The following is a 57,671-nucleotide window of genomic DNA, read 5'->3' on the forward strand; positions in this document are numbered from 1 at the left end:
CGACCCTAGTGGGGAGGACCGACAGTTCGCGATTCGGCGGCCAGTTCGCGATTCGGCGGCGGGGCCGGGATCAGCCGCTCGCCTGGTAGAAGGCCATGTCGAATTTGAGCGGCTTGCCGTCCGGAGTCCACCACTCGATCGTGTACATCCGGATGACCAGCCCGCCGCTGGTTTTGACGCAGTAGTAGTGCTCGCCCTCGGCGGCGGCCCTCGTGGCGACGTTCTGGAGGGCGTTCTTGCAGTTGTCCACGGACGCCGAGTTGCCGTTCACCTCGAAGACGCCGCCCGGAGCCTCGAACTGCTGGCCGTCCTGGGAAATGGTCAGATCCTGGGTGTTGTCGGGCTTGACGTCCCGGTATCCGGCCGCGATGAACTCCTTTTCGAAATCCAGCCCCTCCCCCAGCGCGAGCTGCCTGTGGCCGGGCTTCCGGTCGGCTTCCCAGGACGGTTCCGGCGACGGCGACGTGGAAGTTCCGTCGGCGGCGTGGTAATGGCCGCTCAGGTAGAAGGGAGCGGCGGTGACGAGTGCTCCGATCAGCAAGGAGACGGCACCGACGACAATGGCCGGATTCCGGCTTCGCGGGCTTTCGGAGGGCGCGCCGTGAGGCCAGGTCTCGGTGAGTGACGCCTGAGGGGGCGTGCCAATCTCGGTGTCCTGGGAAAGGGAATCGCGGATCTTCGCCAGGGCCGTCCCGGCCTGCTCCGCGGTGGCCCGGCGCTGGGCGTCCTTCATGAGGAGGCGGCCGATCAGCGACGTGAGCGGGCCCGCGCGGACGGGACGGGGCGGGTCGGCGGTCAGCAGCGCGGAGAGGATGGAGACGGCCGCCGAGCCGTCGAACGGAGGGTGCCCCTCGACGCAGGCGTAGAGGGTCGCGCCGAGGGACCACAGGTCGGACGCGGGAGTGGCGGTCTGGCCGCGGGCCTGCTCGGGCGCCATGTAGGACGGCGTGCCGAGCAGCTGGTCGGTGCCGGTGAGGCTGGTGTTCCCGGCGAGGCTGGCGATGCCGAAGTCGGTGAGGACGACGCGCGGGCCCGCGATCAGGACGTTCGACGGCTTGAGGTCGCGGTGCACGATCCCGGACGCGTGGGCGACGCGGAGCGCGCCGAGGACGGCCTCGGCGATCGGCAGGGTCTCGGCCAGGGAAAGGGGGCCCCGCTCGCGCAGCATCCGGTCCAGGGACGGGCCGTTGACATATTCCATGATCACCAATGGGCCGCCCGTTCCGTCGTCGATGACGTCGAAGACGGTGATGATCGCGGGATGGCTGAGGCGGGCGGCGGCGCGCGCCTCGCGGACCATGCGTTTTCTGCGTACGGCGGCCTGATCGGGAGGCAGTTCCGGGGGCAGCAGCAGTTGTTTGACGGCGACCTCGCGCTGCAGCGTCTCGTCCCACGCGCGCCAGACCACGCCCATTCCGCCGCGGCCGACCTGCTCGATACGGCGATAGCGTCCGGCGACCAGAGCCTCGGCTCCCTCGGTCATGGCATGGCATCCTGGCAGAGAAACAGGCCCGGCGTAATATGCGCGACCTGAACGGGACGGCATCGTCGTCCACGCTCCCGTAATCGCGTCGCCACCGAGGGTGGACGAGGGGGTCGAAATGCGGTACGACCTGGGAAGCCTGTCCTTCGGAAAGGACGACGCCGAGACCGATCTGGCCGAGGGGCTGCTGCGCGGCGGGTTTCTGCCGACGCCCGCCTACCGGACGGCGCGCCAGGCGAGAAAGGTCCTGGTCATCGGCCGGAAAGGGACCGGGAAGAGCGCGATCTGCCAGATGCTCGCCGGGCGGGAACCGGACGGCAGGGCCCCGGTGCTGGTGACGCCGGACCGGTTTTCGGCCGAGTCCTTGCGACTGTTCGAGATCCCCGGAATGTCGCCGGGACTGGCCAAATGGATGCTCTGGCGGTACGCCCTGACGATCAACCTGGCGCGTTTCCTGGTCGCGCACGCCAAAGAGGCTCACCGGAAGCGGCCGAAATCGGTCGTGGCACTGCGGCGGTTCCTGGCGGACAACGCCGAGGCGGACGAGCACGCGGGGTCGCGGACGTGGTTCGGGCGCCTCAAGGGCTCACTGAAGCTGGAGGCGTTCGGCGTCGGCGCGACCCTGGAGCTCGGCGACGGCGGGTCCGGCCCGTCCGCTGATGGCGGGGCCGAGCGGAGGGCGACGTGGCAGGTGGAGCTGCTGGAGCGGCAGGTCGCTCAAGCGTACGAGGACCTTCAGTGCCCGGAGCGGCACCCGCGGCCGCTGATCCTGGTCGACGGAATCGAGGACGTCTGGACCAACGACGGTGAGGCCGACACCCTCGTCATCGGCCTCCTCCGGGCGGCCAAGGAACTGCCCGTGCGGTTCCGGGACGTGTCGTGCGCGGTGTTCCTCCGCTCCGACATCTACGACCTGCTGCGTTTCGCCGACAAGGACAAGCTGCACAGCGACGAGGTATGGCTCGAATGGACCAGGGAAATGCTCCTCGACCTGGTTCTCACCCGGGCGAAGGTGAGCCTGCGCACCGAACTCACCGCCCAGGGCCTGTGGCAGGGCGTCTTCCCCGGGACGGTCGGCGGACGGCCCGTCCAGGACGTCCTGGTCGCGCACACCCTCATGCGCCCACGCGACCTGATCCAGCTGTGCAACCTGTGCCGGAACATGGCGCTCTTCTCCGACCATTCCAGCATCAAGGAAAGCGACGTCACGCGCGCGCTGGAACGCTATTCCATCTGGAAACTGCAAGACCTGGCGGACGAGTACCGGGCGGGATACCCCTTCCTCGAATCGCTGTATCCGGTGTTCCGCGACGCGGGATACGTGGTGACGCGCTCGTCGCTCTCGCACCGGCTCACCCCGGTGCTGGACACGTTGCGTGGGGCGTTTCCGCAGCGTGAGAGCGTGATCACGCCCACCGGCCTCCTGGACGCGCTGTACGACGTGGGATTCCTGGGCGTGCAGCGCGCCGGTCTTCTCCGGTACACGAACGGAACCGGGGAGAGGATCGAGCCCGGGGACGACGAGTTCCACATCCATCCGTGTTTCCGTCCGGCGCTCCGGGCCCTGCAGCCCACGGGGGTGACGAACGCGTACGTCGCCTACAAGGGCGCGGCCTCCACCCGCGAGGACCTGGTCGCACGCGTCCAGCGCGGCGCGAGCGGCGACCGGGCCCCGCGCCGGGACGACCCGGAGCGCGCCCTGGTCGAGGGCGCCGACCGGAAGATCCGCGAGGCCGCTGAAGGCCTGGCCGCGACCGGCCTGCCCCGGGAGATCGAGCAGCAGCTGACCGTGCGGCTCCTCGAACTCCAGGGGAAGGTCCACGGGCTCCGCCGGACCACCCGGGCCGAGATCGTCCCCGGCCTGGCCGACGTCCGCCGGGACCTGGCCGACCTGGGCGACCGCCTGGCGGCGGAGGGCCACGGCGAGGCCGCCGACCTCGTCAGAACCGCCGCCCACCGCCTGAACCGCGAGATCTGGGGCGGCGTCAGCCCCCACCAGGGCCTAGGCGGCGCCGCCTCCAGCGACGGCACCGGCTGGGGCTGAGCGGCGGTACACAGGCCCTCCCCTCTGTCAGCCGGAGGGGCAGGGTTCGCTGATCTGGCCCGCGCTCGGGTTGATGTCACCGGAGGAAAGGTAACCGAGCGTGTTCGTCGGCTTGACGGAATGTCCGAACCCGACCACCGGCCTCCGCGGCGCGCACGCGCACCGACCTGCACGGACGTCGTCCTTCCGCACGCTGCCGCCCGGTTATCAGACCGGAACGCCGCAAGCGATGCCGGACTATCCCGCCGCGCCCGGACCGGAACCCGACCGGGGACGGGCCCGCGTGTGCAGCCCGTGACCTGCATCGATCTTCCGCTTTGGGGCCCGTGACAGGTTGCTTACCGTTGTTGGCCTGGTCCAGGTGCTCGATGTTGAGGGCGAGCACGGAGTCAGCGCAGGTCTTGTCTTGGACCTCGGGCCGCCGGTCGATGAGCACGGCCAGGTCGGTGTGCAGGTAGTCGCGGGCGGGCGCGCAGGTCCAGGTGGTGAAGGACCGCAGCGCGGAGCGGTGCCGGTTCTGGGTGCGCGCGGCCCCGCTACCCCAGGCCGTCTCGAACAGCTCGGCGGTCTGCTCGGCGGTGAGCTGGGTGAGCGCGGTGTCGTCTTACTTGATGGGGATGGTTCCCGCCGCTCGCCCCCACCGTCTTCCAGGCCGATGAGGCGTGGCGGCGGCCGGTTCGCGCGTGTGGGGGAGGGGCTTCACTCTGACGGGGGAGGAGCGGCGCGATGTCCCGATGCGATCTTGGAGGGGTACGAGAGAGTCGCTGATCAGGAGGAACACCCGATGGCCGCTGTGACCCAGGAGCCGCTAACAGGACCAGTGCAACGCGCGTGGCATGTAGCGCACGAGCCTGTGCGCGGGGTCGGCCGATGGACGCGGATCGCCGCCTACGCGGTCCCCCTCACGGTGTTGCCCTCCAGTCTTTGGCGGATCGTCGTCTTCACCTTCCACGCACCGATTCTTCTCGGCGACCGGGACGCGGGGAGCCTGCCATCGTGGCTGCCATTGGAGCTATACGTCGTCCTGTTGTCGGTGATTTCGGAACTGTTTGCCTTCACCGCCATCGGCTTGGCCGCTTCCTGGGGCGAGGTGTTCCCCCGCTGGATTCCCTTGCTGCGCGGCCGTACGGTGCCACGCGCGGTCGGCGTTGTCCCCGCTGCGCTGGGCACCCTCATCCTGACGGTGTTGTGGACCGCCCTGACGGTCAGTTTCCTGTCCCACCGCACGATCACCGGTAGGCCGCTGCCCAGCGAGTTCCCCGTCGACTACCACCACTGGCAGGGCATCCTGGCCCTCGCCGCTTACGCACCACTGATTCTGTGGGGCCCGCTGCTCGGCATCCTCACCATCGCCTACTGGCGCCGCCGGGCGCACACCGGTGAGCAAACACAACTGCCGCGAACGCCTTGAGCTCGTAGGTCCGCCGGATCTCCCACTGGTGGTCGAACCGGGTCCTGGTCCGCTCGATGTACTTCTTCACCTGCGAGGCGTCGGCGATCCCGAGCTGCTCAGCGACGAAGTCCAGCAGCGCCCCCGCAACATCTAGTGGATCCTCCAGGAACGCACCGACCAACGGACCGTCACGACCTGAAGGCCGAACCCGAGTTTCCCGTGCTCGCCGCGATGCCGCTCCACGGCCCGAGCCTCGGGCCTCCACCAGCGCCCGGTCCCCGTCATCGAGGAAGAACACCCGCTCCAGATCCGCCCGCGACGGCGCTCCTGCGTAACAGGGGGACGGCCGGAGTACGCAAGATTCATACCGCGCCCCCTCGAAACGGTAGGTCAGCGGCGGACCACGGGGTCCGGGTTTCGGCTGTGGGCGGCGGTGCCGAGCCAGGGCCCGGAATACCCGGGCTCGCGGCTGCACGCTGCTGACCTGCGGCGATGTGATACTCCAGACGGGACAGTCCGACGCTTCTGTCTGGTCAGGGGTCCGGCGGTGCGTCCCCGGCGTACTCCGGCCATCCCCCATGGCTGAGGGGCTGGTTCGGCTGACGGTGCACACTCGGCTGGGCACTGCGGCGCTGCTAGCCGACTGGCTCGCCGTCGAGCAGGGCCGCCGGCTCCAAGGCGGGCAGGAGCTGAGGTGGGGTCCGTCGGCGGGTCGGCCCGCCGCGGAGCGAGCCGAGATCCGGGACGCCTGGGGGAAGGGGCTCGACCAAGCACGCACGCGGGGTGTCCTCCTGGACACGGCCGGCGCCGTGGCGACGTGGGGTGTGCGGGTCGAGTTGGCGCAGCGCGGGTGGGATCACGCGTGGGATGCCCCGCCGCGTGAGGTGGACCTGGCCGGCCGCTGGTGGGGGGTGCGCGAGCGCGGCTACGCGGATCGGATCGGTGTCGGTGTGCCGGTCGAGCTTGTCGACCAGGTCCGCGCGGCGTGTTGGGGGGTGTCGGCGGACGCGATCAACGCGCTACGGCGGTGGCGCGAGATTCACCCCGGTCAGCTCAGCGCGCTGCAGGAACTGCACCAGAACCCTGCGACCTCATCCTCGCCCGCCGTGGCCGGTGCCCACTCCGTAGAGGTGGTGGGCACCCGGCCATGCTGGTGGTCCGACTACCAACCGCAGCAGCGCGATCGGCGGCCGCAGCAGCAGATAACCTCCCGTGGAACCACGGGGGCGCTGCCCGTGGCGTCGGTGGTGGCGGTCATCGCTTCAGCGCACCGCCCTGCCGGTCACCGCCTTCCATACCCGAGCGCCTGCGTGTGCCGGCTGGCCGCCGCGCCGCCGAATACGCTCGGTTATCTTTCCTCCGGTGACAACGACCCGAGCGCCGGGCCGATCTGGGCGCCTCGTTGGCGCTACGCCGCTCCCGTGGGGGGCTTGATGTGCGTTTGGGCGCATTTGCGGAAGGCGGCCACCAGGCGGCTGCGGTCGTCGGCGCGGGTGGCCAGGACGACGTGGCTCGGTTCCACGCCTTCCAGGGGGACGGTGGTGAGGTCCGGGCGGAGGCCGCTCCCGTGCCGTCCGGCCGTGACGGCGATGGCCTGGCCCGAGGCGACCAGCTCGAACTTCTCCTCGACCCGGTCGATGTAGGGACCGTCGGGGGCGCTGCGTCCGCCCGGGCGTGGTTCCAGCCGCCAGAAGGCGTTCCACTCGGCGTCGGCGCCGCGCAGCCTTGGCAGCGGCTCGTCCGCGATGTCGTCCAGGGTGACCGATGACTTCCCGGCCAGGCGGTGCTCCAGCGGGACGACCACGACGCGCGGCTCGTCGTACAGGGTGGTCACGTGCAGCCTCCCGTCCTGGAAGGGCAGGCGGCTGACCAGGGCGTCCACCCGGTGGTCGAGGAGCGCCTCAAGCGCCTCGGCGAGGTACACGTGGGTGGTCTGGGCGTCGGCGTCCGGATGCAGGCGGCGTAGCTCCCGGACGGCCGGGGTGATGGCCACGCCGGACATGTAGCCGATGACGATCCGGTCGGGCTGGGCGGCGGCCCTCGTCCGCGCGGCGGCCTGCGCCGACGAGCGCAGCAGCGACCTGGCGAGCGGCAGGAACGTCTCGCCCGCCCGGGTGAGGTGGCTGCCCTTCGGCGTGCGGTCGACCAGGCGCGCGCCGAGGTCCCGTTCCAGCCTGCGGATCTGCCTGCTCAGGGACGGCTGGGTGAGGTGGAGCGCGGCGGCGGCGCGGCCGAAGTGGCGGTGTTCGGCGAGCACGGTGAAGCACCGCACCAGCCGGAGATCGAGGTCCGCCGGAGGCGACGTGTCGGCCATGCGCCCAGCGTAGGCCGTCCCCCTCTCTCCCACCTGTGGTGATGCCCGTTCGGTAACACGCCTTGCGAAAGCGTCATTGGACGCCGTCCCCACGGTGGCACCACCGTGGCCGGGCAGGTGAAGGGTCCGGCCGGTAACCGGCCGGAATCGACTTGAGATCAGGAGTTCGTCATGCGTGTCTTCGTCACCGGAGCGTCCGGCTACATCGGCGGAGCCGTCATACCGGAGTTGCTGGGCGCCGGGCACCAGGTCGTCGGGCTGGCTCGCTCGGACGCCGCCGCCGAGGTGGTGCGGGCCGCCGGGGCCGAGGTCCTGCGCGGCTCGCTGCAGGATCTCGACTCCCTGCGCGAGGGGGCGCAGTCCTCGGACGGCGTGATCCACCTGGCCTTCAACGACTTCTTCCGGTTCGAGGAGAGCATCGCGATCGACCGGCGGGCGATCGAGACGATGGGCGCGGCGCTCGCCGGGTCCGGGCGGCCGCTGGTCGCCACGGTCGCGGTCGCCGGGAAGCAGGGCGAGGTCTCGACCGAGGACAGTCGCTCGGAGCCCGGGGCGTTCGGCTACACGCGGTTCCTCAACGAGGAGGCGACGGTCGCGCTCGCGGACGACGGGGTGCGCTCCTCGGTCGTGCGACTCCCGCCGACCGTGCACGGCGCGGACGACAAGGCGTTCATCCCGGTGCTGATCAACCTCGCGCGCGAGCGGGGCGTCTCGGGCTACCCGGGCGAGGGCGTGAACGTCTGGCCCGCCGTCCACCGGCTGGACGCGGCACGCCTGTACCGGCTCGCGTTGGAGGGCGCCCCGGCTGGGTCGCGGCTCCACTGCATGGCCGACGAGGGCGTGCCGACCCGCGAGATCGCCGAGGTCATCGGACGGCACCTGTCCGTGCCCACGGCGTCCGTCCCCCTGACGGACGTCGACGAGCACTTCGGGTTCCTGAGCCACGTCATCTCGATGGACCGCCCGGCGTCCAGCGCCAAGACCCGCGCGCTGCTGGGCTGGGAGCCCGTCCAACCGGGCCTCATCGCGGACCTGGACGAGGGGCACTACTTCACGGCCGCGCGCACCTGACCGGTTCGCGTTCGCACGGCCCTGGCCAGGTGAACGGCCAGGGCCGCCCCGGCGGCCACGCTGACGGCGTTCAGGGCCACGCTGACCAGCGGCAGTTGGTAGGGCTCGAAATCGCCCGGACGCAGCACGGCGAGCGGCATCCGCCAGAGGCCCCAGCCCACCAGTGACCCGGACGCCACGAACGCCGCCGCCACCGGAAGCCACAGCGGCAGCCGCCTTCCACGACCTGCGAGGACCCATGCCGCGGCGGCTCCGGCCAGCGCCCAGAGCGCATCCCCGATCAGGAGCGAACGGGCGCCGGCGTCCAAGCCGTACCGGCTGTGCGGGTTCGTTCCAACGCCACCGCCCGCGGCCCAGTAGAGGTCGATGGCGGCGATCAGCGCGGTCGCCGCCATCACGGCGTGCGGCGCACGCGCCGCCTTCAGCGCCCCGACTCGGCCCGTGAGCGCGTTGGGCCAACGTTCCCGCAGGTAGATCGGCAGGGCGATCGCCACGCCCACGCCCATCCCGACGAAGCCGACCATGATGAGGAGCCCCTCCCAGGACGCCTCCCCACCATCGTCGGACCCGCTGCCACCCCCGCCGAGCAGTGAGCCGAGCAGGCTGAACGGGGCGGTCGCGACCAGCAGGCCACCCGCGAGCCAGGCGAAGAGCAGCACGGGCGCGGCGGGCAGCCGCAGCCCCCAGTCGCAGGCCAGCGCGAGCCCGAGTCCGATGCCGACCGCGGCCATCCCGACCGTGACCGTGTTCAGCGCGATCCACTCGCTGGTGCCCATCCCCTCCATGGGGGACCGCCCGGTGCCGAGCGCGCCGACCACCCACACCACCTTGACCAGCAGATACATCGCCAGCGTGCCCGCCGCGCCGAAGCCCGCCCAGCGGCGCGTCATCGTCCGTCCGATCATGGTCGCGAGTCTGCTCCCACGCCGGACGTGCCCGCTTCCCCCGCCCGGGGCACTCTCCTCCCCCACACGGGTGATCTTCGGCGGCCCTCATACGTCCCTCCTCCGGACGGCCACGACGGCCACCGCGACGGACGCCAGCGCCCAGCCCGCGAAGGCCGTCCACGCGTCGGCGGCCGTGGGCAGGGCGGGGTTCGAGGGCGGGTGGCGCAGGGCGAGACAGTGCACCCAGTCGTAGAAGGGAAACCACATGTAGAAGTCGTTCGCCCACTGGTGGACGGTCGGTTTGAAGGTCATCGGGAGGATCACCAGCAGCGCGATCACCGCCACGACCGTGCCCGCGGTGTGCCGCAGCAGCGCGCCGACGCCCATCCCGACCAGGGCCGCGAGCGGGGCGAGCAGCGCGTTCGCGACCAGGACGTGCGGCACGCCGGAGGCGCGGGCCGACACGGAGATGCCCCGTCCGGAGAGGATCGCCTGACTCACCGTGAACGTGCTCAGCGAGACGACGACCCCCAAAGCCAGCATGACCGCCGTGACGACCGCGACCTTCGCCAGGACGACCCGGTGCCGGGCCGGAACAGCGCTGAACGTGGCGCGGACCAGCCCCGTGGCGTACTCGCCGACCAGCGTCAGCGCGCCCACAACGCCCGACCCGACCACGAGCAGGACCGCGCTGATCTGGCTGAACGCCGCCGTCATCGGGTCATAGTGCTCCCGTGCGCGCGGCGGGAAGGTCGGCCAGGCACGGTAGTCGTTCAGGCTCTTCTGCACCGCTCCCAGAACGAGCAGGACGAGGCCCACGCCGAGCACCCACCGGGTCGAACGCAGCGACCACAACTTGATCCATTCAGCAACTAGCAGGTCCCGGAACCGGACCCGCGGATCACCCCCGGAGAACCGCCGCTCCTCCGGCAACGCGGACCGGACGACAGCCGCGGACCGGGCCGCAGACGCGAACCGCGCGACGGACGAGAACCGGACGGCAGCCGCGAACCGCGCGACAGATGCGGACCGGACGGCGGATGCGGACCGGACGGCGGATGCGGACCGGGCGGCGGATGCGGCGGTCATCGGGCCGCCTCCGCCCAAGCCTTGGCCTGGGCATGCGCCTCTTGACGCCGGATCCGCTCGAACGTTCCCAGCTCGGCTTGGCCACCCGACGCGTCGACCTCGGCCCGGGCAGCTGCTGGAGGGTGCTTGGGGCGCTTCGGGGGTTGGTGGCCGAACTGGGCGTCCGCCCGGTAGTCGGCGTGGTCGGCGGTCAGGTCCATGAACGCCTCCTCAAGGGACGCGTGATGTGCGGCCAGCTCGTGCAGGACGATGTGGTGGTGGAAGGCCAGCTCGCCCACCTGCGGGGCGGGTAGGCCCGTGACTGTCAGGGCCTGTGTCGCGTGCGGCGGAGCGGCGGGGCCGTCCGGCGCGGGGTCGTCGGCGGTGACGGTCGCACCGGCAGCTGTCATGAGGGGGACGAGCCGGGTCGCCTGCGGAGTGCGGACCGTGACGCGGGCACGGCCGCCGCGCGCGGAGAACTCGGCGACGGTCTCCTCGGCGAGGAGTTCACCGCGCCCGACGACGACCAGGCGGTCGGCCGTGTGCTCCATCTCGCTCATCAGGTGGCTGGACACCAGGACCGTGCGGCCCTCGGCGGCCAGCCGCCGGAACAGGCCCCGGACCCAGCGGACCCCCTCGGGGTCGAGGCCGTTCACCGGCTCGTCGAACAGCAGCACCGGTGGGTCGCCCAGGAGGGCGGCCGCGATCCCGAGCCGCTGCCGCATGCCCAGTGAGAACCCGCCGACGCGCCGGCGCGCGACGTCCGCGAGCCCGACCTCCTCCAGCACCTCGTGGACCCGCCGGTGCGGCAGCCCGTTGGTGCGGGCCAGCGCGGACAGATGCGCCCGTGCGCTGCGTCCGGGGTGGACGTCGCCCGCGTCCAGCAGCGCGCCGACACGGCGCAGCCCGGCGCGCCAGCCGGTGAAGGGGCGCCCGTCGACCAGCGCGGACCCGGAGGTCGGACGGTTCAGCCCGAGGATCATGCGCATGGTCGTGCTCTTGCCCGCGCCGTTCGGCCCGAGGAACCCGGTGACGAGCCCGGCAGGCACCGTGAAGCTCAGGTCGTTCACGGCGACGACGTCCCCGTAGCGCTTGCTCAATCCGTTGACTTCGATCACGCCCTCCACGTTGCTGGACGGCCGGACGCGCGGCATCGGCCGTCAGGCATGTTTCCCAGCCCCCACACCTGCCTCTGGGCCTATGCCTCCAGGCATACGACCTCCGACGGACGTCAAAGCGCCGTGGCGCCGATTACGCTCCGTTCGGTGCACCCCCGAAATATGTTCCGGGCCGCGATCGCCCCCGCGGCGCTGGCGTTGACACTGGCCGCCGCCTACACCGGCGGGCGCGAGCCTGCGAGCCGGGGCGACGAGCCGATCGTGCTCGTCGCGCTGGTGGCCGCCGTCGCCGCGCTGCCACTGGTGCTGGGCAGGGCGCGTCCCTGGCCGGTCCTCGTGGTGCTGCTGGCCGAGATCGTGACGGCCGCGGCGTCCGGGCTGCGGTCCGAGCAGCTCTGGCCGCTGTTGCTGGCGGCGGGTCTGGTCCTCACGTACCTGACCGCCACGCGCGGACGCCGGGACGGGCTTGCCGCGATGGCCGTGGCCCTGCTGGCCGAGGAGACCGCGTGGCTCGTGGGCCTGGTTCGCGGCGAAGGCTGGGAACGCGTGCTGGTTCCAGGTTTCGTGGGGTTGGCGGTGCTGCTCGCGCTGAGCATCGTAGCGGCCTGGCTGGCTGGGAAGTCCGTCCAGCAGCGGCGCGAGTACGGCGAGGCTTTGCGCGTGCACGAGGCCGCGCAGGCCGTCGCCGAGGAGCGGCTGCGCATCGCCCGCGAACTGCACGACATGGTGGCGCACAGCATCGGCGTCATCGCCATCCAGGCCGGGGCCGGGCACCGGGTGCTCCGCGCTTCGCCCGACCAGGCCGAGGGCGCCCTGCGCACCATCGAGGACACCAGCCGGCAGACCCTGCGCGACCTGCGCGTCATGCTCGACGTCCTGCGCCGCGTCGACGCCGAAGCCGACGTCCTCCCGCGCACGGACGCGCTCGCCGGACTGGACGGCCTCGAACGGCTGACCGCGAACGCGCGGGCGGCGGGCGTCCGCGTGGAGGTGGACCTGCGTGTGTCCGGCGCCCGGGGTCCGCTGCCGCCGACTGTCGACCACGCCGCCTTCCGGATCGTCCAGGAGTCGGTGACCAACGTCGTCCGGCATGCGAACACCACCGCCTGCCGCGTGGAGATCGACCACCGTCCCGACGTGCTGACCATCGACATCACCGACAACGGACGCGCAGACGACATCGGACAGGGCAGCGGCCTCGGACACGAAGGCGGCCTCGGACACGGCAGCGGACAGGGACAGGGACAGGGGCACGGACACGACGGCGGACACAAACACGGCAGCGGAGGCGGAGGCGGCATTGGTCGCGCCGAGGGCTTCGGACACGGAGACGGCACAGGCGGCACCGGACGCGGCGAGGGCCACGGCATCTCCGGAATGCGTGAGCGCGTCGCGCTGCTGGGCGGGCGGTTCAGCGCCGCACCGCGTCCCGAGGGCGGCTTCCGGGTCCGTGCGTCCCTGCCGCTTCCCGGATCGGTGTCCCCGGCCCCTCTGGACGGGCCACGCACCCTGCTCCACGAGGAGGCGCGATGACGGTTCGGGTCGTCCTGGTCGACGATCAGGAGTTGGTCCGCGCAGGCCTGCGGATGGTCGTGGACGCGACGCCGGACATCGAGGTTGTCGGGGAGGCGGGCAGCGGCGGGCAGGCCGTCCGGCTCGTCCGCGAGCTGCGCCCGGACGTGGTCGTGATGGATCTGCGGATGCCCGGCATGGGCGGGGTCGAGGCCACCGAGATGATCACAGCGGACGTCCCGGCGGCCCGTGTCGTCGTCCTCACCACCTACGACGAGGACGCCAACGTGTACGCGGCACTGCGCGCCGGGGCCAGCGGCTTCCTGGTGAAGGACATGGCGCTGGACGACATCCTCGCCGCCGTCCGGGTGGTCGCGCGCGGGGACGCGCTGCTCGCGCCCGCCGTGACGCGCCGCCTCATCGCCGACTTCGCCGCGTCCGCCGGGAACCGGGGGCGGAGGGCCGCACGCGCCGCGCTCCCCGGGATCACGGCGCGCGAGCGCGAGGTGCTGACGCTCGTCGGTCGCGGACTCTCGAACGCCGAGCTGGGCGGACGCCTGCACATCAGCCCGGGAACCGCGAAGGCGCACGTCGCGAGCCTGCTGGCCAAGCTCGGCGTCCGCGACCGCGTCCAGCTCGTCATCCGCGCCTACGAATCAGGGCTGGTCAGCGTGGGCGACACCGACCCCACCCGGCCGCACGCTGACCCCGCCTGGGCGGATGCCGACCGCGCGAGACCTCATGCTGACCCCACCGGGCCGACCACCGACCACGCCAGGCCTCACTCCGACCCCACCGGGGCCGAGGCCGGCCCCGCCAGGCCTCACGCTGACCCCACCGGGCCTCACTCCGACCGCGCCGGGCTTCACGCCGGGCCCGCCAGGCCTCACGCTGGCCCCACCGGGCCTCACTCCGATCGCGCCAGGCTTCACGCCGGGCCCGCCGGGCCGACGACCGACCGCGCCATGCCTCGCGACGATCGTGCCGGGGCTGGCGGCGGCGAGGCCGGGCCCGGGGCCGGGTTCAGAGGGGCCGGTGCATGATGTGAAGGCCCACGTAGCCCTTCACCGGATGCCGGAAGCCCTCCGGGAGCGTGCCGGTCACCTGGAAGCCGAGCGACTTGTACAGCTCGACCGCGCGGACGTTGGTCTCGACGACCGCGTTGAACTGCATCGTCCGGTACCCCGCCTCGCGCGCCCATTCCAGCGTGTACTCGCACAGCGCCCGCCCCACGCCGCGTCCGGAATGTGCGGGATCGACCATGTAGCTGGCACTGGCGACGTGCGAGGCGTTGCCCATGTGGTTGCGGTTCATCTTGGCCGTCCCCAGCACCGCGCCGGAGTCGTCCACGGCGACGACCGTCTGGTCGGGGGCGGGCAGGATCCACCAGTCCCGGCCCCGCTCCTCGTCCAGGTCCGTCGGGTAGGTGAAGCTGTCGCCCGCGGCCACGATCTCGTGGAAGAAGGGCCAGATGCCCGCCCAGTCCTCCGCCGTCGCCTCTCTGATCTTCATGTGCCCCACTCTGCCCTGGACGACGGGTTCGGCACCAACGATCAGGCGGGGGTGCGGCGGACGGTGAGCTCGAGTTCGGTGCCCTCGCCCGGCGCGGAGTGGATGGCCACGGTGCCGCCAAGGTCGCGGACGCGACCGCGGATCGACTGGGCGACGCCCAGGCGGCCGTCGGCCTCCGCCCGCTCGAGCCGTCCGGGCGGAATGCCGGGGCCGTCGTCCCGGACGCTGACGATCACCTCGTCGGCCCCGTCGTCCTCGAGGAGCACCCAGGCCCGGGCGGTCTCGCCCGCGTGCAGCCGGACGTTCGACAGGGCCGCCTCGACCGCCGCCGTCAGCTCGTCCGCGACGCGCTCGGGCAGCAGGACGGGGGTCGCGGGGGTCGCGACGCTCACACGGGACGAGGAAAGCGCGGTCAGCCGCGCCCGAAGGTCAGCCCACCCACCGGACGAACCCGACGAGCCGGACGCCTCCGCCGAGCGCGCCCGGACGTCCGCCCCCGAACGATCCCCGGCCGCCGTCCCCACCCCGGCGACCGGGCGGGGCCGTGGAACGGGCGCTCCGGTGATCAGGGACCGGAGCGCGGCCTCCTGCTCGCCCGCCAGGCGGCCCAGTTCGGCGGCCTCGCCGCCTGCCTCCGCACCCCGGCGCTGCACCATGGCCAGCACCTGCAGCACCGAGTCGTGGATGTCGCGGGCCAGCCGCTCGCGCTCCCGGGTGGACGCCTCCAGCTCGACGGCGCGGGCCAGGCGGGCCTCGGCGTCCACCGCCATCCGGACGACGTGCCCGACCACCAGCCCGGTCAGGAACAGCAGGACGATGTTCCCGAACGTCACCGGGCCGGGCGCCGAGGCGTTCAGCACGTGGACGAACAGGTCGGCGGAGCTGATCACGGCGGCGGCGACCAGGCCGAGCCGCCGTCCGCCCGAGATCGCCCAGGCCAGCAGCGCCGCCACCACCCAGGCGGCCGGGATCGTCGGACGCCCCTGGGCGATCCCGAACGAGGTCTCGATCCACGCCGTCGCCAGGACGGACGCGACCGCGACGAGCAGGTCGGCGACGAGCAGCGACCAGCGCTGCCTCCGCCCGCCGCCGTAGGCGAGGGTGGCGTAGCCGGTCCAGAGGACCATTCCGGCCAGCACGATCCACGCCGCGTACGGACGCTCGTACTTGTCCTGGTTCCAGGCGATCAGCACGCCCGCGTAGAGCAGCGCGAGGAACCGGTAGACCGCGACCGAGCGCCAGAGCGCCGACCCGACCCCCAACGCGTTACTCGTCGTCGTCCGACGACGGACGCGGCGTCCTGCCGGAGAGCTCGGCCTTCACGTCGGCGGCGTACCGGTCGACGTACTCCTGGCCGGACAGCTCGCGGATGGCCCCCATGATCTGGTCGGTGACCTTCCGGAGCACCTCCCGGTCGTCCTCCTGGCCGTAGTACTCGGAGAAGTCGAGCGGCTCGCCGAACCGGACGCCCGGACGCGGCCGGAGGTTCGGCAGCGGCTGGCCGGGCGGCATCATCTCGAAGGTGTTGATCATGGCCATCGGGATCACCGGCACGCGGGACGCCAGCGCCAGCCGCGCCACGCCCGTCTTGCCCCGGTAGAGCCGGTTGTCGGGGGCGCGGGTGCCCTCGGGGTAGATCCCGAGCAGCTTGCCCTCGCCGAGGATCCGCAGGCCGGTCTGGAGCGCGGCCTCGGCGGCGCTGCCGCCGGTGCGGTCCACCGGGACGACCCCGACGCCGGTGAAGAAGCCCTTGCTGATCAGGCCCTTGATCCCCTTGCCGGTGAAGTACTCGCGCTTGCCGATGAACAGGATCGGGCGCATCAGCGGAAGCGGCCCGAAGAAGTGGTCGGCGAACGACAGGTGGTTGCTCACCAGCAGCGCGGGGCCCCGCAGGGGGACGTTCTTCATGCCGGAGTTCCTCGGCAGCCAAACCAGGTAGAGGATCGGCGACAGCACGATCCGCAACATGATCCAGAACCACAGCATGACGACACCTTCCTAAGGGAGATGATGGGACATCTTCCCATCTGAGCGGGGTGCTGCCCACTCCGCGGGACCTCTCCGGCCGCCGCTTCGCGCGCGCAGGGGTGCCCGGGGACCGTAGGCTCTGCTGTGGAAGTACAGCAGTACCACAATCGGGTGTGCCCGAGGGCTTGTTCCGGGCGGCGCAGCGAATACCGTGGGACACACGTTTCGCGGTGTCCGGGTGAGCCGCCGACCGGCGTGCCTCGTGCACGCGCGAGTGCACACGCCGTACACAGAGTAATGGGGGAGCGGAGGCCGTCATGCCGGTGCCATCGGTCACGCAGGAGTCGAAGGAGCCGACCCCGTGAGTCGCCGTGGCAATGGCCTGAGCGCCGACACCTACGCCCCGCTGGTGGACCTCGCCCCCCACCTCGCGGACGCGATGCTCGACGCCCTGCGCGAGGCGGGTGTCGCCGCCTACGCCGCCCCGCCCGACCAGCCCGCCGCCGAGGAGGATCTCGACCGCCTCTACGTGGACGTCGATCTCAAGCACACCGCCGAGGGCATCCTCCGCGTCCACCTCACGCGCCTGCGCGACGCCGCGTCCCGTGGTTCGGACGGCGCCGCCGCCGAAGACCCCTCCCCCGGCAGCGGTCCTTCCGCCTCCGAGGACGGCCCGGCCAAGCCGGACGTGGACGGCGAGACCTCCGACACCCCGCGCGCCGAAGGCCCGGAAACCGGTTCTTCCGCCGACTCGTCCGCCGGGACGGCCGAGCGCGACGAGGCCGCGATCTTCGCCGACCTGGTCGCCAACTTCGACGCCGAGCCCGAGGGCGACCGCGTCCCCTGGCCCGACCAGGAGAACATCCGCGAGGACGAGGAGCCCCCCGGCGAGGGCGACGACCGCACCGGCCGCCTCCCCCGCGCGCGCGTGATCCGGGCCGCCGACCTCGATGACGACGAGGACGAGCTTCCGCCCGCCGACGACGAGAGCCACTACATCCCCCCGCCCCCGCCGCCGCTCCCGACCGCCGACCCGCTCACCAAGGGCGCCTGGATCGCCCTGGTCGGCGGCCCGCTCTACCTGCTGATCACGGTCGTCCTCAACTGGGACGTCCCCGGCTGGGCCGCGTTCCTCGCCGTCGCCGCCTTCATCGGCGGTTTCGTCACCCTCGTCCTCCGTATGGGCGACGAGCCCCGTCCGCCGGACGACGACGGCGCCGTCGTCTGACCCCGAACGCCCTTCCCGTCGGCGCGGGCCCGGCCTGTCAGAGGCTCAGGCGTGCCAGGACGGGCCGGTGGTCGGTGGCCTCGGGGTAGTCGGCCCGGAGGCCGGAGTCCGTGGGGACGCCGCAGCCGAGCACCTCGACGCCCTCGTCCGTGAAGACGCCGTCGATGCGGCGGGCCGGGTCGGCGGCGGAGAAGGTGAGGGCGTCGCCCTCGGGCGCCACGGCGTGGGCGTCCTGGAAGCGGTCGGCGAGGCGTCCCCAGGCCGGGCCGCCGGGTTCCTCGTTGATGTCGCCGGTGAGGACGATCGGGGCCCTGTACCGGCCCTTCGCGCGTTCCAGCCGGGCGAGGATCTCACCGACGTGGCGCAGGCGCGGCTCGTCGGCCAGGTCCAGGTGGGTGCTGGCGGCGATCAGCGGCGAGCCGTCCACCCGCAGCACGGCGACGGCCAGCGCGCGCCGGTGCAGGCCGGGGACGCGGGACAGCAGGTGGAACTCGCGGGCCACGCGCTCGACGTGCGGGGCGGTGAGCACGGCGAGCCCGCAGGCGCGGCGGCCCGCCGCGACGCGCATCCCGCACGCGCGCGCGAGGCGGCGGCGCTGCCACCACCAGTTCCCGAAGCGCGGAACCTCCTGAAGGCACAGGACGTCCGGGCGCAGCGCGCGGACGACCCGCGCCACAGCGTCCGGGTCGTCCCGCAGCGATCTGATGTTGTAGCTGACCACGCGTACCGTCACGGTCGCGGCTCCTCCCCCGCGTCGGCCCCGGGCCTGTGGTGGCGGCCCGGGGCGTCGTCGGCGTCAGTGGGGGGACGGTCAGAGGCGGGCCAGGTCGGCGGCGCCGACGATGCCCGCGGCCGAGCCGAGTTCGGCGATCCTGATCTCGGGGAGCGGCCGGTGGCCGCGGCCGGTGAGGGCGTTGGTGAACGCCTGCCGGACGGGCTCCAGGAGCAGGTCCCCGGCGTCGGAGAGGCCGCCGCCGATCACGAAGCAGCCGGGGTCGAGGACCGCGGTGAGGTCGGCCAGGCCCTGGCCGGTCCACTGCGCGATGGTGCGGAAGCACTCCAGCGCGGCGGCGTCGCCCTCGCGGGCGGCCTCGGTGACCTGCGGGCCGTTGATGCCCTCGGGCCTGCCGCCGCCGAGTTCCAGCAGCCGCCCGGCGAGGGCCGGGGACACCCGGGCCAGCTCGCGCGCCTCGTAGACCAGGGCGTTCCCGCTGGCGTACTGCTCCCAGCAGCCCCGGTTGCCGCAGCCGCAGCGGCGCCCGTCCGGGACGACCCGGACGTGCCCGTACTCCGCGCCGACCCCGAACCGTCCCCGGTACAGCTCGCCGTCGATGACCAGGCCGCCGCCGATGCCGGTGCCGAGCGCGACCAGGACCATGAAGTCGTGCCCGCGGCCCGCGCCGTAGCGGGCCTCGCCCCAGGCCGTGGCGTTCGCGTCGTTCTCCACCACGACGGGCAGCCCGACCAGGCCCTCGACGATCGCCTTGATCGGCTCGTCCCGCCAGGCCAGGTTGGGCGCGAACATCACGACCGAGCGCGTCTCGTCCACGAACCCGGCGCAGCCGAGACCGACGGCCGTCACGTCCTCGAACTTGCCCTTCAGCAGGTCGACGACCTCGGCGATGGTGTCGGCGGTCTCCTTGGGGTTGGTGGACGGCGTGGGCCGGCGCACCTTCTCCAGGATGTTCCCCCGGTCGTCGACGACACCGGCGGCGACCTTCGTCCCGCCCACGTCCACGCCGATGGTCAGGGCCATGAGCGTTTCCCTCCGCCAATTCGTTGAGTTGTCAACCGACGTCCGCCGCGTCCCGGCCGGACCGTCCGGACCGGGTGCGCCCGTAGGCGGCCACGACGTCGGACACCGCCGCCAGCAGCGAGCGACCGGCCTGTTCCACATGCCGCCGGACGTCCGGACCGGACTCGCGCGCCAGCGCGATCGCCCGACACACCGGACAGTTCCGGCATTCCAGAGCACCGGTCGCGATGTGCGGGTCTTCCGCGAGGACATGCGCCCACACGTCCTCGCCGTCCGCCTTCCCACGCTCGCGCGCGTCCCCACGGGACGCCTCCGCCCGCCCCGAACCCGGGGCATGCTCCGAAGCCCGCGCCTCTTCTGCGGCGCGGGCCCAGACATCATCGCGCGTCCGAGCACCTTCACGCACACGCGGGTCCTCGTCCACACGCGCACGCGCGTCGGTCGTGGCGCGAGCCCAGACATCATCGCGCGTCCGCGCGCCCTCATCCGCACGCGCGTCCTCGTGCGCGTGCGCGTCGGCCGTGGCGCGGGCCCAGACGTCCTCGTCGTCGTCCAGGGACGGGCGCGGCCCGGACGCAGCGGCGCGGGCGGCGTCGCCCACACGGCGCCGGACGGCGTCGAGGAGCTTGGCCGCCTCGTCGAGGAGGTCGCCTGGCTGCTGGTCGGTCATGAGAACATTGTCCATCCCTGGTCAGCGGGCTACGGTAGCGGCTCGCGCCCGGCGCGGCACACCGGTCAGCCCTCGACGCGTCGTCTCAGGCCCTTGAGCGCGGAGTCGATGATCCTTTTCTCGCCCTTGCGCTTGATCATGCCGAGCATCGGGATCCGGACGTCCACGGCCAGCTCGTAGGTGACCAGCGTCTCGCCGGGGCCCGCGTCGTCCAGGGCGTAGGCGCCGTGCAGGCCGGTCACCATGGCCCCCGGCTCGACCAGCTCCCACCGGACGGCGTCGTCGCCGTCCCAGGTGTAGGCGAGGCCGACGGTGTCGCTGATCGGGCCGCCCTCCAGGGCCATCCGGGCGCGGCTGGCGCGGCCGTCGTCGCCGGTCTCGGTGACCTCGAAGCGGACCCCGCTCGCCCACTCCGGGTACCCGGGGAGGTCGGCGATCACCGCCATGACGTCGGCCTTCGCGGCCTTGATCGTGATGGACGAGCTCGTACGGTCCGCCATGGGGCCTTCCTCCGCCTTCCTGCTGCTGCGCTGCGCCGCCGGGGGTCCCCGCGGCTCCCGGTCAGATCGTCAGTACGTAGGGTTTCCCACTCGCCCGGAAATGACCCACATTGATGCATTCGGTGCGGCCGATCCGCATCCGCCGGGCGAGGGGCTGGTGCACGTGGCCGAAGAGCACGTAGCGCGGGGACGTCGCGCGGATCGCCTCGAGCACCGCCTCGCTGCCCCGCTCGAACCGCCGCGCGACCGTGTCGTACAGCAGCTCCGGGACGGCGGGCGGGATGTGGCAGCACAGCACGTCCACCTCGCCGACCGCCGCGACCTTCGCCGCGAACTCCTCGTCGTCGATCTCGTTCGGAGTGCGGTAGACCGTCCGCAGCCCGCCGCCGACGAACCCGAACCGGAGGCCGCCGATCTCGGCGACCTCACCGTCCAGGACGGTGTGCCCCGGCCGGACGAAGTCGCCCCACATCCGCGGCACGTCCACGTTCCCGTAGGTGAGGTAGGCGGGCGTCGGCATCGCCTCGAACAGCTCCGCGTACTGCCGCCGGACGGCCTTCTCGATGTGCGGCCAGGCGTCCCCGTCCAACGAGGACCACATCCGCCGCGAGAACTCGCGCGCCTCGTCGAAGCGCTTGGCCGTGCGCAGGGCGATGAAGTGGTCGGCGTTCTCCGCCCCGAACAGATCGGCGAAGATTCCCCGCCCGTGGTCGGAGTAGTCGACGAACAGGATCAGGTCGCCCAGGCAGACCAGCGCGTCCGCGCCGTCCCCCGCGTTCCTGAGCGCCTCCGCGCGGCCATGGACGTCGCTCACCACATGGATCCGCATGAAACGAGCCTAATAGCCCGCGCGACGAACGAGCACGACGAGCCCCGCCCGTCGATCGCCCGGACCTCCCAGCCCGGACCGCCGGTCACCCCGCGGCGAGGGCAGCCACGTCCCTCCACTGACCGCGTCTCGCACGCATGCACGCGCCTCCACGCCTCCACGTGAACGCGCGTCCACGCGCCTCTGCGCGGGCGCGCACGCAGGAGGGCGGGCTCTACGCGGAGGCGGCGGTGACCAGGGAGCGCCACTCGGCGACGAGGGACGCGTCGACCGGGGCTTCCCAGGAGCCCTCGGGGCGGACGGCCGTGCCGACGTGGAACGCGCCGACCCCGGCGGCGGCGAGGACGGCCACGTGCTTGCGGCGCAGGCCCCCGCCCGCCATCAGCAGCCGCGCGGACGACGGGCCCTCGGCGGCGCGGCGGACCAGCACGTCCAGCCCGGACTCGACGCCGCGCGGGGATCCGGCGGTGAGGACGGTGTCGCAGCCCAGCCGCCGGACGGCCGCCCACCCGGCGACCGGGTCGGCGCTGTGGTCGAGGGCCCGGTGGAACGTCCAGGGCAGCTCGCCCGGGAGCGCGTTGGCGAGCTTGCCGACCGACCCGGCGTCCACCACGCCGAACGGGTCGAGGAAGCCGAGGACGAAGCCGTCCGCCCCGGCCTCGGCCAGGCCCTCGGCGGCGCGGCGCAGCCGGTCCAGCTCGGGGGCGGTGGTGCGGAAGCCCGCGTTGGCGCGCAGCATGACCCGCATCGGCAGCGTCGTGGCCCGCCGCATCTCCACGACGACCTCCGGATCGGGGGTGAGGCCGTCGGCGGCCATGTCGGCGACCACCTCGAGCCGGTCGGCGCCGCCCTCCTCGGCGGCGCGCGCGTCCTCCGCGGTCAGCGCGATCACTTCCAGCAGGGCCACCGCGTCTCCTCGCACAGCCGAATATGTCCTGGTCAAGGGTAGGGCAGCCGGACCCGGGGGTTCCGTCGCCCACCCTGGACGTTGCCCGGCTGTGACCGTGTGGCGACGATCACGCCGGGCGTCCCCCCGGACGAGCCGGTGGCGGCGTCCCGGAACCGGGCCCGGAGCCCGCCGTCCACGAGCCCTTATGCCCCGTTTTCGCCGAGCTGCACGGGATCTCGCATGATCGCGGAAGGACCGGCCGGCCGGTTCCGCGCGCGAGGCGTCCGGCCGGCGCGCGAGGGCCGCCGGATTCGCCGCTACCGACCTGCGCCGACCCGTAGCTACCATCGAGTAGCAAGAGGTTGTACCGTCGTCCCCGCCTTAGCCGTGATCAACCAAGGAGTGGCCGTGCGCGAGTTCAGCGTCCCCGCCTTGGTGGAGGTCCCCGACTCCACCAACCTGACCGACGCGCCGTTCACCCGGGCCGCCGAGCAGCCCGGGACGATCGTCATCCGCCGCCGCGTCGGCGAGGCGTGGACCTCCGTGACCGCGGGCGAGTTCGCCGCCGAGGTCACCGCCCTCGCCAAGGGCCTGGTCGCCGCCGGGCTCGAGCCGGGCGACCGTGTCGCGCTGATGTCCCGCACCCGCTACGAGTGGACGCTGGTCGACTACGCCGTCTGGGCGGCGGGCGGCGTGAGCGTCCCGATCTACGAGACCTCCTCCCCCGAGCAGGTGAAGTGGATCATCAGCGACTCCGGGGCCAAGGCGGTGTTCGCCGAGACGGGCGAGCACGTGGCGGCCATCGCCGAGGTCCGGGACGCGGTCCCGGGCCTCGCGCACGTCTGGGGCATCGACGACGGCGCGGTCGGCGAGCTGACCGCCTCCGGCGCCGAGGTCGCGGACGCCGAGATCGACAAGCGGCGGCGGATCGCGTCCTCGGGCGACGTGGCGACGCTGGTGTACACCTCCGGCACGACGGGCCGTCCCAAGGGCTGCGAGCTGACCCACGGGAACCTCGTGCTGACCGCGCGCAACGCCATCCAGGGCGCGCTCGCCGAGGTCACCGTGGCCGGGTCGTCCACGCTGCTGTTCCTGCCGCTCGCGCACGTGTTCGCGCGGCTCATCCAGGTCGCCACGATCGAGGGCGGGATCGTCCTCGGGCACAGCGACATCAAGCGCCTGCTGCCCGACCTGGACACCTTCAAGCCGACGTTCCTGCTGGCCGTCCCGCGCGTGTTCGAGAAGGTCTACGGCGGCGCCGAGCAGAAGGCCATCGCGGGCGGCAAGGGCAAGATCTTCGCCGCCGCCGCCGACACCGCGATCGCCTACAGCCAGGCGCTCTCCGCGGGCGGGCCCGGCCTCGGGCTCAAGCTGAAGCACAAGGTCTTCGACGTCCTGGTCTACGGGAAGCTGCGCGCGGCCGTCGGCGGACACGTCCAGTACGCCGTCTCCGGCGGCGCGGCGCTCGGCGAGCGGCTCGGGCACTTCTTCCGCGGCGTCGGGATCACCATCCTCGAGGGCTACGGCCTGACCGAGACCACCGCCCCGATCACCGTGAACCGGCCTGGGGCGCTGAAGATCGGCACCGTCGGGCAGCCGATCCCGGGCGTCTCGGTGCGGATCGCCGAGGACGGCGAGGTCCTCGCCAAGGGCGTCAACATCCTGCGCGGCTACTGGAACAACGAGAAGGCGACCGGCGAGGCCGTCGAGGACGGCTGGTTCCACACCGGCGACCTGGGCGAACTCGACTCCGACGGCTACCTGAGCATCACCGGGCGAAAGAAGGAGATCCTGGTCACGGCCGCGGGCAAGAACGTCGCCCCGGCGCCGCTGGAGGACCGCCTGCGCGCCTGTCCGCTGATCAGCCAGGCGCTCGTGGTCGGCGACGGCCGCAAGTTCATCAGCGCCCTGATCACCCTGGACGAGGAGGCGCTCGTCCCGTGGAAGGCCCAGCACGGCAAGCCCGCCGCGATGACCGTGGAGGAGCTGCGCCGCGACGAGGACGTCATCGCCGAGATCGACCGCGCGGTGGCCGAGGCCAACAAGTCCGTGTCGCACGCCGAGGCGATCAAGAAGTACGAGATCCTCGGAGTCGACTTCACCGAGGAGGCCGGGCACATGACCCCGAGCCTCAAGGTGCGCCGGCACGTGGTGATCAAGGACTTCGCCCGCGAGATCGACGCCCTCTACTCCTGACCCGCGCTCCACCCGATCCCTCTCACCTGTTCCACTCTGACGATCCGCTCCGACCGGCCGTGAGGACCTGATGCGCGAGACCGACGTCCCCGTCCGGGAGCGGTTCCCGGAGACCGCGAACCTGACCGACGCCCCGTTCGACCGGGCGCTCGCCGACCCCGGCCGCATCGTCGCCCGCCGCCGCGTCCCCGCAGCAGCGGGCGGCGCGACGGCAGGCGGCGCTGCGGCAGGCGGCGCGGCGGCAGGCGGCGCGGCGGCAGGCGGCGCGCGCGCGGCGAAGGACGCAGGCGCGGCGAAGGGCGCAGGCGCGGCGAAGGGCGCGGGTCGCGTGGCGCGGGGCGTCGTGCGCACGGCGGGCGCGGACGAGTGGAGCGCGGTGACGGCCGGGGAGTTCGCGGCCGAGGTCGCGCGGCTGGCCAAGGGGCTGATCGCCGTCGGGATGGAGCCCGGCGACCGGATCGCGCTCATGGCGCGCACCCGGTACGAGTGGACGGTCCTGGACTACGCGATCTGGGCCGCGGGCGGCGTGACCGTCCCGGTGTACGAGACGTCGTCGCCCGAGCAGGTCGCCTGGATCCTCGGCGACTCCGGCGCGCGCGGGATCTTCGTCGAGACCGCCGGGAACCGCGCGGCGGTGGCGGCGGTCCGGGGCGACCTGCCGGACCTCGCGCATGTCAGCGGCCTCGAGCCGGACGACCTGGAACGGCTCGCCGCCTGGGGCGCGGCGGTCTCCGACGAGGAGCTCACCGAGCGGCGGCGTTCGCGCCGGGCGTCGGACCTGGCGACGATCGTCTACACGTCCGGGACGACCGGACGGCCGCGCGGCTGCGAGCTGACGCACGCGAACTTCCTGGCCACGGCGCGGAACGTGGTGCTCGCCGGGGTGCCGGAGATCACCGCCGACGGCGCGTCCACGCTGCTGTTCCTGCCGCTCGCGCACGTGTTCGCGCGGCTGGTGCAGGTGGCCTGCGTGGAGTGCGGCATGGTGCTGGCGCACGGCACCCCCGCAACCCTGCAGGGCGACCTCGGAACGTTCCAGCCCACGTTCCTGCTGGCCGTCCCGCGGGTGTTCGAGAAGGTCTACAACGGCGCGGCGCAGCGGGCCGAGGCGGACGGCAAGGGCAGGATCTTCGCCGCCGCGGCCGACACCGCCGTCGCCTACAGCCACGCCCTCGACACCGGGCGCGTGCCGCTCGCCCTCCGGGCCCGGCACCGCGTGTTCGACGCGCTGGTCTACCGCAAGCTGCGCGCGGCGGTCGGCGGACGGCTCCGGTACGCGATGTCGGGCGGGGCGGCGCTGAACGCGCGGCTCGGGCACTTCTTCCGCGGCGTCGGCGTGACGATCATCGAGGGCTACGGGCTCACCGAGACCACCGCCCCGATCGTCGGCAACCGGTTCACCCCCGGCGGCAACCGCATCGGCACGGTCGGACGGCCGTTCCCCGGCACCGGAATCCGGATCGCCGAGGACGGTGAGATCCTCGCGCGCGGCGTCAGCGTCTTCGGGGGCTACTGGCGCAACCCCGAGGCGACCGAGCGGGCCATGGACGGCGCCTGGTTCCGCACCGGCGACCTGGGCGAACTCGACGACGACGGCTACCTGAGCATCACCGGCCGCAAGAAGGACATCCTCGTCACGGCCGGTGGCAAGAACGTCGCCCCCGGACCGCTGGAGGACCTCCTGCGCGCCCACCCGCTCATCGACCAGGCCGTGGTCGTGGGCGAGGGCCGCAAGTTCGTCGGTGCCCTGCTCACCCTCGACGAGGAGGCCCTCCCGGCCTGGCTGGCCACGCGCGGACGCCCCGTCCCCCGCGTCGGGGACGCCCTCGACCTCGCCGCCCTCCGGGACGACCCGGAGGTGCGGGCCGCGCTGGACGCCGCGGTCGCGGACGCCAACAAGACCGTCTCGCACGCCGAGGCCATCAAGAAGCACCGCGTGCTGGACCGCCCGCTCACCGAGGCGGACGGCCACCTCACCCCGAGCCTCAAGGTGCGCCGCCACATCGTCACGGCCGAGTTCGCCGCCGACATCGACGCCCTCTACTCCTGACGCCGCCCACCCCGGAAGCCGCCCACTCCTGACCCCACCTACTCCTGACGCCGCGCGACGCGGTCAGACGAGCTTGGCGACCGCTTCGGCTATGGGCACGTCGCCGTTGACGAGTTCGAGCGTCGTGCGGTTGACCTTCGGCTCGGCCAGGAGCGCCGCGATGACCGTGGCCACGTCGTCGCGGGTGACGTCACCGCGGCCCACCTCGGGCTCGGCGAGGGTGACCCGGCCGGTGCCGGGGTCGTTGGTCAGGCGGCCGGGACGCAGGATCACCCAGTCGAGGTCGCGGCGGCGCAGATCGTCCTCGGCGGCGGTCTTGGCGTTGATGTAGGCGGCCCAGGCGTCGTCGCCTCCCGACACGGGCGACCCCGCGCCCATCGAGGAGATCTGGACGAAGCGCCGGACGCCCGCCCGCCCGGCCGCCTCGGCCATCAGCGCGGAGGCCCCCCGGTCGACGGTGTCCTTGCGCGCGACGCCGCTCTTCGGGCCCGCGCCCGCCGCGAAGACCACGGCGTCGCAGCCGGTGAGCTGGTCGACCAGGTCGTCCGGCTCGAGGTTCTCCAGGTCGGCGATCACCGGCCCGGCGCCGGTCTCGCGCACGTCGTCCACCTGCTCGGGGTTGCGGATCAGGCTGAGCACCGCATCTCCCCGTGCGCTGAGCGTCCGGGCCAGCCGCAGTGCGATCTGGCCGTGTCCTCCCGCGATCACGATGTTCATGACGCCAGCCTACGGAGCCGCGAACCCCGGGGTCCCGCACCCGGTCCGCCTGTGGATAACCATGCCGGACGCTATAGCGAGCGCAGGAACACGGCCGCCATCGGCGCTGCGACCTTGGGCCCGGAGTCCCCTTCCTGGACGAAGACGGAGAAGGCCAGATCGTCCTTGAACCCTATGAACCAGGCATGGGACGCGCCGGAGTCGTTGTACTCGGCGGTTCCGGTCTTGCCGGACGTCCCGGACGGCAGCCCCGCCGACGCGGCCGTCCCGTCGGTGACGACCCGCCGCATCATCGTGCGCAACGCACCCGCGGACGGCACGTCGTGCGCCGACGGCGGGCGAACGCCGTCGCCCGGCTTCAGCATCGACTCGGGCAGCAGCCGAGGCGGACGCCAGGTCCCGTCCTCCACGGCGGCGGCGACGGTCGCCATGAGCAGCGGGGTGGCCTGGACGCGCCCCTGGCCGATGGCGGATTCGGCCAGGTCGGCGCCCGGCTTGACATCCGGAAAGTCCCGATATGAGCCGCCCGCGCCGGTGAAGACGGGCGCGCCGAAGCCGTAGGACGTCGCGGCGTCCGCCAGACCGCCGGGGCCGAGGCGGTCCACGGCGAGCTTGGCGAACGTCGTGTTGCAGGACTGTGCGAACGCGTCCGCGAAGGTCCCGCCGCCGCCCGCGGAACCCTCGTGGTTGCGGATCGTCCGCTGCGCGGCGACGACGACGGCCGGGCAGTCGGCGGACGACGACGGCGACAGACCGCCCTTGGCCAGCAGCGCCGCCGCCGTGACGACCTTGAACGTGGAGCCGGGCGGGTAGCTGGACACGAACGCGCCGCGCCCGCCGAGCCGGTCCGCGACGGCCAGGATCTCCCCCGTGGACGGACGGACCGCTACGACCGCCGCCGCCCGCCCGGACGGCGACGCAGCGACCGCCCGCTCGGCGGCGGCCTGAACCCGCAGGTCGAGCGTCGTGCGGATCTTCTTCGTCGGATGCCCGCCGAGCACCTTCAGGCGCTGCGGCTGGGCGCTCCCCTGCCGCACCTCGACGGCCCAGGCGGTGGTCTCGCCGTCCGACCCGCCGTCCGACCCGCCGTCCGACTCGCCGTCCGACTCGCCGTCCGACTCCTCGTCTCCGGTGGCTCCGTAGGCGTCGTCCAGGGCGCTCACGTACGGGTCGAGCGAGCCGCCCGGCAGCGGCTTGCCGTTCGCGGCGACGAAGGCGACACGCGGCTGCTGGACGGCCCGTAGCGTCCAGCTCGTGCCCACGTCCTTCAGGCCCGGGTAGAGCGTGCTGGGCGTCCACTGGACGCGCCACCGGCGGCCGTGCCTCCGCAGGACGAGCGTCGAGCGGAACGTCCAGTCGCCGTGCCCGGCGAGGTTCCGCGTGACCGTGAAGTCGGCGCGCGCGCCGACCGCGCCCGTCCGGACGACCCGGTCCGGAGCCAGCGCGACCGACATCACCGACAGCCCGCTGGTCAGGTCGCGGTGCCAGGCGGCGAAGTCACCGGGCGGGTCGCTGACCAGGCCGCGCATCCGTGAAAGGTCGCCGTTCCCCCAGGCCGCGAAGTAGGAGGCGGCGGTCTTCTCCGGCCCGCCCTCGTCGCGCCGCGTCAGATGCCACGCCTCGAACCCGCCCGCGCCGAGCACCAGCACGAGCACCCCCGCGAGACATCCGATGCCCCGTCCGCCCACCGCGCCTCCCGGTGTCCCGAGCCAGAACGCGATGATGTCCCAGTAAAAGATCACATTTCAAGGGTCAGATCGGCCGTCAGTCCCTAGGATCGATCGTCGTCATCGCCGCCGACGGATCGGCGGCCTCCGAAAGGCTCATCGACCTTGCGAAGACTCGTGCGCACGGCGGCGCTGCCCGCCGTCGCCCTCACCCTCGGCGCGGTCCAGGCCGCGCCCGCGCAGGCGGCGCCAAGCCCGCCGGTCACCGTCACCACACACGCCGGACCGCCGCAGAGCGGCAGCGCGACGTCCCAGCCCGTCTACCTGCTCCACGGCCTCGCGCTGCGCGGCGGCGCGGACTGCGCCTCGTCCTGGAAGCAGGCGAAAGCCCAGCTCCGTTCGGCCGGATTCCGCGGGCCACTGATCACCTGGGGCCACTACACCCACGACACCAACTGCACCCGGCGCACGAACGGCACGCTGAACACCTCCACCCTGGAGCTCGGCCGCCGGTTCGCCTGGGACGTCTACCAGCGCTACTCACGGCACGGCGTCCCCGTCCGGATCGTCGCGCACTCGCTGGGCGGCCTCATCGCCGCGACCGCGCTCGCGGGCGTGAAGGCCCGGCCGCACACGTCCCAGTCCTGGCCTCCGTACCTGCTGGTCAAGGACGTGGTGACGCTCAGCACCCCGTTCCGCGGCATCGCCGGAAGCTGCTCCACGAAGTACCGGCAGTGCCGCGACCTGAAGCCCGGCAGCGCGCTCCAGAGCTGGCTCGCCAAGCAGTCCCTCCAGGGCCGCGGCGGGACGGACTGGACGCTCGTCTCCGCGGCGACCGACACCCGCGTCCCGTACAGGTCCGCACTCGGCGCGACCGCGAAGCACAAGGTCTACTACCTGTCCGGGCAGGGCATCACGCACTACAACCTGCACCACCTGGACTCCGGTCACTCCTGGCGGATCCGCTACACCAACAACGGCGGCGCGTCCTACAAGACGACCAAGGACGGGGTCTCCCCGCTCCGCTACACGGCCTTGGCGCTGACCAGCTCCGCACGCTGACAGCTCCGCACGCTGACAGCTCCGCACGCCGACCCGCGCGCACGAGCGGCACCCGCTGACCGCACACCCTCACACAGCGGTGCCCCAGCGCTCAGGACCGCGCGGTGAGCAGGCCGTCCAGGCGGGCGGCCTGCACCTCCCAGCGCCACTCGCGCTCGACCCAGGCCCGTCCCTTGTCGCCCATCGTGCGCGCGCGTGAAGGGTCACGCAGCAGATCCATGAGCGCCTCCGCGACGGCCCGCACCGAACGGCCCGGGACGACCACACCGGTCTCCCCGTCCAGGACGGCGTCGGGCGCTCCCCCGGAATCGCCCGCCACGACGGGGAGCCCGGTCGCGGACGCCTCCAGGTACACGATCCCGAGGCCCTCGACGTCCAGGCCGCGGCGGCGCGTCCGGCAGGGCATCGCGAACACGTCCCCGGCGTCGTAGTGCGCGGGCAGCTCCTCCCACGGGACACTCCCGGTGAACACCACCGAACCGGACACGCCCAGCTCGTCCGCCAGCCGAGCCAGCTCCGCCCGGGAGGGACCACCGCCGACCAGCAGCAGCGCCGCGTCCGGGACGGCCCGCAGCACGTGCGGCCACGCGTGGATCAGCGCGTCCTGGCCCTTGCGCGGCACCAGCCGCGACACGCACACCACGACCGGACGGTCCGTCAGCCCGAGCCGCGCACGCACCTCGTCCCCGCCACTGCCGGAGTGGAACACCGACTCGTCCACGCCGGGCGCGAGCCGCGCCATCCGCTCCACGGCCGCCGGGGACAGCGCCCGCGCCATCCGCGACCGCGTGTACTCGCCGAGGTAGGTGAGCACGTCCACACCGTCCCCGATGCGCCGCAGCAGCCCGCGCGCGCCCGGGAGGGACGCCCAGCCCGCCTCGTGCCCATGCGTGATCCCGACGATCCGTCCGGCTCCGGCCCTACGCAGCGCCGGAGCGAGCAGCCCCAGCGGCGCGGACGCGCCGAACAGCACCGAATCGCACCCCTCGGCCCGCAGAAGGTCCACCGCGCGCCGCTCGACGTCCCGATCCGGCAGCATCAGCGACGTCGGATGCCGGACGACCGGGAACGGCTGCGCCGCGTCGAACTCCGCCGCACCGCGCCACGCGGGCGCGTACACCACGACCGAGCCGGGCGGACGCCGGACGGTCAGCCCGTGCACGAACGCCTGGATACCGCCCGGACGGGGTGGAAAGTCATTGGTCACGACGAGGGTCCTGGTCATCCCCGCCAGGATCCCATGTCCCTCCCCCACCAACAGATCCGCCCCGGTCGGCTCCCCAAGGGGCCGACCGGGGCGGAAATCTGGAACCGCCTAACGGTCCTTCGCGGAACGGGAACGATCCTCACCACGACCGTGCAGCGCGGAGCGCCAGGAATCCCGGGTCGGAGACGCTCGCGCCCTCGAAGGTCTCGTTCAGCCAAAACCCCCGCCGGCAACGGCAGGAACCGGGCAAGGCGCGACCAGACGGCCCCGCGAAAGCGGCGAGGCCCGCCCCCGGAGATCCGGGGACGGGCCTCGCCCGTGGCAACGCTGGTGTCAGTGGCCGAGCTGCTTGGGGCCCGAGCCGCTGCCGACCGCCTCGTCACCGTGCTCGCCGTGGCCCTCGCCGTGCTCCTCGATCGGGATGTCGTCGAAGGTCGCGGCACGCTGCAGCCGCGAGCGCAGGTGGCCCATCGGGCCCTTCTGGCTCGGGGCCGGGATGCCGTTGGCGTCGGTGGCGGGCGCCTCCGGACGGGCGTTCTCCTTGGAGAGGATCTTGATCATCTCCTCCTCGCGGGCGGGCTCGTGCCGCTCGCTGAAGCCGCCGTCGGGGCCCATCACGATGATGCCGGACTCGACGCCGTGTCCCGCCACCGCCGCGTCCTTGCGCTGGAGACCCAGGCAGATCCGCTTGGTGACGATGTAGGCGACGACCGGGCCGATGAAGATCGCGAACCGGAAGAACCAGGTCGTCGCGAACAGCGACACGTGGAACTTGTCGGCCAGCACGTCGTTGGCTCCGGCCAGCCACAGCAGGCCGTAGAAGGCCACGGCCGCCATGCCGATCGCGGTGCGGACCGGGGCGTTGCGCGGCCGGTCGTTGATGTCGTGCCGGCGCTTGTCACCGGTGACCCACTGCTCGATGAACGGCCAGGCCATCGCCCCGCCGAACACGATGCCGAGCGGCACCAGCGCCGGGATCAGCACGTTCAGGCTGATCGTGTGACCCCAGATCACCCACTCGGTGCCCTGGCCCGGCATCAGGCGCAGCGCGCCCTCCAGGACGCCCATGTACCAGTCGGGCTGGGAGCCCGACGAGATCGCGCCCGGGTCGTACGGCCCGAACAGCCAGATCGGGTTGATCTGGGCGAACGCGCCGAGGACCGCCAGCACGCCGAACGTGAACAGGAAGTAGGCGCCCGTCTTGGCCATGAAGACCGGGTAGAACGGGTAGCCGTAGACCTGCTCGTTGCTCTGGTTCTTGGACGGCATCGCGGTGTGCTTCTGGTGCCACATGATCATCATGTGCGCGGTCACCAGCCCCAGGATGATGCCCGGGATCAGCAGGATGTGGATGGCGTACAGGCGCGGGATCAGGTCCCCGTACTGACCGGTGGGGAACTCGCCGCCGAACAGGAACATGTAGATGTAGGTGCCGACCAGCGGGATCGCCTCGATGACACCCTGGGTGATGCGCAGGCCCGTGCCGGAGAGCAGGTCGTCCGGCAGCGAGTAGCCGAACAGGCCCTCGAGCATGCCCAGGATGAACATGTTGATGCCGATGAGCCAGTTCAGCTCGCGCGGCTTGCGGTACGCGCCGGTGAAGAAGATCCGGAGCATGTGCGCCAGGATCGACGCCATGAACAGGACCGCGGCCCAGTGGTGGATCTGCCGCATGAGCAGACCGCCGCGCACGTCGAAGCTGATGTGCAGGGCCGAGTTGTAGGCGTCCGACATCCGTACACCCTGGAGCTTGGTGTACGAGCCGTTGTAGGTGACCTCCTCCATGCTCGGGTGGAACCAGAGCGTGAGGAAGGTGCCCGTCAGCAGCAGGATGACGAACGAGTACAGCGCGATCTCGCCCAGCATGAACGACCAGTGGTCCGGGAAGACCTTCTTGACGTTGCGCTGGAAGAAGTTGGTCGAGCCGAGCCGGTCGTCCAGGAAGGTCAGCGGCCCGGAGACCGCCTTCGGTGCACTTGCGTCGCTCATCCGCGCTCCCAGAAGCTCGGACCGATCGGCTCGGGGAAGTCGTCGGTGGCGATGAGGTAACCGTCCTCCACGCCCAGCGGAAGCTGCGGCAGCGGACGGTGCGCCGGGCCGAAGACGACCTTCGCGCCGTCGGTGGCGTCGAACGTCGACTGGTGGCACGGGCACAGGATGTGGTGCGTGGTCTGCTCGTACAGCGCCGCCGGGCAGCCCACGTGCGTGCAGATCTTGGAGTACGCCACGACCCCGTTGACGTGCCAGTTCTCGCGTCCCTTGACCGGCTTGAACAGCTCGTTCGGGACGTTGATCAGGATGGTGACGGCCTTGGCGATCTCGTTGGCCGCCTCCTTCTCCTCCTCGATGCCCTCCGGCAGCACGGTGATCATGCCACCGGGCGAGTTGAAGTCGGAGACCTTGAGGGGCGCGTTCGTGCCGTCCACCACCAGGCGGACGCCCTTCTTGCCCTCGGACTTGGCCTTGTTCACGGCCGCGCCCCAGAAGGTGTGGCGGAGCCGCTTCTCCGGCAGCGGGCCGAGGTCGCGCAGCAGCACCAGCGGCGCGAGGCCGAGCGGCGCGGTGGCGAGCAGCAGCGTGCGGCGCAGCAGCGGCCGCTTGGTGATGCCGCTGTCCTCGGCGCCCTCCAGGAAGTCGGCCTCGAACGCCGCGCGGGTGTTCGCGTCCGACGCCATCGCGTGGCGTTCCTGGATGATCGGCTTGCTGGTCATCAGGCGGCGCACCCAGATGGTGACGCCGAACGCCATGGCCAGCATGGCGACCGCCAGCGTCCCGCCGAGCCAGAAGTTCGACTCGCGGGTGCGGATCACGCCGTGCATGCCGCCGTCGCGGCCGCTCCAGCCGATGAAGTAGGCGATGAAGGCCACGCTGGCGGCGAACGCCAGCAGGAAGAACGTGGCGACGATGCGCTCGGCGTTCTTCGCGGACTTCTCGTCCAACTCGATGCCCGGCTCCGCCGGGGGCTTGGCGCCCTCGTCGTCCTTGGCCAGCAGGGACCCGCCCTTGGCCGGGGACGGCGTGCCCACCACCCGGCCGGACGCGCCGTCCTCGCGTGGCTCCTCGGAGCCCGCGGTGTGGTTGTTGTCGCTCATGACTTCTTCAGCTTCTTCGGCTTCTTCGCGGTGATCCACATCGCCGCCAGCACCATCAGGCCGACGCCGATCAGCCAGCCCGCCAGGCCTTCCGACACCGGGCCGATGCGGCCGAGGCCGTTGCCACCGGGGTTGGGCTCGTCACGGGTCTGCACGAGGTAGGCGATGATCGCCTGCTTGTCCTTCGGGGTCAGCGTGGTGTCGTTGAACACCGGCATCGCCTGCGGACCGGTCAGCATCGCCTCGTACATCTGGGTCGGCGAGACGTCGTTGCCCGCCAGCGGCGGGGCGTACTTGCCACCCGTCAGCGCGCCGCCCTGCCCGGTGAAGCTGTGGCACTGGGCGCAGTTGGTGCGGAAGAGCTTGCCGCCGACGGCGACGTCGCCCTTGGTCGGGTCGACCTGGTCGGTCGTCGGGATGGCCGGACCGCCGCCCAGCTGGGCGATGTACCCGCTGAGGTCACGCAGGTTCTTCTCGGCCTGGGCCTTCTGCTTCTCGGCGGCCTCGCGCTTCTCCGCCTCCGAGTAGTCGGTCTTGATCTCGGTGTTGAAGAGCGTGATCGGCTTCTTGCGCGGCATCTGCGCGCCAGGGTTCATCGCGGGCATGCGGCCCGTGCTGACCTGGAAGTCGACGGAGGCGGCGCCGACGCCCAGCAGGCTCGGCGCGATCGGCTTGCCCTTGGCGTCCTTGGTGCCCTCGGCGTTCAGGCCGTGGCAGCTGGCGCAGTTCTGGTTGAAGAGCTGCCTGCCGTTGGCGAGATCGGCCTGGGCGTCGGCGGTTCCTGCCGCCTCGGCGCGGTCGGTCTTCGGCGAGAAGCCGGCGTAGAGGCCGGCGATCGCCGCGAGGGCCGCCAGCACGACGGCGTAGCCCGCCCACGGGCGCCGTCGCCATGCGGTGATCCTTTTCACGGAAATCCCCGTTCGGGTCTTGTCGTCGTTGGAGGTCGGACGGATCACTTCAGGTCGAGCAGGTAGATCGTCGCGAACAGGCCGATCCAGACCACGTCCACAAAGTGCCAGTAGTAGGACACGACGATCGCGCTCGTCGCCTGCTCATGGGTCCAGCGCTTGGCGGCGTAGGTGCGTCCCAGTACGAACAGGAACGCGATGAGGCCGCCGGTCACGTGCAGACCGTGGAACCCGGTGGTCAGGTAGAAGACCGATCCGTACGCCGAGGACGACAGGGTCAGGCCGTCCTTGGTGACCAGGTTGGTGTACTCGAAGAGCTGACCCGCCACGAAGTAGGCGCCCATGAGGAGCGAGAGGACGTACCACTCGCGCAGTCCCCACTGGCGGAAGTTGAGCAGGCCGCCGGTGCGTCCGACCTTGCCGGCCTCGGCCTTGAACACGCCCATCTGGCATGTCACCGAGGACAGCACCAGAACGGTCGTGTTGAACGCCGACAGCGGCAGGTCCAGCTCGGCGCCTGGCCAGGCGTCGTGACCGTGCTGGCCGATCGTCACGGAGCGGATCGTGAAGTACATCGCGAACAGGGCCGCGAAGAACATCAGCTCGGACGACAGCCAAACGATCGTCCCCACGCTGACCAAGTTGGGACGGTTCGCCCGAGCGTGAGGTGTTGTCTCTATCGCGGATGCTGTTGCCACGGGCAGCATTATTACGTCACCCGTTCAGTGACTGACGCATGACCCCCCTTCTGGAGTTCCCGAGCGTGTCCCGGAACCCTCCGTGTCCCGCCCGCTACATCCCCTCAAAGCCCTATTCAGCAGGGCATTTCGCCCTCCGGGACGGTCCCGGGAACCGCGCTCTCGTGCGCGCCGCGCCGAACCGGTAGCCTTGCCTGCCATGAGCGACGCCCCGGAGGGTCCGATGAAGGTTCTCGTCTACAGCGACGACGCGAACACGCGCGAGCAGATCCGTCTCGCCATCGGACGCAGGCCCGCCGCCGACCTCCCGGCGGTGGAGTTCGTCGAGATCGCCACCCAGCCCGCCGTGGTGGAGCGACTCGACCGGGGCGACATCGACGTCGTGGTGGTGGACGGCGAGGCGCGCCCGGCGGGCGGCCTCGGCGTGGCCCGGCAGGCCAAGGACGAGGTGTACGACTGCCCGCCGATCCTGGCGATCATCGCGCGCCGCGACGACGGCTGGCTGGCGACCTGGTCGCGCGCCGACGCCGTGATCGGCCTTCCGCTCGACCCGATGGCGGTCGCCAAGGCCGTCGCCGACCTCATGCGCTGGCGGGCCGACAACCGCCTTCCCGCACTGTAAGCACCAGCTCGCCGGGGAGGCGGGGGATCTTCCGTCCCCCGGCCCCGTCCCGGCCGGAACGGGCGAGGACCCCACCGGCCTACCCCGCAGGACCCGAACCTGGGGGAACCCATGGACGCCCGAACCAGCGCCCACAACGCCGCCGCGTCCGGCGGCCCGTCCGGCGACGCCTCCGCAGGCGCGCCCGACCCCGCCGCCAAGGCCTCCACGCCCGCGCCCGTCCCGGGCCCGCCCGGGGCCGGAGCCGGGGCCACGCCCAACGCTTCGCCCGTTTCCGGCCCGTCCGGGGCCGGGGGCGCGGCGGCGTCCGGTGGCACGGGCGGCGGGGCGTCCGGTGTGAGGGGCGGCACGTCCGGCGCGGGGGCGACGACGTGGCCCTCGCTGCTCAACACGCTTCTGGACGGCGTCTCGCTGTCCAGCGCCGAGACGGCCTGGGCGATGGACCAGATCATGTCCGGCGAGGCCACCGACGTGCAGATCGCCGGATTCGCCGTCGCGCTGCGCGCCAAGGGCGAGACGGTCGCCGAGGTGGCCGGGCTCGCCGAGGGCATGATGGCGCACGCCACGCCGATCCACGTGCCGGGCCGGTTCGCCGACCTCGTCGGCACCGGGGGTGACCGGGCGCACACCGTGAACATCTCCACGATGGCCGCCATCGTGGCCGCCGCGACCGGGGTCAAGGTCGTCAAGCACGGCAACCGGGCCGCCTCGTCGTCCTGCGGCGCGGCCGACCTGCTGGAGGGCCTGGGGGTCGCGATCGACCTGCCCCCGGCGGCGACCGCGCGGGTCGCCGAGGAGGTCGGGATCACCTTCTGCTTCGCGCCGCTGTACCACCCGGCGCTGCGGTACGCGGCCCGGACGCGCAGCGAGCTGCGCACGCCGACGGTGTTCAACTTCCTGGGGCCGCTGACGAACCCGGCCCGTCCGACCAGCCAGGCCGTCGGCGTGTTCCACCCGCGGATGGCGCCGGTCATGGCCGGGGTGTTCGCCGCGCGCGGCTGCTCGTCCCTGGTGTTCCGGGGCGACGACGGGCTGGACGAGCTGACGACCACGGGCACCTCGACGGTCTGGGTGGTGCGGGACGGCGCGGTCACCGAGACCGTGTTCGACCCGGCCGACCTCGGCATCCCCCCGGCGCGTCCGGAGGACCTGCGGGGCGCGGACGCCGCCTACAACGGGAAGGTCGCGCGGCGCGTCCTGGCGGGCGAGGCGGGCCCGGTGCGGGACATGGTGCTGCTGAACGCGGCGGCGCTGATCGCCGCCTACGAGGGCGCTCCGCCGCCCGGAGAGCTCACCGGAGCGCTCGGGGCCGCGTTCGGGCGCGCCGCCGAGGCGGTGGACTCGGGCACCGCCTCCGGGCTGCTGGAGCGCTGGGTAGAGGTGTCCAGCGCCGCGCGCTGAGGATCAGTCGGGAACCTGTCGGGACCGGCCGTCCGCTTCGTGCCGCGGGCGGCCGTTCCTGTTGCGCTCGGGTAACGGTTGTTCAAGTTTGGATTAGTTTCGCCGGGGCGGCGAGCATGATCATCTTCGAGTGAGTTCTCGCCACGACGGAGAGGAATCTGCCCGATGCTCGTCTCCAGGGTCCGGACGACCGCCGCGGCCACCACCGCCTTCTTGGCGCTGACGCTCGCCGCGTCCCCCGCCCACGCCGCGTCCCCCGCCAAGGCGTCACCCACCAAGGCGTCACCCGCCCGGACGGCGTCCGGCGTCGACCGCGGCGTGCTGGTGCCGGCCGCCCAGCAGCCGCCGGTGGGCGAGGCGTGGAAGACCACCCCGTACGTCAACCCGTACTTCGAACCCGGCGTCACCGGGCCGGGGTGCTGGCCCTACGGCCGGGCCACCGGCGCGGTGGACGGGCTGGACGCCCGGTACGACACGTCCCTCTGGTTCTACAACTACAACGACGTGTGGGTCTTCCCCGACAGCGCCCACGCCGAGTCCTTCGAGCGGCAGTGGAAGGACCTCCTGACCACCTGCGTCGAGCGGAACAAGCCCGGACAGGGTACTGAGACCACCCAGTACGTCCTGGACGTGACCAAGATCGAGACCGTGGACGACGTGGACGTGTGGCGGCTCACCACCGGCGTCAACGGCGGCGGCGGCACCCAGCACTGGCAGGTCGCGCTCGTCCGGCACGGACGCGCCGTCTACGGCATGGACATGCTCGACTACCGCAACGGCACGCCGACCCCGATCCCGTTCGCCTCCACGATCCCGGTGATCAAGCAGAAGCTCGCCGCGTACTACCCGTGACGGACGGGGCGACATGACCGGCCCGCCGCACCTGCTCGACGAGGTGCGGCGGGCCGTCGCGTCGTGGGGTCAGTCGGCGTCGGGGAGGCCCAGCGAGAAGGCGACCTCGAGGTCGTGCTGGGAGTAGGTGCGGAAGGCGATGTGCGTCTCGGTGTCCCGGACGCCCGGGACCTTGTTCAGCCGTCCGGGGATCACGGCGTTCAGGTCGTCGTGCCGCCGGACGCGCACCATGGCCACCAGGTCGTAGCCGCCGGTGATCGAGTAGACCTCGCTGACCCCGTCCAGGGCGGCGATCTCCTCGGCCGCCTCGTGGACGCGATCCACGTCGGTCTTGATGAACACGAGCGCGGTGACCACAGATCCTCCCGAAACCGTCGTTACGGTCCGAAGCTTATCCAGCGCCCGGGCCGGGCCCGTCCGGAGCCCGGCCCGGAGCGTTCACCCGGTGAGCAGGACGGCGAGGGCTTCGGCGGCGGACGGATGCCGTCCGACCAGCTCCCCCGCCGCCGAGTGCGCGGAGGACGTGCCCGCCGGGACGGCCCGCCAGACCGGCTCCAGCCCGAACAGGGCCGCCGCCGCGTCGCACGCGGCCGGATGCGCGGCCAGCAGCTCCGCGACCGGCCCGGACGCCACGGCGGGCCCGGCGGCACCTGCGGTTCCCCGGGCGGACGCCGTCTCCCGCGCGGCCTCCCACGGCGGCGTCCAGGAGTCCAGGACCGGGAGCGAGCCGGGGAAGGTGCGCCCGGCCTCCCGGGTGAGCACCGGAACCAGCTCCGCCGCGTTCTCGCGCAGCGTGGTGACCAGGCGCGGCAGCCACGGCAGCAGGACGTGGTCGGGCAGGCTCCCGAACGCCTTCGACATCACCTCCACGACGAACGGCGCGAACGTCGGGACCGGTTCGAGCGCGTGCACGAACCCGGTGAGGTACTGCGGGAAGGCGGGCACGACCAGCGGGTTCCCGAGCATCTCGTCGCAGCGGACGCGCAGCTCGGCGCGGGTGAGCACGCCGAGCTGCAGGCGCGCCGCCCACAGCAGCGCCACCTTCGACGGCGCCTCCGGGTGCGACTGGGCGACCGCGATCTCCAGCTGGGCGTGGTCGCAGCCGAGCGACAGCGCCAGGCTCTCCATCCCGAACAGGAACCCGAGCATCGCCGCGACCTGCGGGACGCCGGTCTCGTCGTCGGTGAACGCCGTCGGCAGCAGGGTGCAGTAGTGCGCGTACCCCTCGGTCACGAACTCCTTGCACCAGGCGGGCAGCTCCGGCTCGCTGGCCCGGTAGTGCGCGAGCAGCCGCCGGACCCGCTTCAGCACCTCGGGCGCGTCGTCCACGGTGCGCTCGGCCGACAGCAGCTCGACCGCGCGGGCGCCCAGCTCGTCCACGAACCGGCGGTTGCGGAGCAGGACCAGCGCGTCCTCGACGGCGCCGAGCGCGATCGAGGCCGTCGCGTCCGGGGCCCAGGCGACCTTGCGGAGCCGCTGCTCGAGGACCTGCTCGATCGTGACGCCCTCGTAGCCGAGCTCCACCAGCCAGCGCTGGTCGCGGCCGAGCGACAGGTCCCAGCTCTCCTGGACGGACCGCTCGCCGAGCTTCCGCGAGCCCATGATCGGCCGGACGATCCCCTGCGGCAGCATCCGGTGCAGGATCCACAGCACGTCCGAGCACGCCTGCAGGCGCGGCTCCGAGCGCAGGTCGAGCAGGGCCCGCTGGACGGTCCGCCGGGTCAGGTCCAGGCCGAGCGGCTCGAGCCGGTCCAGGACGTTCTGGGCGAGCGGCGGCAGCGCCGCGTACCCGACCTGGCCGACCCGGTCGCCGCCGAGCAGGATCTCGCACAGCCGCCGGACGTCCCGGCGGCCCGGCACCGAGTCCTTCTCGATGCAGGTGATCGCCGCGTCCTGGAAGTCGTACGGGGTCGGGCGGTTCCGCCCCCGGACGCCCGCCAGCAGCACCGACGTCTCGACCACCGCGATCGCGTCGGCCGTGCTCGCCATGTAGCCGTTGCGGCGGGCGAGCCGGACGATGTCGACCGCCCAGGTCAGCAGCTCCTGCTCGTCCAGCACGCCCGGCTCGGGCGGGGTGGTGAGGAAGCCGGACAGCCGGTCCTCGGCGGGCGCCTGGGCGGCGGGCCCGGCCTTGGGGGCCTTGCGGCTCGTCCCCTTCTGCCCGGCCAGCCGGAACGGCGCGACGCCGCTGCGCTTGAGCGCCTTCTCCCAGGTCGCGGCGGCGATCGACACCGAGCCGCGGGCCAGCCCGAACTGCGCCTCGATCGCCGAGTGGCTGGACGGGATCAGGCCGTGCAGCCACCGCGTCCCGGTCCGCTCGGCGATCTCGTACGGCGCGTCCGAGCGGACGCCGAACTGCTCGACCCGGCTCGCGGCGTGCAGCGCCCCGCACACGTACAGGGCGTCGCCCGCCTCGAGCCCGGACGCGGCCAGGTGCTGCCGCATCCGGGTCCACATGAACCGCTCGCGCTCCTCGCTGCGGCGCAGGTCACCGGTGTCGCGAAGCCGCCGGAACAGGCTTCCGACCAGCAGCATCACCTGCCGGTAGGCGTCGTACCCGGCGCCGCTGAGCGGCTGCTCGACGTACTGGTCCCACCACTCCGACCAGTGCCGGACCCGCCCGTGGCGCAGCAGGTACTCCTCCAGCTCGGCGAAGCCGGGACGCAGGTCGCCCAGCTCGATGCCGACCGCGTCGCCGTGGAGCGCGGACTCCTCGTCCTCCTCCTCGCCCTCGGTCTCCGTCGCGGACGAGGGCCCGGCCTCGGCGTCCGGGTCCGGCTTGGCCCTCCTGGCCGCCGGGTCGGACTCCTCCCACTGGAAGACGTGGTCGGTGGACCAGTCGACCGCGACCAGCTCGACGCCCGGCGTCTCCAGCGCGTAGGCGATGGCCTGGTACTCGGCGGACGCCTCGGTGATCGGCGCGACCACCGACAGCGGCGCCCACTCCGGGTCGAAACCCTGGATGTCGCTCGCGAACGCCTGCAGCGCCACGGGCAGCCTGCAGTTGCGCAGCTCGTCCAGCAGGGGCCGCATGTCCTCGCAGAGCTCGAGGTAGACGACCTTGGGCCGCTTCTCCCGCAGCCGCCGCGCCATCGCCAGCGCGGAGGCGGGCGAATGGTGGCAGACCGGGAAGATCTCCAGCTCCTCGGCGAGGGCGCGGTCGACGTCGTCCACCATGCCCGCGAGGATGTCGGCGGCGGCCCCGGGCGCCTCGGCGAACCGCTCCGCCGCGTCCCGCAGCTGGCCGCGGAGCGCGCCGAACGTGCCGTCGGGCGCGTCCGCTCCGGTCTTCGTGTCGGTCTTCGTGTCGGTGGGGGTGCTCACGACAGGGTCGCGATCGCCTCGCGGCCGCCCTCCAGGAAGCCCTGCCACTCGCCGCCCTCCTTCTTGCTGCGTCCCTCGACCACGCCGTGCCAGAACTTGTTCAGGATCGCCAGGTCCTCGGGGCTGCGCCGGGCCAGCGACCCGACCAGCGAGGACGCCAGGGTCGTCGCGCGCAGCGTGTCGTCCCCGAAGAAGCGGCTGTGCAGGATCGCGTCCTCCAGGACGCCGATCTGCTCGGCCGTCGACAGCGCCGACTCCAGGCGCTCGTCGTCGCTGCCCGCGGCGGCCGACGCCGCGCGCAGGTCGGCGAAGCTCTGCAGCAGGATGTCCAGCAGCGTGGGCGGCACCTCCAGCTCGATCCGGTGGCGGCGCAGCAGCTCGACCGTGCGGAACCGGACGATCTCCGCCTCGCTCTTCTTGTTCGTCACGACCGGGATCCGGACGAAGTTGAACCGCCGCTTCAGCGCCGACGACAGGTCGTTCACGCCGCGGTCGCGGCTGTTGGCGGTCGCGATGATCGAGAAGCCCGGCTTGGCGAACACGATGTTGTCGTCGTCCAGCTCGGGGATGGAGACGTACTTCTCGGACAGGATCGAGATCAGCGCGTCCTGGACGTCGCTGGTGGAGCGGGTCAGCTCCTCGAACCGGCCGATCACGCCGGTCTCCATCGCGGTCATGATCGGGGACGGGATCATCGACTCCCGCGACTGGCCCTTGGCGATCACCATCGAGACGTTCCACGAGTACTTGATGTGGTCCTCGGTGGTACCCGCGGTGCCCTGCACGACCAGCGTGGAGTTGCGGCAGACCGCGGCCGACAGCAGCTCGGCCAGCCAGCTCTTGCCGGTGCCGGGGTCGCCGATCAGCAGCAGGCCGCGGTCGGACGCGAGCGTGACGATGCTCCGCTCGACGAACGTCCGGTCGCCGAACCACTTCTGCGGGATCTCCCGGTCCAGGCCGTCCGCGCGCTCGGAGCCGAGGATGAACGTGCGGACCATCTTCGGGCTGAGCCGCCACGCGAACGGCTTGGGGCCGTCGTCGACCGACTCCAGGTAGTCCAGCTCCTCGGCGAACTTCACCTCGGCGGGGGCGCGCAGCATTTCCTGGTTGGCTGACTCGGTCATCTGGGGGTCTCCTAGTCGAGGAAGTTCTTGAGTTCGGACACGAGCTTGCCGATCTGGCCGGAGATCACCGGCGTGCCCATCGTCTTGAAGCGCTGCCGGAACCAGGGGTTGACGTGCTGGGTCCCGGAGCTGGTCACCGAGCCGACGGGGATCACCTTCACCCCGGCGCGGTGGACGGACTGGAGCCCGTCGAACAGCGGCTGGGAGCGGTCGAACTCGTAGAAGTCCGAGATCCACACCATCACGGTGTTGCGCGGATCGGTGATCTTGGGACGGGCCATCTCGAGCGCCACCGGCCCGTCGTTGCCGCCGCCGAGCTTGGTGCGCAGCAGCATCTCGAACGGGTCGTTCACCCAGGGGGTGAGGTCGATCGCCCGGGTGTCGTAGGCGATCAGGTGCACGTCCACCTTGGGCAGCCCGGCGAAGATCGACGCCAGGATCGTGCAGTTGACCATGGAGTCGACCATCGACCCGGACTGGTCCACCACGACGATCATCCGGGCCGGCGTGGTGCGCTTGGCGGTGTGCCTGTAGAAGAGCCGGTCGACGTAGAGGCGCTCGTCGTCCGGGCTCCAGTTGGTGAGGTTCTTCCAGATCGTCCGCTCGAGGTCGAGGTTGCGGAACACCCGCTTCGGCGGGATCGACCGGTCGGGCGAGCCGACGCTGGTCTGCTGCACCTGCGTCTTCAGCACCTCGGCGACCTCGTCCACGTACCGGCGGATGAGCCGCTTGGCGTTCTGCAGCGCGACGCCGGACAGGTTCGACTTGTCGCGCAGGAGCTGCTCGATCAGCGACATGCTGGGCGTGAGGCGCGCGGCGAGCTTCGGGTCGGCGAGGACCTCGCGCAGCCGCATCCGCTTGACCAGGTCGCCCTCGATGTCGCGGAGGATCTTCTCGATGTCCCCGGCGTCGAAGCCGGACCCGGCCCCGCCCGGGCCGAAGCCCGGAGCCTGGGTGATCCCGCCGGACTCGCCGCCGCCTCCCGACCCCGAGCCGGAAGCGGAACCGGGGGTCCCACCGCCGGAGCCGGAAGCAGAGCCGGTCGCGCCGCCGCCGGGGCCGTCCGCGCCTTCGCCGGACTCACCGGGCCCGCCGGTGCCGCCGGGGCCCGTTCCCCCGCACAGGGCGCGGCGGAGCCGGAGCGCGTCGCGCTGCCACGCGGCGAGCTGGTCGGCGCTGACGTTGCCCTGGCCGGTCTGGAACACGTTGATCAGCAGCTTGGAGATGAGCGCGGCGTTGCGGACGGCGTCCGCGCCGATCTCGTCCGAGCCGTCGGCCCCGACCTTGGCGAACAGGTTGTCGAACTCGGGCTCCAGCTCCGGGAAGCGCTGGAACAGGGTGTCCATCGACACCGACGGGTCGAGCAGCGCCGGGGGCAGGCCGATCGCGCCCACGACGGCGACGCCGGCCGACTCCAGCGCGGGCTGCTCCTCGCCGTCGAACATCCGGGCCATCAGCCGCCAGTACAGCGCCTGCCTGCGGTTCGCGTGAGCCCGGAGCTCCTCGCCGTCCGGCTCCTGCTCGTGCGGGTTCGGCTCGTGCGGGTTCGGCTCGTGTGCGTTGGTCTCGTGTGCGTTGGTCTCGGTCATTTGCGCAACAACCGCCCCGCGCGCTCGCGCAGCACCGTCACCGCGTCCCCGGACCGGGCCTGCGCCTTGACGATCTTCGGGTCGGTCGGGCCGAGCGCCCAGTCGCCGCCGTGCGCGACCACCGGCTTCTTCTTCACCGTGGCCTGGACGGCGAGCGGACGCAGCGACCAGCCCGCGGCGTCCCAGCGGACGAGCCCGACGCAGGCCCTGGACGCGGCCACGAGCTCGGGCGTCAGCGGGCCGCTGCCGGGCAGGTTGCCCAGCTCGACCCGCAGCCGGTGGTCGTCGATGACCAGGTCGGAGCCGTCGATCCGGTAGTCCTCCAGGAGGACGGGCTCGGCGATGCGCACCGGGTGCCGCTCCAGCGGCGGGACGGGCGGTGCGGTCGCGTCGTCCAGCTGGAGGCGGGCGGTGGCGAACGGGTCGGCGGGCTCACCGGCCTCGGCCTGCTCCTCGGACCAGAGCAGGTCGCCGCCGGGCAGCAGCGTCATGCCGTCGATCTCCACGGCGCGGTGCCCGGCGAGCGCGGCCAGCAGGACGGGGAAGGCGTCCAGGACGCCCCAGACCGCGGGCCCGACGATCGTGTCGACCTTCCCGGCCGACACGCTCGCGCGCACGAGCCGCCTGGTGCCGCCGCTCTCCAGGACGCCGTGGACCTGCGCCTGGACGCCGGTCGGGTGCTCGTGGACGTCCACGCCGAGCGGCAGCAGCCGTCCCGACACCTGCTCGCCGGGCCCGGCGGGAGCGCCGTCCTGCCAGGTGAGCAGCATCGCGCGGGACCACAGGTCACCCCAGCGGCGGGCCGGGACGCGGGCCATCGTCGCGACCGGGCTGGACGCGCGCAGTTCGGCGGCCAGGCCGTCCATCAGCATCGCGACGCGGCGCAGGGAGGGTTCGGCGAGCAGCGCCTCCACGGTCGGGTCGACGGCCGCGACCAGGTCGTGGCTCACGCCACGCCACCCGGTGACGGCGACCTCGTGCAGCCAGGACCGGGCTCCGGCCAGCAGGTTCGCGCCGGACGCCGGGACCGGCGCGGGCTCGTCCCAGGCGGCGCGGGCGCGTCCCACGGCCGTGTCGAAGCGGTCGAGCAGGGCGTCGTGGACGGCGCCGAGCAGCGCGGCGCGTCCGGCGGCGAGCACGCCGAGGCCCTCCTCGGACGCCGATCCGCTCGCGACCTTGGCGGCGGCCTCGGCCGCGGACGGCCCGAGCGGCGCGGCGGACAGGGCCGCGGCCAGCGCCTCGATCGCGGCGGCCTCTGGCTCGCCGACCCGTCCGAGGCCGTGGGTCACGGCGTCGTCGAACCCGCCGACCAGGTCGAGCGCGTCGTCGAGGCCGTCCGGGAGGGCGCCGGTCAGGGCGGCCAGGTGCATGCTCAGCATCAGCCCACCGCCCCGGCCGGGAACCACTGCATCTCGGGCACGGGCGCGGGACGCGCGGGAAGCTCCAGGTAGGCCAGGTGCCTCAGGAACCGGTTGAACACCGTCGCGGCCGGGTTGTCCGCGCTCTCGGTTCCGTCGAGGGCTCCGGCGACGTCGCCGCCCGGCCCCGCCTCCACGCCCAGATAGGCGGCGACGCGTTCGGCCCCGTACTGGAGCACCGCCTCTTTGAGAAGCGCGTCAAGGTGTTTGCACATGTAGGAGCCGCCCAGCCCCCCACACCTCCGGTTGTTGTTGGTGCTGCAGCTGAAAGCGTGCGTTTCCGCGGCAATGGACGAAACATAAACCCGGGCGATGTCGGAACCACTCGACACCACGCCCTGGAGTCGTCCGCCCGCCATTTCGACGAACGGCACCTTCGCCAGTTTCCGCGCCTTGGCGGAGGGCGTCACCCGCACCACTGCGGAACGCTCCCACGCGAGGTCATCCGCGTCCTCGTTTGACATGTCGCAATCATCCCAAGGGGGTACGACAAAATCAGGGAAACGCGGACGGGTGCGCGGGACAATCCCTGCGGGACGTCCGGGGAAGCCCCGGGAGAATCAGCCTCGGGACAGCGCGGCAATACCGCGCGCGGGCCCGGCCCGGCGCGCGAGGAACGCGAACAGCATGCCGCTGGCGAAACCGTAGATATGAGCCACGTAGGCGACGTTGCTCGATGTGTCGCCGAGCGACAGCCACTGGATGACGAACCACGATCCGAGCACGACCCACACGGGCAGCCGGGCGACGAAGACGGGCGCGACGTAACTGATGATCCGGCCGCGCGGGTTCAGGACGAGGTACGCGCCCAGCACCCCGGCGATCGCCCCGGACGCCCCGATCAGCGGGATCCCCGAGTCGGGCGTGGTGTAGGCGAAGCCGCACACCGCGACGAGCCCGAAGAGCAGGTAGGCGAGCAGGTAGCGGAGCCGTCCGAGCCGGTCCTCCACCCCCATCCCGACCACGAACAGCACCACCAGGTTCCCCAGCAGGTGCACCCAGTTGGAGTGCAGGAACATCGAGGTGAACGCCGACGTCCACGGCGTCTTGGTGAAGGTCGCCTGGCCGCACTCGTGGGCGACCTCGGCCGGCAGCGGCTGCTGCTCGCCGGTCGTCAGCTCCTTCGGGACGGCCCCGTACTCCATCGAGAACTGCGTCACCTTGCACTTGCGGACGTCGTTCTCGCCGTACCAGGTGGCGAACTGCGCCATCGGCGTGAGCAGGAACACCAGCACGTTCGCGGCGACCAGCAGGTAGGTCACCCAGGGGACCCGCCGGGCGGGCTGACTGTCGTAGAGGGGCAGTGCCATGGTGAGGAGGCGTCCAGATCGGGAGGAGGCGGCGTCGGCGATTGCCTGGGACGTAAACGACTATCTCGGGTCTCTCGGGCAGATGCCACCAAACCCTAACGGTCGGACGGGTCCACGGCGGCGTAGGCGTTGTCGATCCAGCCGCGGAACGACTCGGCGCCGTACGCCGGGCACGTCCACTCCCCCTCGACCTCCACCAGCCGGACGCCCGGGGCGTCCATCCACCGCAGCACGCACTCCATCTCCTCGGCGCCGGTGCCGCCCGCGCCGGTCATCGCGCCCGGCGCGCCGCCCGCGCCCGGCAGCACGGTCTCGGCCGTCGCGATCAGCGCGTCCACGTACGGGCGGGGCGCGGCGCGCGGCGGGACCGTCCCGGCCGCGGCGAGCCGCCCGTACCGCACGACCGACAGCTCCCAGCCCCCGTCGAACGCCGGACGCGCCGCCACGACCTGCGGCAACCGCGCCAGCGGGGCGAGCCGCTGCCCCCGCGCCGCCGCCCGGACGAACGCGGCGAGCCGGTCGCGCTGCGCGGCGGCCTCCTCGTAGCGGTACTCCTCGGCGAGCCGCGCGATGCGCCGCCGCGCCGCCCGCACGACCGGCCGCACGTCGCCGCGCATGATGGAACCCGCGGTCTCGGCGTGCCCGCCGTACTCCTCCGGCGTCTCGTCGCCGACGCAGGGCGCGCCACAGCGCCCGAGGTCGGCCAGCGCGCAGGCGCGGCCCCCGCCCTTCTCGACCAGCCGCAACGTCAGCCGCTGAGTGCACTGCCGCAGCGGGACGGCCTCGTGCAGCGCCGCCTTCGCCTCCTCGGCCTGCCGCATCGACGACAGCGGCCCGAGGTACACCGCACCGTCGTCGCGGGACTCGCGCACCACCGACAGCCGCGGGAACGGCTCGGCGGTGAGCTTCAGCCAGATCGCCCGCTCGGGGAACTTGGAACGCCGGTTGTAGCGCGGCTTGTGCTCGGCGATGAGCCGCAGCTCGCGGACCTCCGCCTCAAGGCCGGTCGCGCACACGATCGTCCGGACCCGCTGGGCGAGCCCGACCATCTCCCGCGCCCGCCAGCGCGTCTCCGAACCGGTGAAGTACGACCGGACACGGGTGCGCAGATCCGTCGACTTCCCCACGTACAGGATCTCGCCGCCGCCGTCCTCGAACAGGTAGACGCCGGGCTCGCTCGGCACGTTCTCGGCGAGGTGCCGCTTGCGCCGCTGCTCGGGCGTCGGGGCCTTCGCGAACCCCTTCAGCTCCTCCAGCGACGTCACGCCGAACGACCCGAGCCGCTCGATCAGGCCGTGCAGGACGTCCACGGTGGCCTGGGCGTCGGCGAGCGCCCGGTGGCACGGCTCGGTCGCCGTGCGGAAGTGGCGCGCGAGCGTCCCGAGCTTGTGGTTGGGCACCTCGTCGCGGGTCAGGACCCGGCGCGCGAGGTCGACCGTGTCGACGACCGGGAACGAGGGCCACGCGTACTCCAGCTGCGCGCACGCCGCCTTCAGGAACCCGATGTCGAACGGCGCGTTGTGCGCGACCAGCACGCTCCCGCGCGCGAACTCCAGGAAGGACGGCAGCACCTCGCCGATGCGCGGCGCGGCCATCACCATCTGCGTCGTGATGCCGGTCAGCGCCGTGATGAACGGCGGCACCGGACCACCCGGGTCGACCAGCGTGGCGAACTCGCCGAGATGCACGCCGCCGCGCACCTTCACCGCGCCGATCTCGGTGATGGCGCAGTCGGCGGGCGACCCGCCGGTCGTCTCCAGGTCGACCACGACGAAGGTGACCTCGGCCAGCGGCGTGCCCAGATCGTCCAGGGTGCCCTGGACGGGGACGGCCTGCGGCGGGACGGCGGGGACCGCGCGCGGACCGGGGGACGGCGTCGCCGCCGGCTGGGATGCTGACCCGGGAAGGTGCTGCGCGGACGTCATGACGGCGACCGTAAGCCATCGCACCGACAGAACGGCCGCCGGGCCCGCGGCTCGGGCCGTCCCCTCCACGGACCGCTAGGCTGGGCACCGGTCGCCGCCGGTTGAGGCGGGTGACCTCGGGAAACAGTCATCTCAAGAACGGCCGGCGAGAAGGAGCGAGATCATCGACAGCGGTCCGGAGGCGGCGGAGCGCCCGCCCCGCCCCCTGCCCGAGGCGGTCCGGCAGAGCGTGGTGGAGACCGCCGCCGAGCTGCTCGGCGCCCTCCCGCTCGACGAGGTCCCCGTCCCGCTGCGCCGGTTCGCCCGGTTCGAGCGGCGCAAGCGCGCCAAGCTCGCCGGACAGCACATCGCCGCCCTGCTCGAACGCGACGAGCGGTTCCGCGCCCGCGTCGGCGAGGCCGAACGCGAGACGCACCCGGACCTGGCCGCCGCCGTCGAGGACGGCGCCGTCCCGGCCGCCGCCGACCCCGTCCGCGTCGCCGTGCTCGGCTACCTGCTCCGCCCGGACGGCTGGACCGGCCTGATCGAGAACGCCCGCGCCGAGCTGGAACGCTCGGCCTCGCTGACCGAGGGCGAACGCGCCGAACGCCGCATCGCCGAACTGCGCGCCGAGCTCACCAGCGCCCGCGCCAGCCGCGGCGCCGACCTCGAACGCCTGCGCGGCGAACTCCGCGAGGCCAAGTCCGAGATCTCCGAACTACGCCGCAAACTGCACGAGGCCCGCGGCAAGGCCAGGACCGAACGCGAACGGGCCGACTCCCTCGCCGCGCGCACCGAGCACGAGCTGGCCGAGGCCCGCGACGCGCGCGCCGCCGCCGAGAAGGAACTGCGCAAACTGCGCACCCGCCTCGACCGCGCCGAGGCCGGCACCGAGGCCGCCAAGCGCGCCGCCCGCGAGAACCGCAACCTCGACGACGTCCGGCTGCGCATGCTCCTGGACTCCCTCGTGGACGCCGCCCAGGGCGTCCGGCGCGAACTGGCCCTGCCGTCGACCATCGGCCGTCCCGCCGACCTGGTGACCGGCGGCGACGCCGCTCCCCCGCCGCACCGCGCCGTCCCCGGCCGCGCCCTCTCCGACGCCGACCCCCAGCTGCTCGACCGCCTCCTCCAGCTCCCCGGCGTCCACCTGGTCGTGGACGGCTACAACGTCACCAAGACCGGCTACGGCGACCTCACCCTCGCCGACCAGCGCGCCCGCCTGCTGTCCGGCCTCGGCGGCCTCGCCGCCCAGACCCGCGCCGAGGTCACCTGCGTCTTCGACGGCGCCGAACTCGACGCCCCCGTCGCCACGGTCGCCCCCCGCGGCGTCCGCGTCCTGTTCAGCCAGCCCGGCCAGACCGCCGACGAACTCATCGGCGAACTCGTCCGCGCCGAACCCGGCGGACGCGCCGTCGTCGTCGTCTCCTCCGACCGCGAGGTCCAGGACGCCGCCCGCCGAGCCGGCGCCCGCCCCGTCCCCTCCCCCCTCCTCCTCCGCCGCCTCGGCAGGAATTGAGCCTCCGGCCGTGTTGATGGAGCCTCCGGCTTCGCACACGGGAAGCACGTCACGCGCGCATCGTGATCATTGGGTGACGCACGGTGGGAAAACCGGGCGTAACTAGTTCAGATCGGCGGGAATCGGTTGTGACTGGTGTGACCCCTCGCTAGTGTCGTCCGCTGACGTCTTGGACGAGAGGGGCATATCGAACGTGGCCAGTGTTCCCAAGCGTGGCACCACGACCCGCCGTGTGCTGGCGACAGCCTGCCTCGCCGTGGCGACCTCGCTCACTCTCCCTCAGGGCTTCGCCGGCGCCGCCCCCGCCAAGCCGAGCGCCGACGAGGTCAAGAAGAAGCTCACCAAGCTCAACGAGCAGGTCGACCAGGCGGTCCAGCAGTACAACAAGACCCAGGGCCAGCTGAAGAGCGCGAAGAAGAAGCTCGCGGCGGCCAAGAAGGCGTCCGACACCCAGCAGAAGAGCTACGAGACCCAGCGCCAGGCGATCGCCAAGATGGCGGCCGCCGCGTACAAGAACGGTGAGACCGACTCGGTCACGGGTTTCGTCTCGGCGGGCAACCCGCAGACCGTCCTCGACCAGGCGGCGGTCATCTCGCAGCTCTCCCGCAACCGGACGGGCGCCCTCGCCCAGTTCCTCGCCGCCGCCCAGCGCGTGGCACGGGAGAAGGCCCAGGCCCAGCAGACGCTGGACGACGTGACGAGCAAGCTGAACGACCTGAAGAAGCAGAAGACGGGCCTCGACAAGCAGGTCAAGACCCAGAAGAAGCTTCTCCAGCAGCTCGGCGGCCAGGACCCGACGGACAACAACAAGTCCGGCGGCGGTGGCGGCGGCACCTACAACGGCCCGGCCTCCGGCAACGCCCGCACGGCGATCAACTTCGCCTACGCCCAGATGGGCAAGCCGTACGTGTACGGCGCGGACGGCCCCAGCTCCTACGACTGCTCTGGCCTGACCGAGAAGTCGTGGGCGGCGGCCGGGGTCGACATCGGGCGTGACACCTACGCCCAGTGGGGCAACCTGAAGCACGTCAGCAAGAGCGACCTCCAGCCGGGCGACCTGGTGTTCTTCAACAGCCTCGGCCACGTGGGTCTCTACATCGGCAACGGCAAGATGATCCACGCGCCGCACACCGGCACCGTGGTCCAGATCGCCGACATCACCTCGGGCTACTACCAGGGCGCCTGGTACGGCGCCGCTCGCCCCTGACAGCGGGCGATCCCGGCGTTCTCAGCACCTCATGGCCGTTGGGCCAGGTCTCTGACCTGGCCCAACGGCTTTTTTGGGGTTGATTTGCCTTCTGATGGAACTTTGCTACCTTGTGGGCACCTTCGGCGCTTGCCAGGCGTCGTGACCACCGCGACGCCCCCCTGGCGCCGCGGATCCGGCGGGACGCGGTCCACGCGCCGCCGCCACTCCCGCGACGCGCCCCACGCGCCGCATCCCCGGCAGGCCCGGCCCGCCCGTGCGCACGCGAAACGGCGTGCATGGCGCTGACAGAGCGCGCCACGGCGGATTCCTTTACCCGGCCCTGCCCGTGCGGCCCTTCTCCACGGGCCCGCTTCCCACAACATCACGCCGCTCGCCCGCACGCGGGACATCAGGGTCCCGTCGTCCGGCCTCATCACGCCTCGGGGCGAGACGGCAACGCCGAGTCCGCGCGACGGCGCGCGGAACCGGGGACCCATCCGCGCCGACGCGTCCACAGCCATGTCGGACACGTTCTTGCGGCGCATGGGGTGAATCGGCGGTCCCGCCCCCAGAACAAGGCCCCCAGGGCCTGGGACCAGCCGTAGGGCGACTCCACGTCCGAACCCGGCAGCTAACCCGGTAGGCGTCTGGAAAAAGGAGAAACCCCTGTCCAGCAACGCTGTCAGCAGCACCGCCCGTTGTGTGCGGACGGTAGGCGGCCTCGCGGTCGCCGCCGCCGTCGCGACACCCGTCGTGCTGGCCGGCCCGGCCCCTGCGGCTCACGCGGCTTCTGCCAAGCCCGTGGGCGTGGTGGTCAAGCAGGCCCGGCACAAGACCTGGGCTCAGCGCCAGAAGCTCGCCAAGAAGGCGCTGAAGTACGCCGCCAGCAGGAAGGGCAAGCCGTACCGCTACGGTGCGGCGGGCCCGAACGCCTTCGACTGTTCCGGCCTCGTCCAGTGGGCGTACCGGAAGGCCGGGGTGAAGCTGCCCCGCGTCACCACCGCGCAGTACCGTTCGGTAAAGAACAGGATTTCCTGGAACAAACTAACGCCAGGAGACCTTGTGTTCTTTAACGGCAAGGGCCACGTAGGCATCGTCTACAAGAAAAAGGGCCGGACGCTCTACATGATCCACTCGCCCCACAGCGGCGACCACGTCCGGGTGACCAAGCTCAACAGCTACCGCAAGAAGAGCTTCGCGGGCGCCGTCCGTCCTTACTAGGACTCCATCCAGGACGCACGTCCGCAGGGCCCGGCGGCACATCCCCCGCCGCCGGGCCTTCCCTCCCCTCGCTCGCCCGCCAGCGCGAGCCGTCCCGTAGCGGGACAGTCCGTATCCAGCACCGGACGCGCCTCATCGAGGGCGTCCGCCGCCGAGTCCGCTCCCCGACGCGCACAGCGCGTCGGCGCAGAGCCGGGGACCCACCGAGAACCGGGGTGAATCGGCCTCCCAGAGGCCGTAGGGCAGCTTCCACGCCCGAACCCGTCAGCTAACCCGGTAGGCGGCATGGAAGCCGAGGAGAAAACCCAGCATGACCGGTAAGCACAACAAGCTGCACCCCGTCCTCCAGTCGCTGCGCGACACCCCCGTGGCCCAGGCCCTCCGCTCCACCCCCGTGTTCCAGTCGGTGCGCACCACCAGCGCACTCGTCGCGGGCGCCGCCCTGGTCGGCACCATCGCCGCCACCACCGCCCACGCCTCGGTCGTCCCTGACGGCCACTCGCAGGCCGCCGCCGCCCGTCTCGCCGGGTACGCCACCGCCGAGAGCACCCTGCCCCAGCTCAAGAAGGACGCGCCGCAGCACGCCCCGCAGCAGGCCCCCCAGGCCGCCGCGGCCCAGCCGCGGGCCGCCAAGGCCCCGGCGCGCCCCGCCCCGACCAAGCCCACCGCCCAGCAGGCCATCAAGATCGCGACCTCGCAGGCCGGGATCAGCGAGGACGGCGCGGGCAAGACCAAGTTCCAGCGGTGGTACATGGGCACCGAGCGCGCCAAGCAGACCGTCGCCCGTGACGGCGGCTCGCTCGGCCTCTACGCCAACGCCGAGTGGTGCGACATGTTCGTCTCCTGGGTCGGCCACCAGGCCGGCGCCGCCGGCTCGGTCGGCTCGGACGCCTGGACCGTCGCCCACGCCAAGTGGTTCCAGCAGCACAAGCGCTGGGGCACCGCGGCCAAGCCCGGCTCGGTCGTCTTCTTCGCCTGGAACGGCAGCAAGAGCCTCGACGCCATCCAGCACGTCGGCATGGTGATCAAGGACAACGGCGACGGCACCGTCAAGACCGTCGAAGGCAACACCGACGGCAACTCGGTCGCGGTCAAGACCCGTCCGGACAGCACGATCGTCGGCTACGGGTACCCCGACTACGCCAGGTGACCCGCACTCCCGGCCTCGCCCTAGGATCGCCGCATGGACGACGAGCGGGCCGCGGAGACCAGCCCAGGGCCCGCCACCGAGCAGACCGGCGAGCGGGCCCCTGAGCAGGCCACAGGCCGGCCCGGCGAACAGGCCACCGGCCGGGCCGCCGAACAGCACCCGGAGCCCGTCACCGCGGAGGACCCCTCGCGGCGGCGGGCTCTCGGCCTGCTCGCGGGCGGCGGCGCCGCCGTCTGCCTCGCCGCCGGGGCCGGGATCTTCGCCCTGACCCGCGCCCCGGACGGGGACCCCGCGCCCGCGACGCTCCCGCCCGCCGGAACACCCGACCCGCGGGCGGTCGCGGTCGTCCTGGCGAACCGGGCCCGGGCCGTCCGGGAGCGCAACCGGATCGCCTTCCTCGCCACGGTCGCCGCCGCGCCCGCCGCGTTCCAGCAGGCCCAGGCCCGCCTCTTCGACAACCTGACCAAGCTCCCCCTGGACGGCTGGGAGGAGCGCCCCGGAGAGCCCCAGGGCACGTCCGGCGTGATCCAGGTCTCCCTGCGCTACCGGCTCACCGGCTTCGACACCGGCCCGGTCGCCCGCACCCGCCACCTGGCGTTCGCCCACCGCTCCGGCGCCTGGACGATCATCGGGGACGGCTCGTCCGCCGGTCTCGCCGACGACGCCGACATCGCCGACGCCGGGTCGCTCACCATCGTCCGCAAGGGGCCCGCGCTGGTCGTGGGCGACGCGCCCCGCCTGGACGAGATCGCCCGGCGCCTCGCCGCCGCCGTGCCCGCCGTCACCACCGTCACCGGGACCTCCTGGGCCCGCCGCGCCGTCGCCCTGGCCCCCGCCGACGCCGCCCTGGCCGCCCGCGTCGCCGGAAACGACGCGGGCGCGGGGCAGGACATCGCCCGGTTCGCCGCCCTCGCCGTCGTGACGCCCGGCCCGGACGGCTCGCCCGGCCAGGACCGCGTCGTCGTCTCCCCCGCCTTCGGACGCCTCAACGACCTCGGCCGCCGCGTCGTCCTCACCCACGAGCTCACCCACGTCGCCACCGGCGGGGCCCGCGACGGCCGCACCCCGATCTGGCTCATCGAGGGCTTCGCCGACTACGTCGGCTACCGGAACGCCGGGGTCCCGGTGAGATCGGCCGCCCGCGAGCTGGCCGCCGAGGTGGCCGCCGGACGCGTCCCCGGGGCCCTGCCCACCCGGAGCGACTTCGACGGCGCGTCCGGACGGCTCTCCCAGGCCTACCAGGAGGCGTGGCTCGCCTGCCGCATGGTCGCCGACCGATACGGTGAAACCACCCTCGTCCGCCTGTACCGGGCGGCCGGGCGGGAGCCCGAGGCCGCCGCGCTGCGCCGGATCCTGGGCCTCCCGCCGGACACCTTCACCGCCGACTGGCGCGACTACCTCCGCAAGGAGCTCACGTGAGCGACGCCACCGCCCCATCGCAGGAGCCGTCCGAGGCGCCCGCCCCGCCGCCCGGACCCGGCGGCCCGGACACGGCGCGCGCGTACCGGAGGCCGCGCGTGACGGCGGCGATCGCCTCGGCCGTCCTCTTCGCCACGGTCGCGGTGATCATCGCCCTGACGACGCCCTGGACGCCGCTGCCGGGGCACGTCCCCGGCGGACGCGTCGCCCCGGACCCCGCGCCCGACTTCACCCCCGCCGAGATCCACCGCGCCGCCGCGTTCGACCACGCGCTCAACTGGCCCGCCTACGCGCGCCTGATCACCGTGCTCGCGGTCATCCTCGCCCTCGGCTTCAGCCCCCTCGGCGCCCGCCTGCTCGGCCTGGTCACCGCCAGGACCCGCCGCTGGCCCCTGCGCGTCCTGGTCGGCGCCGTCGCCTTCACGTCCCTGACCTGGCTGATCTCGATGCCGTTCGCGGCCTGGGGCGAGTCGATCCTGCGCGACTACGGCCTGTCCACCCAGAGCTGGCCGAGCTGGCTGGTCGACCAGGTCAAGTCCCTCGGCGTGACCTGGGTCACCTACACCCTCGGCCTCCTGCTCCTGGTCGGCCTGATCCGCCGCTTCCCCCGCTACTGGTGGACGGGCGCCGCCGCCGGAGCGTGCGCGCTGGTCATCGCCGGGTCGTTCGCCTACCCGATCATGATCGAACCGGTCTTCAACAAGTTCCACTCGCTCCCCGCCGGACGGCTCCGCACCGACCTGCTCGACATGGCCCGCCGCGACGGCGTCCCCGTCTCGGACGTCCTGGTCGCCGACGCCTCCCGCCGGACGACGTCCCTGAACGCCTACGTCTCCGGCTTCGGCTCCACCCGCCGGATCGTGGTCTACGACACCCTGCTGACCTCGATGTCCACGCCCCGGATCGAGTCGATCGTCGCCCACGAGCTCGGCCACGCCAAACGGGACGACGTCCTGCACGGCACGCTCGTCGGCGCGCTCGGCGCCGCGGGCGGCGTCTGCCTGCTCTACCTGCTGCTCACCTCACCGCGCCTGCTGCGCCGGGCCGGGCTCACCGCCCCCGCCGCACGCCGCCCGGGCAAGGACGAGGCCACGCGCGACCCGTCCGCCCGCGACCGCGGCGCGGCCGACCCGCGCGCCCTGGCGCTCGTGCTCGCACTGATCGCCGTCGCGACGCAGCTCGAGACGCCGGTGCAGAACCTCGTGAGCCGCCGCGTCGAGGCCCGCGCGGACGCGCACGCCCTCAACCTCACCCGCGACCCGACGACGTTCGCGACCATGCAGCACGAACTGTCGGTCCGCAACATCTCGACGCTCACCCCGGACGTCCTGGAGACGCAGCTCTGGTCCGACCACCCCACCGGCCCCGAGCGCATCGCCATGGCCCGCGACTGGGCCCGGATGCACCACGTCCCCGAACCGCCCCCGCTCGTCCACCACTGAGCCACCGCCACCCAGCATCCAACGAACACGAAAACGGGCCGACCGGCGATCGCTCACCGGACGGCCCGCACCGTTCACCCAGACCGGCTCAGTGCCCGGAACGCCCCACCTGGGGGTTCGGACGGGCCTCACCCTGAGCCGTCGGCGCCGCGCTCGGGGCAACGGGCACGACCGGTTGCGAAGGCGCCGCGCCCGGAACCGCCGGAGCACCCGGCCTCGCCCCCGGAGACAGACTCGGCGACGACGCCGAACCCGTCGGGTTCGCCGCCTGCGCGTTCCCCGACTGGACCGGCGCACTGCCCTGCGGCCCGGCGGTCACCGCCCGCCTGAGCGCGCTGCCCTGCACCCACT

49 protein-coding genes and 2 riboswitches (1 of these 51 only partly in view) are annotated in these 57,671 nt (G+C 72.6%); of the genes, 18 read left to right on the forward strand and 31 right to left on the reverse strand.

All coding sequences use genetic code 11. The features are described 5' to 3' along the window. Positions 1–70: 70 nt before the first annotated feature. The gene (locus P696_RS43680; RefSeq protein WP_051466960.1) at positions 71–1,483 is read right to left on the reverse strand and encodes a serine/threonine-protein kinase; all 1,413 of its coding nucleotides are present in this window, start codon (positions 1,481–1,483) and stop codon (positions 71–73) included. A 118-nt stretch (positions 1,484–1,601) separates the two neighbouring features. On the opposite strand from P696_RS43680, the gene P696_RS43685 reads away from it, so the two are divergent. Then, the gene (locus P696_RS43685; RefSeq protein ID WP_051466962.1) at positions 1,602–3,527 is read left to right on the forward strand and encodes a P-loop ATPase, Sll1717 family; all 1,926 of its coding nucleotides are present in this window, start codon (positions 1,602–1,604) and stop codon (positions 3,525–3,527) included. A gap of 784 nt (positions 3,528–4,311) precedes the next feature. Beyond that, entirely contained in the window at positions 4,312–4,938 is a 627-nt protein-coding gene (locus P696_RS43690; RefSeq protein ID WP_051466964.1) for a hypothetical protein, read from the forward strand. On the opposite strand, the gene P696_RS59210 is transcribed toward P696_RS43690, so the two are convergent. Next, complete coding sequence (locus P696_RS59210) at positions 4,871–5,500, reverse strand: DUF4158 domain-containing protein (RefSeq protein WP_084336882.1); 630 nt, start codon at positions 5,498–5,500, stop codon at positions 4,871–4,873. The genes P696_RS43690 and P696_RS59210 overlap by 68 nt on opposite strands. 828 nt (positions 5,501–6,328) lie before the next feature. After that, positions 6,329–7,234 (reverse strand): LysR family transcriptional regulator, encoded by a 906-nt coding sequence (locus P696_RS0106425; protein WP_026411678.1) that lies wholly within the window; start codon positions 7,232–7,234, stop codon positions 6,329–6,331. Positions 7,235–7,405: 171 nt separating this feature from the next. Between P696_RS0106425 and P696_RS0106430 the strand changes: the two genes are divergently transcribed. After that, positions 7,406–8,305: an SDR family oxidoreductase gene (locus tag P696_RS0106430; RefSeq protein WP_026411679.1), complete on the forward strand. Its 900-nt coding sequence runs from the start codon at positions 7,406–7,408 to the stop codon at positions 8,303–8,305. Here P696_RS0106430 and P696_RS0106435 read toward each other — a convergent pair. From P696_RS0106435 to P696_RS43695, 3 genes are all read right to left on the reverse strand, one after another. Then, entirely contained in the window at positions 8,281–9,210 is a 930-nt protein-coding gene (locus tag P696_RS0106435; protein ID WP_051466966.1) for a hypothetical protein, read from the reverse strand. The genes P696_RS0106430 and P696_RS0106435 overlap by 25 nt on opposite strands. Before the next feature lie 87 nt (positions 9,211–9,297). Continuing rightward, positions 9,298–10,281 carry an ABC transporter permease subunit gene (locus tag P696_RS0106440; protein ID WP_051466968.1) on the reverse strand — a complete coding sequence of 328 codons (984 nt, stop codon included), beginning with the start codon at positions 10,279–10,281 and terminating at the stop codon, positions 9,298–9,300. Next, entirely contained in the window at positions 10,278–11,378 is a 1,101-nt protein-coding gene (locus tag P696_RS43695) for an ABC transporter ATP-binding protein (RefSeq protein WP_211245645.1), read from the reverse strand. The genes P696_RS0106440 and P696_RS43695 overlap by 4 nt, the downstream gene beginning before the upstream one ends. Positions 11,379–11,525: 147 nt before the next feature. Here P696_RS43695 and P696_RS55690 point away from each other — a divergent pair, with 147 nt between their 5' ends. Beyond that, positions 11,526–12,911 carry a sensor histidine kinase gene (locus P696_RS55690; protein WP_170026331.1) on the forward strand — a complete coding sequence of 462 codons (1,386 nt, stop codon included), beginning with the start codon at positions 11,526–11,528 and terminating at the stop codon, positions 12,909–12,911. Then, complete coding sequence (locus P696_RS59020) at positions 12,908–13,933, forward strand: response regulator (protein ID WP_064743907.1); 1,026 nt, start codon at positions 12,908–12,910, stop codon at positions 13,931–13,933. The genes P696_RS55690 and P696_RS59020 overlap by 4 nt, the downstream gene beginning before the upstream one ends. On the opposite strand, the gene P696_RS0106460 is transcribed toward P696_RS59020, so the two are convergent. From P696_RS0106460 to P696_RS0106470, 3 genes are read right to left on the reverse strand one after another with little or no spacing between them, the layout of a single operon-like run. After that, entirely contained in the window at positions 13,914–14,402 is a 489-nt protein-coding gene (locus tag P696_RS0106460) for a GNAT family N-acetyltransferase (RefSeq protein WP_026411682.1), read from the reverse strand. The genes P696_RS59020 and P696_RS0106460 overlap by 20 nt on opposite strands. Before the next feature lie 41 nt (positions 14,403–14,443). Continuing rightward, the gene (macS, locus tag P696_RS0106465; protein WP_026411683.1) at positions 14,444–15,664 is read right to left on the reverse strand and encodes a MacS family sensor histidine kinase; all 1,221 of its coding nucleotides are present in this window, start codon (positions 15,662–15,664) and stop codon (positions 14,444–14,446) included. Between the two features lie 4 nt (positions 15,665–15,668). Next, entirely contained in the window at positions 15,669–16,388 is a 720-nt protein-coding gene (locus tag P696_RS0106470) for a lysophospholipid acyltransferase family protein (protein ID WP_026411684.1), read from the reverse strand. Between the two features lie 343 nt (positions 16,389–16,731). On the opposite strand from P696_RS0106470, the gene P696_RS0106475 reads away from it, so the two are divergent. Further along, positions 16,732–17,598, forward strand: coding sequence for a hypothetical protein (locus P696_RS0106475; RefSeq protein ID WP_026411685.1), 867 nt, complete (start codon positions 16,732–16,734; stop codon positions 17,596–17,598). Positions 17,599–17,635: 37 nt separating this feature from the next. On the opposite strand, the gene P696_RS0106480 is transcribed toward P696_RS0106475, so the two are convergent. The 6 genes from P696_RS0106480 to P696_RS0106505 all read right to left on the reverse strand — a co-directional run bounded on the left by P696_RS0106480 (position 17,636) and on the right by P696_RS0106505 (position 22,260). Then, complete coding sequence (locus P696_RS0106480; RefSeq protein WP_026411686.1) at positions 17,636–18,331, reverse strand: endonuclease/exonuclease/phosphatase family protein; 696 nt, start codon at positions 18,329–18,331, stop codon at positions 17,636–17,638. Positions 18,332–18,409: 78 nt separating this feature from the next. After that, the gene (locus P696_RS0106485) at positions 18,410–19,354 is read right to left on the reverse strand and encodes an ROK family glucokinase (protein ID WP_026411687.1); all 945 of its coding nucleotides are present in this window, start codon (positions 19,352–19,354) and stop codon (positions 18,410–18,412) included. Positions 19,355–19,385: 31 nt separating this feature from the next. Continuing rightward, a complete protein-coding gene (locus P696_RS0106490; RefSeq protein WP_026411688.1) occupies positions 19,386–20,024 on the reverse strand; it encodes a hypothetical protein in 639 nt (212 codons plus the stop codon). A 65-nt stretch (positions 20,025–20,089) separates the two neighbouring features. Beyond that, positions 20,090–20,524 carry an SRPBCC family protein gene (locus P696_RS0106495; protein WP_026411689.1) on the reverse strand — a complete coding sequence of 145 codons (435 nt, stop codon included), beginning with the start codon at positions 20,522–20,524 and terminating at the stop codon, positions 20,090–20,092. A 61-nt stretch (positions 20,525–20,585) separates the two neighbouring features. Then, positions 20,586–21,353: a metallophosphoesterase family protein gene (locus P696_RS0106500; protein WP_026411690.1), complete on the reverse strand. Its 768-nt coding sequence runs from the start codon at positions 21,351–21,353 to the stop codon at positions 20,586–20,588. Positions 21,354–21,567: 214 nt separating this feature from the next. After that, positions 21,568–22,260, reverse strand: a complete 693-nt coding sequence (locus tag P696_RS0106505) for a copper homeostasis protein CutC (protein ID WP_026411691.1) — start codon at positions 22,258–22,260, stop codon at positions 21,568–21,570. Positions 22,261–22,650: 390 nt separating this feature from the next. Between P696_RS0106505 and P696_RS0106510 the strand changes: the two genes are divergently transcribed. Next, positions 22,651–24,438 (forward strand): AMP-dependent synthetase/ligase, encoded by a 1,788-nt coding sequence (locus P696_RS0106510; RefSeq protein ID WP_026411692.1) that lies wholly within the window; start codon positions 22,651–22,653, stop codon positions 24,436–24,438. 70 nt (positions 24,439–24,508) lie between these two features. Then, positions 24,509–26,488, forward strand: coding sequence for an AMP-dependent synthetase/ligase (locus P696_RS0106515; protein WP_026411693.1), 1,980 nt, complete (start codon positions 24,509–24,511; stop codon positions 26,486–26,488). A 63-nt stretch (positions 26,489–26,551) separates the two neighbouring features. Here P696_RS0106515 and P696_RS0106520 read toward each other — a convergent pair whose 3' ends face one another. Together P696_RS0106520 and P696_RS0106525 are read right to left on the reverse strand one after the other, a co-directional pair. Then, complete coding sequence (locus P696_RS0106520) at positions 26,552–27,205, reverse strand: SDR family oxidoreductase (RefSeq protein WP_026411694.1); 654 nt, start codon at positions 27,203–27,205, stop codon at positions 26,552–26,554. 71 nt (positions 27,206–27,276) lie between these two features. Beyond that, on the reverse strand, positions 27,277–28,947 hold the full coding sequence (locus P696_RS0106525; RefSeq protein WP_051466973.1) for a penicillin-binding transpeptidase domain-containing protein: 1,671 nt from the start codon (positions 28,945–28,947) through the stop codon (positions 27,277–27,279). A gap of 90 nt (positions 28,948–29,037) precedes the next feature. Between P696_RS0106525 and P696_RS0106530 the strand changes: the two genes are divergently transcribed. Next, a complete protein-coding gene (locus P696_RS0106530; protein WP_157429542.1) occupies positions 29,038–29,934 on the forward strand; it encodes an esterase/lipase family protein in 897 nt (298 codons plus the stop codon). A gap of 91 nt (positions 29,935–30,025) precedes the next feature. Here P696_RS0106530 and P696_RS0106535 read toward each other — a convergent pair whose 3' ends face one another. From P696_RS0106535 to ctaE, 5 genes are all read right to left on the reverse strand, one after another. Further along, a complete protein-coding gene (locus tag P696_RS0106535; RefSeq protein ID WP_026411697.1) occupies positions 30,026–31,159 on the reverse strand; it encodes a glycosyltransferase family 4 protein in 1,134 nt (377 codons plus the stop codon). Positions 31,160–31,474: 315 nt separating this feature from the next. Beyond that, complete coding sequence (gene qcrB, locus P696_RS0106540; protein WP_026411698.1) at positions 31,475–33,130, reverse strand: cytochrome bc1 complex cytochrome b subunit; 1,656 nt, start codon at positions 33,128–33,130, stop codon at positions 31,475–31,477. Beyond that, entirely contained in the window at positions 33,127–34,233 is a 1,107-nt protein-coding gene (gene qcrA / locus P696_RS0106545) for a cytochrome bc1 complex Rieske iron-sulfur subunit (protein ID WP_026411699.1), read from the reverse strand. The genes qcrB and qcrA overlap by 4 nt, the downstream gene beginning before the upstream one ends. After that, entirely contained in the window at positions 34,230–35,141 is a 912-nt protein-coding gene (gene qcrC, locus P696_RS0106550) for a cytochrome bc1 complex diheme cytochrome c subunit (RefSeq protein WP_026411700.1), read from the reverse strand. The genes qcrA and qcrC overlap by 4 nt, the downstream gene beginning before the upstream one ends. A 44-nt stretch (positions 35,142–35,185) precedes the next feature. Further along, positions 35,186–35,848, reverse strand: coding sequence for an aa3-type cytochrome oxidase subunit III (gene ctaE / locus P696_RS0106555; protein ID WP_026411701.1), 663 nt, complete (start codon positions 35,846–35,848; stop codon positions 35,186–35,188). A gap of 190 nt (positions 35,849–36,038) precedes the next feature. On the opposite strand from ctaE, the gene P696_RS0106560 reads away from it, so the two are divergent. From P696_RS0106560 to P696_RS0106570, 3 genes are all read left to right on the forward strand, one after another. Next, the gene (locus P696_RS0106560; protein WP_026411702.1) at positions 36,039–36,461 is read left to right on the forward strand and encodes a response regulator transcription factor; all 423 of its coding nucleotides are present in this window, start codon (positions 36,039–36,041) and stop codon (positions 36,459–36,461) included. Positions 36,462–36,572: 111 nt separating this feature from the next. Continuing rightward, positions 36,573–37,862 (forward strand): anthranilate phosphoribosyltransferase, encoded by a 1,290-nt coding sequence (trpD, locus tag P696_RS0106565; RefSeq protein WP_084336886.1) that lies wholly within the window; start codon positions 36,573–36,575, stop codon positions 37,860–37,862. Positions 37,863–38,027: 165 nt separating this feature from the next. After that, the gene (locus P696_RS0106570; RefSeq protein WP_026411704.1) at positions 38,028–38,714 is read left to right on the forward strand and encodes a hypothetical protein; all 687 of its coding nucleotides are present in this window, start codon (positions 38,028–38,030) and stop codon (positions 38,712–38,714) included. Between the two features lie 69 nt (positions 38,715–38,783). On the opposite strand, the gene P696_RS0106575 is transcribed toward P696_RS0106570, so the two are convergent. The 8 genes from P696_RS0106575 to P696_RS0106610 all read right to left on the reverse strand — a co-directional run bounded on the left by P696_RS0106575 (position 38,784) and on the right by P696_RS0106610 (position 49,404). Beyond that, complete coding sequence (locus P696_RS0106575) at positions 38,784–39,071, reverse strand: Lrp/AsnC family transcriptional regulator (RefSeq protein WP_026411705.1); 288 nt, start codon at positions 39,069–39,071, stop codon at positions 38,784–38,786. Positions 39,072–39,152: 81 nt separating this feature from the next. Further along, positions 39,153–42,038 (reverse strand): DUF5682 family protein, encoded by a 2,886-nt coding sequence (locus P696_RS43710; protein WP_051466975.1) that lies wholly within the window; start codon positions 42,036–42,038, stop codon positions 39,153–39,155. Then, entirely contained in the window at positions 42,035–43,162 is a 1,128-nt protein-coding gene (locus P696_RS0106585) for an ATP-binding protein (protein ID WP_034483353.1), read from the reverse strand. Before P696_RS0106585 ends, P696_RS43710 begins: the two co-directional genes overlap by 4 nt. Before the next feature lie 11 nt (positions 43,163–43,173). After that, on the reverse strand, positions 43,174–44,751 hold the full coding sequence (locus P696_RS43715; protein WP_084336888.1) for a VWA domain-containing protein: 1,578 nt from the start codon (positions 44,749–44,751) through the stop codon (positions 43,174–43,176). Beyond that, on the reverse strand, positions 44,748–46,130 hold the full coding sequence (locus P696_RS0106595; protein WP_026411707.1) for a hypothetical protein: 1,383 nt from the start codon (positions 46,128–46,130) through the stop codon (positions 44,748–44,750). The genes P696_RS43715 and P696_RS0106595 overlap by 4 nt, the downstream gene beginning before the upstream one ends. Next, positions 46,130–46,633, reverse strand: coding sequence for a hypothetical protein (locus P696_RS0106600; protein ID WP_026411708.1), 504 nt, complete (start codon positions 46,631–46,633; stop codon positions 46,130–46,132). The genes P696_RS0106595 and P696_RS0106600 overlap by 1 nt, the downstream gene beginning before the upstream one ends. A gap of 96 nt (positions 46,634–46,729) precedes the next feature. Continuing rightward, complete coding sequence (locus tag P696_RS0106605) at positions 46,730–47,479, reverse strand: rhomboid family intramembrane serine protease (RefSeq protein WP_026411709.1); 750 nt, start codon at positions 47,477–47,479, stop codon at positions 46,730–46,732. Positions 47,480–47,574: 95 nt separating this feature from the next. Next, positions 47,575–49,404 carry a DEDD exonuclease domain-containing protein gene (locus P696_RS0106610; RefSeq protein ID WP_084336890.1) on the reverse strand — a complete coding sequence of 610 codons (1,830 nt, stop codon included), beginning with the start codon at positions 49,402–49,404 and terminating at the stop codon, positions 47,575–47,577. A 229-nt stretch (positions 49,405–49,633) separates the two neighbouring features. On the opposite strand from P696_RS0106610, the gene P696_RS0106615 reads away from it, so the two are divergent. The 6 genes from P696_RS0106615 to P696_RS43725 all read left to right on the forward strand — a co-directional run bounded on the left by P696_RS0106615 (position 49,634) and on the right by P696_RS43725 (position 57,320). Beyond that, positions 49,634–50,899, forward strand: coding sequence for an NYN domain-containing protein (locus P696_RS0106615; protein ID WP_245627533.1), 1,266 nt, complete (start codon positions 49,634–49,636; stop codon positions 50,897–50,899). Between the two features lie 256 nt (positions 50,900–51,155). After that, on the forward strand, positions 51,156–52,106 hold the full coding sequence (locus P696_RS0106620) for a C40 family peptidase (protein ID WP_034483354.1): 951 nt from the start codon (positions 51,156–51,158) through the stop codon (positions 52,104–52,106). A 429-nt stretch (positions 52,107–52,535) separates the two neighbouring features. After that, a riboswitch (cyclic di-AMP (ydaO/yuaA leader) is annotated at positions 52,536–52,750 on the forward strand. Between the two features lie 40 nt (positions 52,751–52,790). Then, positions 52,791–53,309 (forward strand): C40 family peptidase, encoded by a 519-nt coding sequence (locus P696_RS0106625; protein ID WP_026411713.1) that lies wholly within the window; start codon positions 52,791–52,793, stop codon positions 53,307–53,309. A gap of 191 nt (positions 53,310–53,500) precedes the next feature. Further along, positions 53,501–53,587, forward strand: a riboswitch (cyclic di-AMP (ydaO/yuaA leader). A 32-nt stretch (positions 53,588–53,619) separates the two neighbouring features. Beyond that, positions 53,620–54,459 carry a CHAP domain-containing protein gene (locus P696_RS0106630; RefSeq protein WP_051466977.1) on the forward strand — a complete coding sequence of 280 codons (840 nt, stop codon included), beginning with the start codon at positions 53,620–53,622 and terminating at the stop codon, positions 54,457–54,459. Between the two features lie 33 nt (positions 54,460–54,492). Continuing rightward, on the forward strand, positions 54,493–55,878 hold the full coding sequence (locus P696_RS43720; RefSeq protein ID WP_211245647.1) for a gluzincin family metallopeptidase: 1,386 nt from the start codon (positions 54,493–54,495) through the stop codon (positions 55,876–55,878). Next, on the forward strand, positions 55,875–57,320 hold the full coding sequence (locus P696_RS43725) for a M48 family metallopeptidase (protein WP_245627534.1): 1,446 nt from the start codon (positions 55,875–55,877) through the stop codon (positions 57,318–57,320). The genes P696_RS43720 and P696_RS43725 overlap by 4 nt, the downstream gene beginning before the upstream one ends. Positions 57,321–57,408: 88 nt before the next feature. Here P696_RS43725 and P696_RS43730 read toward each other — a convergent pair whose 3' ends face one another. Next, positions 57,409–57,671: the end of a L,D-transpeptidase gene (locus P696_RS43730; RefSeq protein ID WP_245627576.1), read on the reverse strand. It continues 1,030 nt past the right edge of the window; the window shows 263 of its 1,293 coding nt (coding positions 1,031–1,293); its start codon lies off the right edge, out of view; the stop codon is at positions 57,409–57,411.

This window comes from Actinomadura oligospora ATCC 43269, assembly GCF_000518265.1.
GTDB lineage: Bacteria > Actinomycetota > Actinomycetes > Streptosporangiales > Streptosporangiaceae > Spirillospora > Spirillospora oligospora.

Excerpts from the sequence above, each read along its gene's own strand:
- P696_RS43680 (WP_051466960.1), bottom strand. The coding sequence starts at position 1,483 with ATGACCGAGGGAGCCGAGGCTCTGGTCGCCGGACGCTATCGCCGTATC.
- P696_RS43685 (WP_051466962.1), top strand. The coding sequence starts at position 1,602 with ATGCGGTACGACCTGGGAAGCCTGTCCTTCGGAAAGGACGACGCCGAG.
- P696_RS43690 (WP_051466964.1), top strand. The coding sequence starts at position 4,312 with ATGGCCGCTGTGACCCAGGAGCCGCTAACAGGACCAGTGCAACGCGCG.
- P696_RS59210 (WP_084336882.1), bottom strand. The coding sequence starts at position 5,500 with ATGGGGGATGGCCGGAGTACGCCGGGGACGCACCGCCGGACCCCTGAC.
- P696_RS0106425 (WP_026411678.1), bottom strand. The coding sequence starts at position 7,234 with ATGGCCGACACGTCGCCTCCGGCGGACCTCGATCTCCGGCTGGTGCGG.
- P696_RS0106430 (WP_026411679.1), top strand. The coding sequence starts at position 7,406 with ATGCGTGTCTTCGTCACCGGAGCGTCCGGCTACATCGGCGGAGCCGTC.
- P696_RS0106435 (WP_051466966.1), bottom strand. The coding sequence starts at position 9,210 with ATGATCGGACGGACGATGACGCGCCGCTGGGCGGGCTTCGGCGCGGCG.
- P696_RS0106440 (WP_051466968.1), bottom strand. The coding sequence starts at position 10,281 with ATGACCGCCGCATCCGCCGCCCGGTCCGCATCCGCCGTCCGGTCCGCA.
- P696_RS59020 (WP_064743907.1), top strand. The coding sequence starts at position 12,908 with ATGACGGTTCGGGTCGTCCTGGTCGACGATCAGGAGTTGGTCCGCGCA.
- P696_RS0106460 (WP_026411682.1), bottom strand. The coding sequence starts at position 14,402 with ATGAAGATCAGAGAGGCGACGGCGGAGGACTGGGCGGGCATCTGGCCC.
- P696_RS0106470 (WP_026411684.1), bottom strand. The coding sequence starts at position 16,388 with ATGCTGTGGTTCTGGATCATGTTGCGGATCGTGCTGTCGCCGATCCTC.
- P696_RS0106485 (WP_026411687.1), bottom strand. The coding sequence starts at position 19,354 with ATGGCCCTGACCATCGGCGTGGACGTGGGCGGGACGAAGGTCGCCGCC.
- P696_RS0106490 (WP_026411688.1), bottom strand. The coding sequence starts at position 20,024 with ATGACCGACCAGCAGCCAGGCGACCTCCTCGACGAGGCGGCCAAGCTC.
- P696_RS0106495 (WP_026411689.1), bottom strand. The coding sequence starts at position 20,524 with ATGGCGGACCGTACGAGCTCGTCCATCACGATCAAGGCCGCGAAGGCC.
- P696_RS0106500 (WP_026411690.1), bottom strand. The coding sequence starts at position 21,353 with ATGCGGATCCATGTGGTGAGCGACGTCCATGGCCGCGCGGAGGCGCTC.
- P696_RS0106515 (WP_026411693.1), top strand. The coding sequence starts at position 24,509 with ATGCGCGAGACCGACGTCCCCGTCCGGGAGCGGTTCCCGGAGACCGCG.
- P696_RS0106520 (WP_026411694.1), bottom strand. The coding sequence starts at position 27,205 with ATGAACATCGTGATCGCGGGAGGACACGGCCAGATCGCACTGCGGCTG.
- P696_RS0106535 (WP_026411697.1), bottom strand. The coding sequence starts at position 31,159 with ATGACCAGGACCCTCGTCGTGACCAATGACTTTCCACCCCGTCCGGGC.
- qcrB (WP_026411698.1), bottom strand. The coding sequence starts at position 33,130 with ATGAGCGACGCAAGTGCACCGAAGGCGGTCTCCGGGCCGCTGACCTTC.
- qcrA (WP_026411699.1), bottom strand. The coding sequence starts at position 34,233 with ATGAGCGACAACAACCACACCGCGGGCTCCGAGGAGCCACGCGAGGAC.
- ctaE (WP_026411701.1), bottom strand. The coding sequence starts at position 35,848 with ATGCTGCCCGTGGCAACAGCATCCGCGATAGAGACAACACCTCACGCT.
- P696_RS0106560 (WP_026411702.1), top strand. The coding sequence starts at position 36,039 with ATGAGCGACGCCCCGGAGGGTCCGATGAAGGTTCTCGTCTACAGCGAC.
- trpD (WP_084336886.1), top strand. The coding sequence starts at position 36,573 with ATGGACGCCCGAACCAGCGCCCACAACGCCGCCGCGTCCGGCGGCCCG.
- P696_RS0106570 (WP_026411704.1), top strand. The coding sequence starts at position 38,028 with ATGCTCGTCTCCAGGGTCCGGACGACCGCCGCGGCCACCACCGCCTTC.
- P696_RS0106585 (WP_034483353.1), bottom strand. The coding sequence starts at position 43,162 with ATGACCGAGTCAGCCAACCAGGAAATGCTGCGCGCCCCCGCCGAGGTG.
- P696_RS43715 (WP_084336888.1), bottom strand. The coding sequence starts at position 44,751 with ATGACCGAGACCAACGCACACGAGACCAACGCACACGAGCCGAACCCG.
- P696_RS0106595 (WP_026411707.1), bottom strand. The coding sequence starts at position 46,130 with ATGCTGAGCATGCACCTGGCCGCCCTGACCGGCGCCCTCCCGGACGGC.
- P696_RS0106600 (WP_026411708.1), bottom strand. The coding sequence starts at position 46,633 with ATGTCAAACGAGGACGCGGATGACCTCGCGTGGGAGCGTTCCGCAGTG.
- P696_RS0106605 (WP_026411709.1), bottom strand. The coding sequence starts at position 47,479 with ATGGCACTGCCCCTCTACGACAGTCAGCCCGCCCGGCGGGTCCCCTGG.
- P696_RS0106610 (WP_084336890.1), bottom strand. The coding sequence starts at position 49,404 with ATGACGTCCGCGCAGCACCTTCCCGGGTCAGCATCCCAGCCGGCGGCG.
- P696_RS0106630 (WP_051466977.1), top strand. The coding sequence starts at position 53,620 with ATGACCGGTAAGCACAACAAGCTGCACCCCGTCCTCCAGTCGCTGCGC.
- P696_RS43720 (WP_211245647.1), top strand. The coding sequence starts at position 54,493 with ATGGACGACGAGCGGGCCGCGGAGACCAGCCCAGGGCCCGCCACCGAG.